General features: G+C 65.2%; 53 protein-coding genes and 1 pseudogene (2 of these 54 running past the window's edge). 24 read left to right on the forward strand and 30 right to left on the reverse strand.

The genetic code is table 11. The features are described 5' to 3' along the window. The 3 genes from ACFW0H_RS19055 to ACFW0H_RS19065 all read left to right on the forward strand — a co-directional run. Nucleotides 1-25 carry the 3' end of an NAD-dependent epimerase/dehydratase family protein gene (locus ACFW0H_RS19055; RefSeq protein ID WP_422915431.1) on the forward strand. It extends 827 nt beyond the left edge of the window, so only the last 25 of its 852 coding nucleotides appear in the window; its start codon lies off the left edge, out of view; the stop codon is at nt 23-25. A 2-nt stretch (nt 26-27) separates the two neighbouring features. Continuing rightward, nucleotides 28-828: an AraC family transcriptional regulator gene (locus ACFW0H_RS19060; protein WP_459077321.1), complete on the forward strand. Its 801-nt coding sequence runs from the start codon at nt 28-30 to the stop codon at nt 826-828. Nucleotides 829-1,040: 212 nt separating this feature from the next. Next, on the forward strand, nt 1,041-1,667 hold the full coding sequence (locus tag ACFW0H_RS19065; RefSeq protein ID WP_422915433.1) for a LysE family translocator: 627 nt from the start codon (nt 1,041-1,043) through the stop codon (nt 1,665-1,667). Nucleotides 1,668-1,757: 90 nt separating this feature from the next. On the opposite strand, the gene ACFW0H_RS19070 is transcribed toward ACFW0H_RS19065, so the two are convergent. The 6 genes from ACFW0H_RS19070 to ACFW0H_RS19095 all read right to left on the reverse strand — a co-directional run bounded on the left by ACFW0H_RS19070 (nt 1,758) and on the right by ACFW0H_RS19095 (nt 7,371). Then, nucleotides 1,758-2,492: a hypothetical protein gene (locus ACFW0H_RS19070; RefSeq protein ID WP_422915434.1), complete on the reverse strand. Its 735-nt coding sequence runs from the start codon at nt 2,490-2,492 to the stop codon at nt 1,758-1,760. 206 nt (nt 2,493-2,698) lie between these two features. Beyond that, the gene (locus tag ACFW0H_RS19075; RefSeq protein WP_280291972.1) at nt 2,699-3,079 is read right to left on the reverse strand and encodes a RidA family protein; all 381 of its coding nucleotides are present in this window, start codon (nt 3,077-3,079) and stop codon (nt 2,699-2,701) included. A 186-nt stretch (nt 3,080-3,265) separates the two neighbouring features. After that, entirely contained in the window at nt 3,266-5,374 is a 2,109-nt protein-coding gene (gene spoT / locus ACFW0H_RS19080) for a bifunctional GTP diphosphokinase/guanosine-3',5'-bis pyrophosphate 3'-pyrophosphohydrolase (RefSeq protein ID WP_422915435.1), read from the reverse strand. A 60-nt stretch (nt 5,375-5,434) separates the two neighbouring features. Next, on the reverse strand, nt 5,435-5,698 hold the full coding sequence (gene rpoZ / locus ACFW0H_RS19085; RefSeq protein WP_151138412.1) for a DNA-directed RNA polymerase subunit omega: 264 nt from the start codon (nt 5,696-5,698) through the stop codon (nt 5,435-5,437). Between the two features lie 177 nt (nt 5,699-5,875). After that, on the reverse strand, nt 5,876-6,496 hold the full coding sequence (gmk, locus tag ACFW0H_RS19090; protein ID WP_422915436.1) for a guanylate kinase: 621 nt from the start codon (nt 6,494-6,496) through the stop codon (nt 5,876-5,878). Nucleotides 6,497-6,507: 11 nt separating this feature from the next. Continuing rightward, nucleotides 6,508-7,371 (reverse strand): YicC/YloC family endoribonuclease, encoded by an 864-nt coding sequence (locus ACFW0H_RS19095; protein WP_422915437.1) that lies wholly within the window; start codon nt 7,369-7,371, stop codon nt 6,508-6,510. Nucleotides 7,372-7,508: 137 nt separating this feature from the next. Here ACFW0H_RS19095 and rph point away from each other — a divergent pair, with 137 nt between their 5' ends. Continuing rightward, on the forward strand, nt 7,509-8,228 hold the full coding sequence (gene rph, locus ACFW0H_RS19100; protein WP_422915438.1) for a ribonuclease PH: 720 nt from the start codon (nt 7,509-7,511) through the stop codon (nt 8,226-8,228). A gap of 27 nt (nt 8,229-8,255) precedes the next feature. After that, nucleotides 8,256-8,621, forward strand: coding sequence for a DUF4870 domain-containing protein (locus tag ACFW0H_RS19105; RefSeq protein ID WP_422915439.1), 366 nt, complete (start codon nt 8,256-8,258; stop codon nt 8,619-8,621). A gap of 172 nt (nt 8,622-8,793) precedes the next feature. Here the strand turns inward: ACFW0H_RS19105 and ACFW0H_RS19110 are convergent, their stop codons facing one another. Further along, nucleotides 8,794-9,573, reverse strand: coding sequence for an exodeoxyribonuclease III (locus tag ACFW0H_RS19110; protein WP_422915440.1), 780 nt, complete (start codon nt 9,571-9,573; stop codon nt 8,794-8,796). Between the two features lie 80 nt (nt 9,574-9,653). Here ACFW0H_RS19110 and pyrE point away from each other — a divergent pair, with 80 nt between their 5' ends. Together pyrE and ACFW0H_RS19120 are read left to right on the forward strand one after the other, a co-directional pair. Then, nucleotides 9,654-10,295 carry an orotate phosphoribosyltransferase gene (pyrE, locus tag ACFW0H_RS19115; protein ID WP_422915441.1) on the forward strand — a complete coding sequence of 214 codons (642 nt, stop codon included), beginning with the start codon at nt 9,654-9,656 and terminating at the stop codon, nt 10,293-10,295. Between the two features lie 21 nt (nt 10,296-10,316). Further along, complete coding sequence (locus ACFW0H_RS19120) at nt 10,317-10,910, forward strand: DUF4124 domain-containing protein (protein WP_422915442.1); 594 nt, start codon at nt 10,317-10,319, stop codon at nt 10,908-10,910. A 135-nt stretch (nt 10,911-11,045) separates the two neighbouring features. Here ACFW0H_RS19120 and ACFW0H_RS19125 read toward each other — a convergent pair whose 3' ends face one another. Then, nucleotides 11,046-11,990, reverse strand: a complete 945-nt coding sequence (locus tag ACFW0H_RS19125) for a SphA family protein (RefSeq protein ID WP_422915443.1) — start codon at nt 11,988-11,990, stop codon at nt 11,046-11,048. A gap of 113 nt (nt 11,991-12,103) precedes the next feature. Between ACFW0H_RS19125 and ACFW0H_RS19130 the strand changes: the two are divergent. Continuing rightward, nucleotides 12,104-12,328: pseudogene (locus ACFW0H_RS19130) on the forward strand (helix-turn-helix domain-containing protein); the annotation flags it as partial. A gap of 54 nt (nt 12,329-12,382) precedes the next feature. On the opposite strand, the gene argB reads toward ACFW0H_RS19130, so the two are convergent. The 4 genes from argB to coaBC all read right to left on the reverse strand — a co-directional run bounded on the left by argB (nt 12,383) and on the right by coaBC (nt 17,613). Then, nucleotides 12,383-13,288, reverse strand: a complete 906-nt coding sequence (argB, locus tag ACFW0H_RS19135) for an acetylglutamate kinase (RefSeq protein WP_422915444.1) — start codon at nt 13,286-13,288, stop codon at nt 12,383-12,385. Nucleotides 13,289-13,309: 21 nt separating this feature from the next. Further along, complete coding sequence (algC, locus tag ACFW0H_RS19140; protein ID WP_422915509.1) at nt 13,310-14,707, reverse strand: phosphomannomutase/phosphoglucomutase; 1,398 nt, start codon at nt 14,705-14,707, stop codon at nt 13,310-13,312. A gap of 1,235 nt (nt 14,708-15,942) precedes the next feature. After that, the gene (gene dut / locus ACFW0H_RS19145) at nt 15,943-16,398 is read right to left on the reverse strand and encodes a dUTP diphosphatase (protein ID WP_422915445.1); all 456 of its coding nucleotides are present in this window, start codon (nt 16,396-16,398) and stop codon (nt 15,943-15,945) included. Between the two features lie 6 nt (nt 16,399-16,404). Next, nucleotides 16,405-17,613 (reverse strand): bifunctional phosphopantothenoylcysteine decarboxylase/phosphopantothenate--cysteine ligase CoaBC, encoded by a 1,209-nt coding sequence (gene coaBC / locus ACFW0H_RS19150; RefSeq protein WP_422915446.1) that lies wholly within the window; start codon nt 17,611-17,613, stop codon nt 16,405-16,407. Between the two features lie 136 nt (nt 17,614-17,749). Here coaBC and radC point away from each other — a divergent pair, with 136 nt between their 5' ends. Continuing rightward, nucleotides 17,750-18,424, forward strand: a complete 675-nt coding sequence (gene radC, locus ACFW0H_RS19155) for a RadC family protein (protein ID WP_422915447.1) — start codon at nt 17,750-17,752, stop codon at nt 18,422-18,424. On the opposite strand, the gene ACFW0H_RS19160 is transcribed toward radC, so the two are convergent. Further along, nucleotides 18,421-19,995: an ABC transporter substrate-binding protein gene (locus tag ACFW0H_RS19160; protein ID WP_422915448.1), complete on the reverse strand. Its 1,575-nt coding sequence runs from the start codon at nt 19,993-19,995 to the stop codon at nt 18,421-18,423. The genes radC and ACFW0H_RS19160 overlap by 4 nt on opposite strands. A 358-nt stretch (nt 19,996-20,353) precedes the next feature. Between ACFW0H_RS19160 and rpmB the strand changes: the two genes are divergently transcribed. Both rpmB and rpmG read left to right on the forward strand, forming a co-directional pair. Next, a complete protein-coding gene (gene rpmB, locus ACFW0H_RS19165) occupies nt 20,354-20,590 on the forward strand; it encodes a 50S ribosomal protein L28 (protein WP_044400708.1) in 237 nt (78 codons plus the stop codon). A 10-nt stretch (nt 20,591-20,600) separates the two neighbouring features. Then, entirely contained in the window at nt 20,601-20,756 is a 156-nt protein-coding gene (gene rpmG / locus ACFW0H_RS19170; protein WP_003457707.1) for a 50S ribosomal protein L33, read from the forward strand. Between the two features lie 333 nt (nt 20,757-21,089). On the opposite strand, the gene ACFW0H_RS19175 is transcribed toward rpmG, so the two are convergent. Then, a complete protein-coding gene (locus tag ACFW0H_RS19175; RefSeq protein WP_422915449.1) occupies nt 21,090-21,455 on the reverse strand; it encodes a cupin domain-containing protein in 366 nt (121 codons plus the stop codon). Between the two features lie 14 nt (nt 21,456-21,469). Next, nucleotides 21,470-22,810 (reverse strand): omega-aminotransferase AptA, encoded by a 1,341-nt coding sequence (gene aptA, locus ACFW0H_RS19180; protein WP_422915450.1) that lies wholly within the window; start codon nt 22,808-22,810, stop codon nt 21,470-21,472. 229 nt (nt 22,811-23,039) lie between these two features. Here aptA and ACFW0H_RS19185 point away from each other — a divergent pair, with 229 nt between their 5' ends. Then, nucleotides 23,040-24,533: an aldehyde dehydrogenase gene (locus ACFW0H_RS19185; protein WP_422915451.1), complete on the forward strand. Its 1,494-nt coding sequence runs from the start codon at nt 23,040-23,042 to the stop codon at nt 24,531-24,533. A gap of 128 nt (nt 24,534-24,661) precedes the next feature. Beyond that, nucleotides 24,662-25,813 carry an MFS transporter gene (locus ACFW0H_RS19190; protein ID WP_422915452.1) on the forward strand — a complete coding sequence of 384 codons (1,152 nt, stop codon included), beginning with the start codon at nt 24,662-24,664 and terminating at the stop codon, nt 25,811-25,813. A 177-nt stretch (nt 25,814-25,990) separates the two neighbouring features. On the opposite strand, the gene ACFW0H_RS19195 is transcribed toward ACFW0H_RS19190, so the two are convergent. Beyond that, nucleotides 25,991-27,313, reverse strand: a complete 1,323-nt coding sequence (locus ACFW0H_RS19195; protein WP_422915453.1) for an NAD(P)/FAD-dependent oxidoreductase — start codon at nt 27,311-27,313, stop codon at nt 25,991-25,993. A gap of 98 nt (nt 27,314-27,411) precedes the next feature. Then, nucleotides 27,412-27,900, reverse strand: a complete 489-nt coding sequence (locus ACFW0H_RS19200; protein WP_016495366.1) for an Lrp/AsnC ligand binding domain-containing protein — start codon at nt 27,898-27,900, stop codon at nt 27,412-27,414. Nucleotides 27,901-28,058: 158 nt separating this feature from the next. Between ACFW0H_RS19200 and dadA the strand changes: the two genes are divergently transcribed. The 5 genes from dadA to ACFW0H_RS19225 all read left to right on the forward strand — a co-directional run bounded on the left by dadA (nt 28,059) and on the right by ACFW0H_RS19225 (nt 32,122). Next, a complete protein-coding gene (gene dadA, locus ACFW0H_RS19205; RefSeq protein ID WP_422915454.1) occupies nt 28,059-29,357 on the forward strand; it encodes a D-amino acid dehydrogenase in 1,299 nt (432 codons plus the stop codon). After that, the gene (locus ACFW0H_RS19210) at nt 29,332-29,685 is read left to right on the forward strand and encodes a RidA family protein (RefSeq protein ID WP_422915455.1); all 354 of its coding nucleotides are present in this window, start codon (nt 29,332-29,334) and stop codon (nt 29,683-29,685) included. Before dadA ends, ACFW0H_RS19210 begins: the two co-directional genes overlap by 26 nt. 67 nt (nt 29,686-29,752) lie before the next feature. Then, nucleotides 29,753-30,820 carry an alanine racemase gene (alr, locus tag ACFW0H_RS19215; protein ID WP_422915456.1) on the forward strand — a complete coding sequence of 356 codons (1,068 nt, stop codon included), beginning with the start codon at nt 29,753-29,755 and terminating at the stop codon, nt 30,818-30,820. Between the two features lie 197 nt (nt 30,821-31,017). Further along, nucleotides 31,018-31,566, forward strand: a complete 549-nt coding sequence (locus ACFW0H_RS19220; RefSeq protein WP_422915457.1) for a cupin domain-containing protein — start codon at nt 31,018-31,020, stop codon at nt 31,564-31,566. Nucleotides 31,567-31,699: 133 nt separating this feature from the next. Further along, nucleotides 31,700-32,122, forward strand: coding sequence for a c-type cytochrome (locus tag ACFW0H_RS19225; protein WP_422915458.1), 423 nt, complete (start codon nt 31,700-31,702; stop codon nt 32,120-32,122). 241 nt (nt 32,123-32,363) lie between these two features. On the opposite strand, the gene ACFW0H_RS19230 is transcribed toward ACFW0H_RS19225, so the two are convergent. Both ACFW0H_RS19230 and rep read right to left on the reverse strand, forming a co-directional pair. Next, nucleotides 32,364-32,936: a xanthine phosphoribosyltransferase gene (locus tag ACFW0H_RS19230; RefSeq protein ID WP_422915459.1), complete on the reverse strand. Its 573-nt coding sequence runs from the start codon at nt 32,934-32,936 to the stop codon at nt 32,364-32,366. 46 nt (nt 32,937-32,982) lie between these two features. Continuing rightward, nucleotides 32,983-34,995: a DNA helicase Rep gene (gene rep, locus ACFW0H_RS19235; RefSeq protein ID WP_422915460.1), complete on the reverse strand. Its 2,013-nt coding sequence runs from the start codon at nt 34,993-34,995 to the stop codon at nt 32,983-32,985. Between the two features lie 255 nt (nt 34,996-35,250). Here rep and ACFW0H_RS19240 point away from each other — a divergent pair, with 255 nt between their 5' ends. Continuing rightward, the gene (locus ACFW0H_RS19240) at nt 35,251-36,924 is read left to right on the forward strand and encodes a putative bifunctional diguanylate cyclase/phosphodiesterase (protein ID WP_422915461.1); all 1,674 of its coding nucleotides are present in this window, start codon (nt 35,251-35,253) and stop codon (nt 36,922-36,924) included. 345 nt (nt 36,925-37,269) lie between these two features. On the opposite strand, the gene ACFW0H_RS19245 is transcribed toward ACFW0H_RS19240, so the two are convergent. Next, nucleotides 37,270-38,661, reverse strand: a complete 1,392-nt coding sequence (locus ACFW0H_RS19245; protein ID WP_422915462.1) for a NorM family multidrug efflux MATE transporter — start codon at nt 38,659-38,661, stop codon at nt 37,270-37,272. 136 nt (nt 38,662-38,797) lie between these two features. Here ACFW0H_RS19245 and ACFW0H_RS19250 point away from each other — a divergent pair, with 136 nt between their 5' ends. Further along, entirely contained in the window at nt 38,798-39,715 is a 918-nt protein-coding gene (locus ACFW0H_RS19250) for a LysR substrate-binding domain-containing protein (RefSeq protein WP_422915463.1), read from the forward strand. Nucleotides 39,716-39,900: 185 nt separating this feature from the next. Here the strand turns inward: ACFW0H_RS19250 and ACFW0H_RS19255 are convergent, their stop codons facing one another. The 8 genes from ACFW0H_RS19255 to ACFW0H_RS19290 form a co-directional block, all read right to left on the reverse strand. Continuing rightward, nucleotides 39,901-40,881 (reverse strand): fimbrial protein, encoded by a 981-nt coding sequence (locus tag ACFW0H_RS19255; RefSeq protein ID WP_422915464.1) that lies wholly within the window; start codon nt 40,879-40,881, stop codon nt 39,901-39,903. A 20-nt stretch (nt 40,882-40,901) separates the two neighbouring features. Further along, the gene (locus ACFW0H_RS19260; protein WP_422915465.1) at nt 40,902-43,415 is read right to left on the reverse strand and encodes a fimbria/pilus outer membrane usher protein; all 2,514 of its coding nucleotides are present in this window, start codon (nt 43,413-43,415) and stop codon (nt 40,902-40,904) included. A gap of 104 nt (nt 43,416-43,519) precedes the next feature. Then, nucleotides 43,520-44,230 (reverse strand): fimbrial biogenesis chaperone, encoded by a 711-nt coding sequence (locus tag ACFW0H_RS19265; RefSeq protein WP_422915466.1) that lies wholly within the window; start codon nt 44,228-44,230, stop codon nt 43,520-43,522. A gap of 52 nt (nt 44,231-44,282) precedes the next feature. Then, nucleotides 44,283-44,873, reverse strand: coding sequence for a fimbrial protein (locus tag ACFW0H_RS19270; protein ID WP_422915467.1), 591 nt, complete (start codon nt 44,871-44,873; stop codon nt 44,283-44,285). Nucleotides 44,874-45,299: 426 nt separating this feature from the next. Next, nucleotides 45,300-46,100, reverse strand: coding sequence for a prolipoprotein diacylglyceryl transferase family protein (locus ACFW0H_RS19275; protein WP_422915468.1), 801 nt, complete (start codon nt 46,098-46,100; stop codon nt 45,300-45,302). Nucleotides 46,101-46,284: 184 nt separating this feature from the next. After that, nucleotides 46,285-48,261, reverse strand: coding sequence for a choline BCCT transporter BetT (betT, locus tag ACFW0H_RS19280; protein ID WP_422915469.1), 1,977 nt, complete (start codon nt 48,259-48,261; stop codon nt 46,285-46,287). 408 nt (nt 48,262-48,669) lie between these two features. Then, complete coding sequence (locus ACFW0H_RS19285; RefSeq protein WP_422915470.1) at nt 48,670-50,166, reverse strand: YifB family Mg chelatase-like AAA ATPase; 1,497 nt, start codon at nt 50,164-50,166, stop codon at nt 48,670-48,672. A 37-nt stretch (nt 50,167-50,203) separates the two neighbouring features. Next, entirely contained in the window at nt 50,204-50,467 is a 264-nt protein-coding gene (locus ACFW0H_RS19290) for an accessory factor UbiK family protein (protein ID WP_422915471.1), read from the reverse strand. Between the two features lie 410 nt (nt 50,468-50,877). Here ACFW0H_RS19290 and glnK point away from each other — a divergent pair, with 410 nt between their 5' ends. The 4 genes from glnK to sutA all read left to right on the forward strand — a co-directional run bounded on the left by glnK (nt 50,878) and on the right by sutA (nt 53,527). After that, nucleotides 50,878-51,216 carry a P-II family nitrogen regulator gene (glnK, locus tag ACFW0H_RS19295; RefSeq protein ID WP_003457590.1) on the forward strand — a complete coding sequence of 113 codons (339 nt, stop codon included), beginning with the start codon at nt 50,878-50,880 and terminating at the stop codon, nt 51,214-51,216. Nucleotides 51,217-51,250: 34 nt separating this feature from the next. Further along, on the forward strand, nt 51,251-52,570 hold the full coding sequence (locus ACFW0H_RS19300) for an ammonium transporter (protein ID WP_422915472.1): 1,320 nt from the start codon (nt 51,251-51,253) through the stop codon (nt 52,568-52,570). A 137-nt stretch (nt 52,571-52,707) separates the two neighbouring features. After that, nucleotides 52,708-53,133 (forward strand): secondary thiamine-phosphate synthase enzyme YjbQ, encoded by a 426-nt coding sequence (locus ACFW0H_RS19305; protein ID WP_422915473.1) that lies wholly within the window; start codon nt 52,708-52,710, stop codon nt 53,131-53,133. A 76-nt stretch (nt 53,134-53,209) separates the two neighbouring features. Further along, nucleotides 53,210-53,527, forward strand: a complete 318-nt coding sequence (sutA, locus tag ACFW0H_RS19310) for a transcriptional regulator SutA (RefSeq protein WP_422915474.1) — start codon at nt 53,210-53,212, stop codon at nt 53,525-53,527. 222 nt (nt 53,528-53,749) lie between these two features. On the opposite strand, the gene ACFW0H_RS19315 is transcribed toward sutA, so the two are convergent. Together ACFW0H_RS19315 and xerC are read right to left on the reverse strand one after the other, a co-directional pair. Next, the gene (locus ACFW0H_RS19315; RefSeq protein ID WP_422915475.1) at nt 53,750-54,454 is read right to left on the reverse strand and encodes an HAD family hydrolase; all 705 of its coding nucleotides are present in this window, start codon (nt 54,452-54,454) and stop codon (nt 53,750-53,752) included. Continuing rightward, a protein-coding gene (xerC, locus tag ACFW0H_RS19320; protein ID WP_422915476.1) for a tyrosine recombinase XerC crosses the window boundary here: on the reverse strand, nt 54,451-55,096 show its 3' portion. 251 nt of this gene lie beyond the right edge of the window; only the last 646 of its 897 coding nucleotides appear in the window; its start codon lies beyond the right edge, outside the window; the stop codon is at nt 54,451-54,453. The genes ACFW0H_RS19315 and xerC overlap by 4 nt, the downstream gene beginning before the upstream one ends.

Below are 55,096 nucleotides of genomic sequence, written 5' to 3' on the forward strand. Positions count from 1 at the left end.
TGCAGCCATCCTGGGCGAGCCCTGAGGGTGGATGCCAACCGCATGCTGGCGCGCCCCTGGTTGCCGGGGGTGGAATTGTTCCATGCGGATTTCTCCGGGCAGCCTTTCGGTCGCCACAGCCACGATGCCTTCGCCGTCGGCGCCATCCTCCAGGGAGTTGGCGGTTATCAGTGCCGGGGCGCGCGCCATGCCCTGCCGGCCGGTACCCTGTCGCTGATGAATCCGGAGGAGCCGCATACCGGCCATGCCGAGTCCGAGCGGCTGGTCTATCGCATGCTCTATATCGAGGAGTCGCGCCTGCCGGCGCTGCTCGGGCGCAAGCGCCTGCCCAGCGGATTCCGCGAACTGAACCCGGCCGATGACGGCCAGGTGGCAGCTGGCCTTGCGCGGCTCGCTGCCGAGTTTGAACGAGGCGATGCGCTGGCGCTGGAAAGCGAGCTGCTGGACGTGCTGGAACTGGTGTTCATCCGCCACGGCGGCCTGCGTGCGGCGGCGCCTGCCGCGCGGGACGGCGGGGTGACGGCCTTCCTGCGCGACTACCTGGAGGCCCGCTATGCCGAGGCGGTCAGCCTGGAGCATCTGGCAGGCTTGGTGCAGCGCCATCCCCGCCACCTGATCGACGCCTTCCGCCGCGCCTACGGCGTGCCGCCACACACCTACCTGCTGCAACGCCGGGTGCGCGAGGCCAAGCGCCTGCTGCTGGGCGACCAGCCGCCGCTGGAGGTGGCGCTATCCCTCGGTTTCTACGACCAGGCGCATTTCTCCGGCACCTTCAAGCGCTTCACCGGCGTGACGCCGGGGCAATTCCGCCGCGCCGCGTGCGCCTGAGAGTCTATTCACAATCTGCTGCGCGTCGGCCCTGCTGCGTTAAAAGCAGGCTCGGAATGCTCATTTACAGCTCGTAAACTCCGCTTCCTCGCCTGCTTTTGCCTTGCATGGCTCTAGCTCGCGAGATTGAGATCAGACTCTGAGTTTTCTCCAAGACCGCCAGAGTGCCGGACTTCGACACTGGCCGCCGTGTTTCCCGGAGGCTAGATGTCATGCTTGCGCTGTTCCTGCTGGTCGCCAGCACCCACTTTGCCGCCCTGCTGTCGCCGGGGCCGGATTTCTTCCTGCTGCTGCGCGCCGGTCTGCTGAAGGGCCGGCGCCATGCCGATGGCTGCGCCGCCGGTATCGCCCTGGCCAATCTGCTCAGCATGCTGTTGGTATTGCTGGCGCTCAGCTTGCTGCCGGCTTCGGGCGGTCTGGGTTGGCGCCTGCTGCAACTGGCCGGTGGCGCTTACTTCGTCTGGATCGGCGCCCGTGCCTTGCTGGCTCGTCGCGAGCTGGAGCTACCCGAGGTCGAGGCGGTGGGGCGTGGTTCCTGGCGACGGGGCTTTGTAGGGGGGCTGCTGGCCAGCAGCCTGAATCCCAAGTTGCCGATCTTCTACGCCGGTCTGTTTGGAGTGCTGCGCAATGCGGCCATGCCAGGCTGGGGGCTGGCCTTCAGCATGGGCTGGATGACGTTGGTGGTGCTGGTCTGGGACATGGCCCTGGTGCGGCTGCTGGCCCACCCGCGCTGGCGCGGCTGGCTGCAAATGCGGGTCAGGGGGCTGGACCGGGTGTGCGGTGGGCTGCTGCTGGCGCTAGGCGCCTGGCTGGCAGCGGGGGTGTTGGTCGGCTCGTAGGGTGGGCCGGGCGGTGTTCCGCTTCAGTCCACCACAGGAGCCCCGCGTGGGCTGGAGCCCACCCTACGGGGCGTTGATGCCGGGTGTTGGTCAATCGCGTTCCAGCAGCCAGGCGCGCTTGCCGGGGGAGTATTCAGGCATCTCGTCGCTCTGCGCGCGGTTGCGGGCTTCGAGGATTTCCAGTTCGTCGCCGTCGTGGACGAAGATCCAGGGAGCCCCCTGGTTGCCCTGCTGCAGCCAGATGCTGTCGTTTTCGCCGCTCATGGCCGCGCAGTCGCCGGCCAGGCACAGCGCGTAGCGGTCAGCGCCCGGCAGGCCTTCCAGGCTGCCGTCGGGGTTGAACCTGACCTCGCCGCCTTCGCCGCGACCCTCGACGATCTTCCAGGTGCCGCCGAGGTAGGCGGAATACAGTGCATGCTCGAAGGCGCTGCCCGCTGGGGCGCCCTCGGCCGGAGCTCCCTCCGGATGGACGAAGCGTTGTTCGGGGAGGTTTTCGCTGGCCTGCTGGATCAGCTCGTCGCCGTCCACTTCCAGCACCTCGTGGTAGTCACCGTAGAAATCCACCCGCCAGTTGCCGTCCTCCTGAGCCGCCAGGCGTCCTTCGCCCAGCTCGAAGCCGTTGCTGTAGTGGGCCTCGCCGGTCTTCTGGTCGATCTGCCATTCCAGGTTCGGGCCGTAGGCGAGCAGGGCTTCGCGCAGTTTGCCTTCCTGGGCCGCGGCGTTGATGGCCGCCTGGTTGATCCAGATGCCGCTGGGATCGGAGGGCGTGCTGGAGCAGCCGCCGAGAATGCCCGCGCAAAGCAGCAGGGGGAGGGTGTGACGCATGACGGATTCCTTCCGGAACGAGACGAGACGCCACGAGCCTGGGTGGCCCGTGGCGGGAGTGGCTTAGAACCTATTCACGATCAGCTGCGCGTCGGCCCTGCTGCGTTAAAAGCAGGCTCGGAATGCTCATTTACAGCTCGTAAACTCCGCTTCCTCGCCTGCTTTTGCCTTGCATGGCTCTAGCTCGCAAGATCGTGAACAGGTTCTTATTCGAGGACCAGGATGGCGTCCATTTCCACCTGGGAGCCACGCGGCAGGGCGGCGACGCCGATGGCGGCACGGGCCGGGTAGGGCTGCTGGAAGTAGCGGCCCATGACCTCGTTGACCTTGGCGAAGTGGGACAGGTCGGTGAGGAAGATGTTCAGCTTGACGATGTCCTTGAAGGAACCGCCGGCGGCCTCGGCCACGGCTTTCAGGTTCTCGAACACCTGGACGGTCTGGGCTTCGAAGCCTTCCACCAGTTCCATGGTCTTGGGGTCCAGGGGGATCTGGCCGGACAGATAGACGGTGTTGCCGGCCTTGATGGCCTGGGAGTAAGTGCCGATGGCGGCGGGGGCCTTGTCGCTGCTGATGACGGTCTTGCTCATGGAAACTCCTTGGGAAAGGGCAGCTTCAAGCTTCAAGCCTCAAGCTGAAAGTAAAAGCGGCTGCAGCCACAGGCTGCAGGAAAAAGATTGGCTCGTGCAAGGCATGGGCCCATCCTGACTACGCTTGCAGCTTGCAGCTTGCAGCTTGCAGCTTGCAGCTTGCAGCTTGCAGCTTGCAGCTTGCAGCTACGCACGCACGCGGGTGATGCGAATCACCCCCTTGAGCGCCCGCAGCTTCTTGATCACGCGGGCCAGGTGCACGCGGTCATGCACGCTGACCACCAGCTGGACCACGCTGATGCGGCCATCGCGTTCGTCCATGCTGATCTTCTCGATATTGCCGTCGGCGGCGTTGACGCTGCTGGCCAGCAGGGCGATCAGGCCGCGCTGGTGTTCCAGCTCGACGCGCAGCTCGACGTTGAATTCGCCGGCGACGTCCTTGGCCCACGACAGCTGGATGCATTTTTCCGGGTTGTGCCGGATTTCGCTGATGTTCTTGCAGTTTTCCAGGTGCACCACCATGCCCTTGCCTGCGGAAAGGTGGCCGACGATGGGGTCGCCCGGAATCGGCGTGCAGCACTTGGCGTAGCTGAGCACCAGGCCCTCGGTACCGCGGATGGCCAGCGGGCCCTCGGGGTTCGGCAGCTGTTCGCCGTCGCTGGCCAGCAGGCGACGGGCGACCACGTAGGCCATGCGGTTGCCGAGGCCGACATCTTCCAGCAGGTCTTCGATGACGTCCAGGCGGTATTCGCCGAGGACGGCCTGGATGCGCTCGGGGCTGATCTTGTCCAGGTGGCTCTCGAAGCCGGCCAGGGCCTTGTTCAGCAGGCGTTCGCCCAGGCTGATGGACTCGGAGCGGCGTTGCTGCTTGAGGGCGTGGCGGATATGGGTACGGGCCTTGCCGGTAACCACGAAGTTGAGCCAGGCAGGGTTCGGCCTGGCGCCCGGCGCGGTGACGATCTCCACCGTCTCGCCGCTCTGCAGCGGTTCGGACAGCGGCGCCAGGCGGCGGTTGATGCGGCAGGCGATGCAGCTGTTGCCGACGTCGGTGTGCACCGCATAGGCGAAGTCGACCGCGGTGGAGCCCTTCGGCAGCTCCATGATGCGGCCCTTGGGCGTGAACACGTAGACCTCATCGGGGAAGAGGTCGATCTTCACGCTCTCGATGAATTCCAGGGAGTTGCCGGCGCGTTGCTGCAACTCCAGGATGCCCTTGACCCACTGGCGGGCGCGGGCGTGGGTGCCCTTGGGCTGGTCGTCCTCGGAGGACTTGTACAGCCAGTGGGCGGCAATGCCGTTGTTGGCCATCTCTTCCATCTCGCGGGTGCGGATCTGGATCTCGATGGGCACGCCGTGCATGCCGAACAGTGTGGTGTGCAGCGACTGGTAGCCGTTGGCCTTGGGAATCGCGATGTAGTCCTTGAAGCGGCCCGGCAGCGGCTTGTACAGGTTGTGCACCGCACCCAGCACGCGGTAGCAGGTGTCGACCTTGTCGACGATGATGCGGAAGGCGTAGACGTCCATGATCTCGTTGAACGCCCGGCGCTTGCCGCGCATCTTCTTGTAGATGCTGTAGAGGTGCTTCTCGCGGCCGATGACCTCGCCTTCCATGCCTTCGCGGCGCAGGCAGTTGGTCAGCGACTCCTCGATCTTGTTGACGATTTCCTTGCGGTTGCCGCGGGCGCGTCTGACGGCGGCGCGGATACGCTCGGAGCGCATCGGGTGCATGGCCTTGAAGCCGAGGTCCTCGAATTCCACGCGCATGCTGTGCATGCCCAGCCGGTTGGCGATGGGGGCGTAGATTTCCAGGGTTTCCTTGGCGATGCGCCGGCGTTTTTCGCCGGACAGCACTTCCAGCGTGCGCATGTTGTGCAGGCGGTCGGCCAGCTTGACCAGGATCACGCGGATGTCGCGGGCCATGGCCATGGCCATCTTCTGGAAGTTCTCGGCCTGGGCCTCGGCCTTGGACTCGAAGTTCATCTGGGTCAGCTTGCTGACCCCGTCCACCAGTTCGGCGACGGTTTCGCCGAACTGCCCGCTGAGGGCTTCCTTGGCGATGCCGGTGTCCTCGATCACGTCATGCAGCATCGCGGCCATCAGGCTCTGATGGTCCATGTGCATGTCGGCGAGGATGCTGGCTACGGCGAGCGGATGGGTGACGTAGGCTTCGCCGCTGCGGCGGCGCTGGCCATCATGAGCCTGCTCGGCATAGAAGTAGGCTCGGCGGACCAGGTTGACCTGGTCGGCGCCGAGGTAGGTCGAAAGTCGTTCGGCAAGGACGTCTATGCTCGGCAAGGTTTCACTCCTTGCCGACCTTCATGACCCTGTGCCGTGCGACGTCGACCAGGCATGGATTCAGAGGGCCTCGTTGGCCTCGTCCTCGAATGCGGCGAACAGCGGCTCTTCTTCAACGATGTCTTCCTGGGCGACGACTTCATAGTCGACCAGGCCGGCAGCGATTTCGCGCAGGGCGACTACGGTCGGCTTGTCATTTTCCCAGGCTACCTTCGGCTCTTTGCCGCCGGTGGCCAGCTGACGGGAACGCTTGGTGGCGAGCATGACCAACTCGAAGCGGTTGTCGACGTTCTCCAGGCAATCTTCAACAGTAACGCGGGCCATGGTGTTCCTCGTAGCACGAAATGAATGGCTGATACTAAGCCCGGATGGGCGAGCGGACTGAATAGTCTAAAAAATCGCCAGCAATTAGGGAAGCGCCGATTTTCGGCGCTTCTCGGTTGGAGTCTGGGCCATGACGGGCCGGGAAGCCAGTTATCGTGGCGATAGACGCGTTGCCGGTCAGTCCAGCAGGCGAGCCAGCAGGGCGCCGTGGCGGACCTGTTGCGGGCTGTGGCGCAGCTGGTTGGCGCGGAAGATCGCCTTGAGGTCCTCCAGGGCGGTGGCGAAGTCGTCGTTGATCACCAGGTAGTCGTACTCGACGTAGTGGCTCATCTCGCTGACCGCTTCACGCATGCGGCGCTCGATGATCTCTTCGCTGTCCTGGCCGCGGTTGTTGAGGCGCTGGCGCAGGGCCTCCTGGCTCGGCGGCAGGATGAAGATCGACTTGGCCTGGGGCATCAGGTGGCGGACCTGCTGGGCGCCCTGCCAGTCGATCTCGAGGATCAGGTCATGGCCCTCGGCCAGGGTCTGCTGCACCCAGCGCTGGGAGGTGCCGTAGAGGTTGCCGAAGACTTCGGCGTGCTCGAGAAAGTCGCCGTGCTCGAGCATCTGCACGAACTGCTCGCGGGTCACGAAGTTGTAGTTGACGCCATCCACCTCGCCCGGGCGCATGCCGCGGGTGGTGTGGGAAACGGAGACGCGGATGTTCGGCTCGGCGTCGATCAGCGCCTTGACCAGGCTGGTCTTGCCGGCGCCGGAGGGCGCGGAAACGATGTACAGGGTGCCGGGGGTGGCGGTCATGGGGCAGTCTCTTACTCGATGTTCTGGACTTGTTCGCGCATCTGCTCGATCAACACCTTGAGGTTGACCGCGGCCTGGGTGCTGCGCGGGTCGAAGGCCTTGGAACCTAGAGTGTTGGCTTCGCGGTTGAGTTCCTGCATCAGGAAGTCCAGGCGGCGGCCGGCGGCACCTCCGGCCTTGAGCACGCGACGGACTTCGCCGATGTGGGTGCCGAGGCGGTCCAGTTCCTCGGCGACGTCGCTTTTCTGCGCCAGCAACACCATTTCCTGTTCCAGGCGCTGCGGGTCCAGTTCGGCTTTCAGCTCGCTGAAGCGGTCGAGGATCTTCTGCCGCTGGGCGGCGAGCATCTGTGGGACCAGGGCGCGCAGGGCGACGACTTCGTCCTGCATGGCGTCCAGGCGGTCGTTCAGCAGGCGGGCCAGTTCGGCGCCTTCACGGGCGCGGCCGTTCTTCAGTTCGTCCAGGGCCTGGGCGAAGGCCGCCAGGGCCGCGGCATTGAGCGCTTGTGGATCGGCGGCATCGGCCACCAGTACGCCCGGCCAGGCGAGGACCTCCAGGGGATTGAGCGGAGCCGGCTGCTGGATCAGTGCGGCGACGCTCTCGGCGGCCTGGATCAGCTGGCTGGCGCGTTCGCGGTCCACTTGCAGCGGCTTGCCGACGGTCTCCTCGGCCAGGCGCAGGGTGCATTCCACCTTCCCGCGCGACAGGCCCTGGCGCAGGGCGTCGCGCACCGGGCCTTCGAGGTCGCGGAAAGCGTCCGGCAGGCGCAGATGGGGTTCGAGATAGCGATGGTTGACCGAGCGCAGTTCCCAGCTCAGGGTGCCGTGGGGGCCGGCCCGTTCGACACGGGCGAAGGCGGTCATGCTGTGCACCATGGGGTGTCCTCTCGGTTTCGACGATCAAAGGAGGGGATTGTAGCCCAGGCGGCGTGCGCCTCCCAACGCGGCGATGTCCCCGTTGCCCGCGGGCCTCTATAATGGCGGGCAGATTTCTCCCGAACAGGTAAGCCCCGATGAAACGTCCAAGTGGCCGCGCGGCCGATCAGCTGCGCCCGATCCGCATCACCCGCAACTACACCAAGCACGCCGAGGGTTCGGTGCTGGTGGAGTTCGGGGATACCAAGGTGATCTGCACGGCCAGCGTCGAATCCGGCGTGCCGCGCTTCCTCAAGGGCCAGGGCCAGGGTTGGCTGACCGCCGAATACGGCATGCTGCCGCGCGCCACCGGCGAGCGTAACCAGCGTGAGGCCAGCCGTGGCAAGCAGGGTGGCCGCACCCTGGAGATCCAGCGCCTGATCGGCCGCTCCCTGCGCGCCGCGCTGGATATGACCAAGCTGGGCGAGAACACCATCTACCTGGACTGCGACGTGATCCAGGCCGACGGCGGCACCCGCACCGCCTCCATCACCGGCGCAATGGTGGCCCTGGTGGATGCGCTGAAGGTGCTGAAGAAGCGCGGCGCCCTGAAGGGTGAGCCGCTGAAGCAGATGGTGGCCGCGGTTTCCGTGGGTATCTACCACGGCGAGCCGGTGCTGGACCTGGATTACCTGGAAGACGCCGCCGCCGAGACCGACCTCAACGTGGTCATGACCGACGCCGGCGGCTTCATCGAAGTCCAGGGCACCGCCGAAGGCGCGCCCTTCCAGCCGGAAGAGCTGACCGCCATGCTCGCCCTGGCGCGCAAGGGTCTGAACGAGCTGTTCGAGTTGCAGCGGGCCGCCCTGGCCGACTGATCCGACCATCCAGGCGAGGAGGTGGCAATGGACGAACCCACTCATTATCAGGAGCCGAACCGGGAAGTGCGGCAATGGGCGATGTTCTGCCATTTTTCCGCCTTCCTCGGCCTGGTGTTTCCCTTCGGCAATCTGCTGGGGCCGCTGATCGTCTGGCAGATCAAGAAGGACATGGACCCCTTCGTCGACGCCCAGGGCAAGGAAGCGCTGAACTTCCAGATCACAGTGGCCCTGGCCGTGGTGCTGTGCTTCCTGCTGATGCTGGTGGTGATCGGTTTCCCGCTGCTCGGCCTGGTGAGCATCGGTGCGCTGGTGCTGACCATCATCGCCGGGATCAAGGCCAACGAAGGCCAGGCCTACCGCTATCCCTTCTGCTGGCGGCTGGTGAAGTAAGAGCAGCCACAAGTTACAAGCCTCAAGCTGCAAGAAAAGCTTGGCCTGTGCCAAGCCAGGCTTCCATCCTGATTATGCTTGCAGCTTGCAGCTTGCAGCTTGCAGCTTGCAGCTTGCAGCTTGCAGCTTGCAGCTTGCAGCTTGCAGCTTGCAGCTTGCAGCTGCCCCCCCCTCACACGCTCAGCAGCCAGTCGTAGTCGACGATCAGCGGCGCATGCTGGGAGAAGCGCGGCTGGCGCGGCAGCTTGGCGCTACGCACGAAGCGGCGCAGGCCGGGCGTGAGCACCTGATAGTCGAAGCGCCAGCCGAGGTTGAGCATCTCGGCCTGCTCGCTATCCGGCCACCAGCTGTACTGGTCGCCTTCGCGGCTGACTTCGCGCAGGGCATCCACATAGCCCATGTTGCCGAACACCTCGTCCATCCAGGCGCGCTCGGGCGCCAGGAAGCCGGGGATCTGCTGGCAGTCGCGCCAGTTCTTCACGTCCAGCTTCTGGTGGGCGACGTAGAGCGAGCCGCAGTAGATGTACTCGCGGCGCTTGCGACGCTGCTTGTTCAGATAATGGGTGAGGTCGTCCATGAACTTGAACTTGTGGTTCAGGTTCTCGTCCCCGCCCTGCCCGGAAGGCAGCAGCAGGGTGGCGATGCTCACTTTGTCGAAATCTGCCTGCAGGTAACGTCCGTACCGATCGCAGGACTCGAAGCCGAGTCCCCAGATCACCGCCTTGGGTTGTAACCGCGAATAGAGCGCCACTCCACCCTGGGAGGGCACTTCGGCATCGCCGGCGTAGAGGAAATAACCATCCAGTTGGAAGGCAGGGTCGTCCAGGTCGAAGGCGGAGGCACGTGTGTCTTGCAGGCAGATCACGTCGGCATTCTGAGCCTGCAGCCAGCTGAGGAGACCCCGCTCGGCTGCCGCTTGAATACCATTCACGTTCACACTGATGATCCGCATAAATGGCCCCCAAAAACACGTGCGTGTATGATACCCGAGCTCTTTCTTTTTAGCTAAATCCGTGCCGTCCGAGGCTTTTCATGCAGGCGTATCAACGCGATTTCATTCGCTTTGCCATCGAGCGCGGAGTCCTGCGCTTTGGTGAGTTCACTCTCAAGTCCGGGCGTACCAGCCCCTATTTCTTCAATGCCGGCCTGTTCAACAGCGGCCTGGCGCTGGCCCAGCTCGGCCGATTCTATGCGGCTGCCGTGGTCGATAGCGGCATTCCTTTCGATGTGCTGTTCGGCCCGGCCTACAAGGGCATCCCGCTGGCCGCCGCCACTGCCGTGGCGCTGGCCGAGCATCATGGGATCGACATCCCCTGGTGCTTCAACCGCAAGGAAGCCAAGGACCATGGCGAAGGCGGCACCCTGGTCGGTGCACCGCTGGCCGGCCGCGTGCTGATCATCGACGACGTGATCACCGCGGGCACCGCGATCCGCGAAGTGATGCAGATCATCCAGGCGCAGGACGCCCAGGCGGCGGGCGTGCTGATCGCCCTGAACCGCCAGGAGCGTGGCCAGGGCGAGCTTTCGGCTATACAGGAAGTGGAGCGTGACTTCGGCATGCCGGTGGTCAGCATCGTGTCGCTGGAGCAGGTGCTGGAGTACCTGGCTGGCGACGCCGAGCTGAAGCAGCACCTGCCGGCCGTGGAAGCCTATCGCGCCAATTTCGGTATCTGATCTTCGGGGTCGGGAGTCCTCATGCTGAAGTCGCCCGCACTGCGCTACAGCCTGTCGCTGTTCCTGCTGCTGCCGTCCCTGGCCGGCGCGCTGGAGCTGTATCGCTACGTCGACGACAAGGGCGTGACGGTACTGGATCGCCAGGGCGTGCCGCCGGAATACATCGGCAAGGGCTACGAGGTGCTCAACGAGCAGGGCCGGGTGATTCGCGTAGTCCCGCCGGCGCCGAGCCGCGAGGAGATGCAGCGCCAGCTGGATGAGAAGGCCCGCGCCAGCTCCGATGCCCAGTTGCTGCGGCTCTACACCAGCGTCGAGGACGTCGACCGGGCCCTGGAGCGCAAGTTGAACGAGCTGGACGGCCTGATCGGCGTCACCCGCGGTAATCAGCAGTCGCTGCGCGCCCAGCAGGTCAGCCTGCAGAGCCAGGCGGCGGAAAGCGAGCGGGCCGGACGCGAAGTCCCGGCCCATCTGGTGGCGCAGATCGACAATCTGCGCGACCAGCAGAAGCGCCTGGACCAGGACATCGCCCGTTACGAGAAGGACCGCGAGGTCGCCAAGGCCAGCTACGCGGCGGACCGCGCGCGCCTCGCCAAGCTCCTGGGTGGGGTCCGCTAGCTTCAGTCCACCGGGACGATCCACTCGAAGCTGCGCACCCTCTCCCTCATCCAATCTGTCTGCCTGGTCGTGGACGACCAGGTTTTCCTGCTGCCGCCTCAGAGCGCGTCGGTACTGCTGCAGTTCGGCGGAAGGTCAGAGCTCGAATGGAATGCTGAGCTTGGCCCACAGCATGTCGCCCTCCGGGCGGTTCTCCACGTCGAACTCCTTGGCCCAGCGGATCTCGGCGCTGCAGTACTCGAGGAAGGTGTAGTGCAGTGCCGGGCCGACGGCGAAGACCTGGCCGCGCACGCCGTCGTCCACATCCTCGCCGAGGAACTGCACGGTCCCTCCATGCTGTTTGTCGTCGGTGGTCTGCTTCAGGTAGTAGCCATTCAGGCCCAGGCGCAGGTGGTCGGTCACCCCATAGCTGGCCGAATAGTCGAAATGGAAGATCTGCCCGGAGCGATAGTCGGTGTCGTGGTTTTCCTCGTTGAAGCTGTAGGTAGCCTTCAGCGACAGCTCGGTGCGTTCCGTGGGTAGCCAGGTGAAGGAAAACAGCGGCTTGTAGGTGTAGAAGTTGGTGCTGGTGTTGGCCAGCCGGTCGGAGTCGTAATGGCCGGTGGGAATGGTGATTTCCAGCGCGGCGCCCAGAGTGAGGTTCTTGCCCATGTCCCAGAGGATGATCGGGGCCAGGGTGGTGTCACCGACGCTTTTCCGCTCGTCGTTCAGGCCGAAGGCGGAGACTCGCTGACGTACGTAGGGTATGGCGACGTAGCCCCCCAGCCGCCCGCCGAAGACCCGCAGCGGGCTCACGTAGTCCAGGCGCGCGGTGATCGAGTCCGAGGTGATCTCGGCGCCGGGCACCTCGCCTCCCTGGGAGCTGATGTTCAGCTTTCTGGCCTTGTAATGGTTGTAGTAGATGACGAAGGCGAACAGGTGGTCCGGCAGGTTGTTCACGTCCAGGGGTAGGGTGAAGAAGCCATCGGTTCCCGGCGCGATGTTGTCCACGCCGTTCTCGGTGGCGTGGGCGGAGGCGCTGAGGGCCAGGGCGAGGCAGGTCGCCAGGCGCAGCGGCGTGTGCGTGAGGGTCGGATTCATGTATGGACCCATTCTTATTGTTGGATGTGAAATGGCGGGTTTTGGCCGTTTTGTAGGTATAGGCCGAATCGGCCGTCGCCGTGGGGGTATTGGCGATCGGCGAGGGCGAATCGCTGACGTTCGAGGCATTGCTGGAGCAGGTACGGCCTGCGCGGGCGATGAGCCTGCTGGCCAACCGGGAAATGTCCGTCGAGCGCATCACCGAGGAGATCGGTTACAGGGGCATACGCAGTGTCAGGCGCGCGTTCAAATGCTGGACGGGGCTGAGTCCGACGACATTTGGTAGCGAGGGTAGCGGTGGTCTGCCGGAGCAGGCGCTCTCCATCGCCGAGAAGTGACGGAGCGGCGGGGAAGGGTTGCCGCGGTGTGCTGGCGCACACCGCGGCGGTGGATCAGTGGCGCTTGCGGTTGGTGATCAGGGTGCCGACGCCGCTGTCGGTGAAGATCTCCAGCAGCACCGCGTGGGGCACGCGGCCGTCGATGATGTGCGCGGCGTTCACGCCACCCTGCACCGCGTCCAGGGCGCAGCGGATCTTCGGCAGCATGCCGCCGTAGATGGTACCGTCGGCGATCAGGTCGTTGACCTGCTCGGTGGACAGGCCGGTGAGCACACTGCCCTGCTTGTCCATCAGGCCGGCGATGTTGGTGAGCAGCATCAGCTTCTCGGCCTTCAGCGCCTCGGCCACCTTGCCGGCCACCAGGTCGGCGTTGATGTTGTAGGACTCGCCGTTGGCGCCGACGCCGATGGGCGCGATCACCGGGATGAAGTCGCCCTTGACCAGCATGTCCAGCAGGTCGGTGTTGACGCTGGCGACCTCGCCCACGTGACCGATGTCGATGATCTCCGGCTGGGTCATCTCCGGGGTCTGGCGGGTGACGGTGAGCTTCTTCGCGCGGATCAGCTCGGCGTCCTTGCCGGTCAGGCCAATGGCGCTGCCGCCGTGGCGGTTGATCAGGTTGACGATGTCCTTGTTCACCTGGCCGCCCAGGACCATCTCCACCACGTCCATGGTCTGCGCGTCGGTGACGCGCATGCCGTCGATGAAGTGGCTCTCGATGGACAGGCGCTTGAGCAGGTCACCGATCTGCGGGCCGCCGCCATGCACCACCACCGGATTGATGCCGACGGCCTTCATCAGCACCACGTCGCGGGCGAAGCTGGCCTTCAGCTCGTCGCTTTCCATGGCGTTGCCGCCGTACTTGACCACCAGGGTCTTGCCGACGAAGCGGCGGATGTAGGGCAGCGCTTCGGACAGGACCTGGGCGACTTGGGAAGCAGCGTCGAGGCTGAGGGTCATGCTGGACTCCAGTGCAACGGATCAGAACGGCAGGTTGAGTTCAGGGGCGATGAGGTTGAGCTGGCTGCGGAACACCTGCTTGATGCGCTCCAGTTCTTCCTCGGTGTCGGCCTCGAAGCGCAGCACCAGCACGGGGGTCGTGTTGGAGGCGCGGACCAGGCCCCAGCCCTTCGGATAATCGACACGCACGCCATCGAGGGTGGTGAGGTTGGCTTCGCCCCAGCTGGCCTCGCGCTGCAGGCGCTCGATCAGGCGGAACTTGCTCTCGTCGGTGACGGTGATGTTGATTTCCGGAGTGGAGACGTCTTTCGGGAAGGCCGAGAACACAGTTTCTGCGTCACGCTTGTCCTGGCTGAGGATTTCCAGCAGGCGGGCGGCGCTGTAGATGCCGTCGTCGAAGCCGTACCAGCGCTCCTTGAAGAAGATGTGGCCGCTCATTTCGCCGGCCAGCAGCGCGCCGGTTTCCTTCATCTTCTTCTTGATCAGCGAGTGGCCGGTCTTCCACATCACCGGGCGGCCACCGTAGCCGCTGATGAGGGAGGTCAGGCGGCGGGTGCACTTGACGTCGAAGATGATGTCGGCGCCCGGATTGCGCGATACCACGTCCTTGGCGAACAGCATCAGCAGGCGGTCGGGGTAGATGATGGTGCCTTCGTTGGTCACCACGCCGACGCGGTCGCCGTCGCCGTCGAAGGCCAGGCCCAGGTCGGCGCCTTCTTCCTTCACCTTGGCGATCAGGTCTTCCAGGTTCTCGGGCTTGCCCGGGTCCGGGTGGTGGTTGGGGAAGGTGCCGTCGACGTCGCAGTAGAGCGGGATCACGGTGCAGCCCAGGGCTTCGATCAGCTGCGGGGCGATCACGCCGGCCACGCCGTTGCCGCAGTCCACCACGACCTTCATCGACTTGGCCATGGCGATGTCGTCACGGATTTCCTGGAAGTAGCGGTCCAGTACGTCGACCACTTCGACGCTGCCGACGCCGCTGGCCAGGTCGTTGTTCTGGATGCGGGTGTGCAGGGCGGTGATCTGCTCGTTGGCGAGGGTTTCGCCGGCGACCATGATCTTGAAGCCGTTGTAGTCCGGCGGGTTGTGGCTGCCGGTGAGCATCACGCCGGACTTGCCGGCCAGCACGTTGGCCGCGTAGTAGAGCGCCGGGGTCGGCACCATGCCGACGTCGCTGACCTGGCAGCCGCAGTCCAGCAGGCCCTGGATCAGCGCCTGGACCAGCTCGGGGCCGGACAGGCGGCCGTCGCGGCCAACGGAGACGCAGGCTTCGCCGCGGGCCAGGCTCTCCGAGCCGATGGCGCGGCCAACCCAATAGGCGGTCTCGGTGGTGAGGGTGTCGCCGACCACGCCGCGGATGTCATACGCGCGGAAAATGCTGGCGGGCAGGGTGGGGGCGATCTTTTCGATGCTGGTCATGGCGGGGGCTTGCTCCAATCCCAGGAAGTCCTGGTCGTCGTCGAGGATGTCGATATCGAGAATGTCGGTATCTTGGAAAAGCGGGTCGGCCGATTTGGCCGGTCGAACGGGTGCCGGGGCAACAGGGTTGCTGGCGGCCGTCTGGACCTGGCCATTGTCCGGCGCCGGCTCGGGTTTGCGCCTTGGCTGGCGAACGAGTGTCTGGGCCAGGCTGTCCAGCGCCGGCAGGCGCAGACTGAAGGCTTTGACGCTCTTGCCGTTCGAGAGTTCTTGCAACAGCTGATTGAGTTGCTGAGCGTCGTCGCGCAGCTTGCGTAGCAGGGCGCCCTGGCTGAGCTTCAGGCCGGCCACGGCGCCGCCCAGGGCGAGCAGGGCGGCCAGGGCCAGCAGCAGGGGCGAGAACGGCACTTCGGTCAGGGCCGGGCCTGGCGTGAAGCTGAGCTTCCAGTTCGGGTTGCCGCTGTCCAGGGCGATGGGGACGGCATCGGCGGCCTGGCCGCGCTGGGCCAGGATCTGGGCCGGGGAATTGCGAAATTGCTGGGTCAACTGCAGCTGGCCGATGTCCGCTGGCAGTATTGGCAGGCTGCCCAGCAGATGCTCGAGGTCGAATACCAGCAGCAAGGTGCCCCGGGGCGTGCTCGTGTCGTCCAGGCGCAGCGGAGCGGTGCTGTAGACCAGCCAGCGCTGGTTGACCTTGTACGCTTCGGGGCTGGGCTGCTGCCCGGCTTCCAGGCGACGCAGCATGTCCAGGGCGGCAAAGTTCATCGGTCCGGCGCGCTGGCTGTTCTGCTGGGCCTGGCCCGGCAGGTTGAGATGTGCGTCGACTACCCCGTCGCGATAGCCCAGGCCGCGCTCGGCGGCCATCAGGCGGCCGGTGTCGCCGCTGTTGAGGGCGTCGATCAGGCTGGGGTCGTGGGCGGCCGTGGCAGTCTCGGCATGCAGCTGGGCAATGGCCTGGCGCAGGGTGGCGGCCTGGCTGCCCCCCCAGGCCTGGCTGAGTTGGTCGACCCGGTTCTGCTCGGCGGGATGGATCAGGCCGAACCAGAGCAGGGCGCCGGCGGCGGCCACTCCGGTCAGGGCCGCAAGGGTGCCCGGAAGCAGGTCGTCCGCGCCTGCGCGCCCAGGCTTCGCACCAGCCGGCAGGCTGGTCGATCCATTGGGGGCGGCATCCTTGCTGCTGCGCTTGAAGAGTTTCACTGAAAGGCTCCTCGGCGGTTCATCCTGATGGCGGGCGGTCAGTGGCTGCCGGTGTGACCGAAACCGCCGGCGCCGCGCTGGCTTTCGTGGAACTCGTCGACCAGCTCGAAGTGTGCCTGGACCACAGGCACCAGTACCAGTTGGGCGATGCGCTCGCCAATGGCGATGCGGAAGGCGGTCTGGCCACGGTTCCAGCAGGACACCATCAGCTCGCCCTGGTAATCGGAGTCGATCAGGCCCACCAGGTTGCCCAGCACCACGCCGTGCTTGTGGCCGAGGCCCGAGCGCGGCAGGACCAGCGCCGCCAGTCCCGGGTCGGCGATGTGGATCGACAGCCCGGTGGGAATGAGCACGGTCTGCCCCGGCTCGAGGACGATTTCTTCCTTGAGCATGGCACGCAGGTCGAGGCCGGCGGAGCCCGGAGTAGCGTATTGCGGCAGCGGGAATTCGCTGCCGATGCGGGAATCGAGGATCTTGGCTTGCAGTGAGTGCATGGAATCTCAGGCCTGGTTGAGGCGGTCGGCGATGAAGGTGATCAGCTGGCGGGCGATCTTGCCCTTGCTGGTCTGGGCGAAGCTGCTCTGGGCCAGGTCGCGGTCGATGACGGTGATGGCGTTTTCCTCGCTGTTGAAGCCGATGCTGGGGTTGGCCACGTCATTGGCGACGATCAGGTCGAGGTTCTTGTCCTTGAGCTTGCGCGAGGCGTACTCGAGCAGGTTCTCGGTTTCGGCGGCGAAACCCACGCTGAAGGGGCGGTCGGGTCGGCTGGCGAGGGTCGCGAGGATATCGGGGTTGCGCACCAGCTGCAGCAGCAGGCCCTCGCCGCTGGTCGGGTCCTTCTTCATCTTGTGCTGCGCGACCACTTCCGGACGGTAGTCGGCTACCGCCGCGGCGGCGATCAGCAGGTCGCAGGGCATGGCCGCTTCGCAGGCGGCCAGCATGTCGCGGGCGCTGACCACATCGATACGGTTGACCCGGTCCGGCGTGGGCAGGTGGACCGGGCCGGTGATCAGGGTCACCTTGGCGCCTGCTTCCACCGCGGCCTCGGCCAGGGCGAAGCCCATCTTCCCGGAGCTGTGGTTGGTGATGTAGCGCACCGGGTCGATGTTTTCCTGGGTCGGGCCCGCGGTGATCAGCACATGGCGGCCGGTGAGGGCGCGGTGCTCGAAGCAGTCGGCGGCGCGCTGGGCCAGTTCCTCGGCCTCCAGCATGCGGCCCAGGCCGACGTCGCCGCAGGCCTGGCTGCCGGCGGCCGGGCCGAACAGGCGCAGGCCGCGGCGGCTGAGGATTTCCAGGTTGGCTTGGGTGGCCGGGTCGCGCCACATGGCCTGGTTCATCGCCGGGGCCAGGGCTACCGGGGCGTCGGTGGCCAGCACCAGGGTGGTCAGCAGGTCGTCCGCCACGCCCTGGGCCAGGCGCGCCATCAGGTCGGCGGTGGCCGGCGCGATCAGTACCAGATCGGCCCAGCGGGCCAGTTCGATATGACCCATGGCCGCTTCGGCGGCGGGATCGAGCAGGTCGAGGTGAACAGGGTGGCCGGAGAGCGCCTGGAGGGTCAGCGGGGTGATGAACTCGCGGCCGCCCTGGGTCATGACCACGCGGACCTCGGCGCCCTGGTCGCGCAGCCGGCGGACCAGTTCAGCGCTCTTGTAGGCGGCAATACCGCCGCCCACGCCCAAGAGGATGCGTTTCCGATAGAGCCGCTGCATAGGCCTGCCTTTTATGGAGGTTGACGATGCGCTGCGGCGAAGGCGCCTCCCCAGGCCGATCGCCGCGCAAAAAGGTGGGTTAAGATAGCACAGCGCCCGCACTGGAACAGCGGCGCGGCTCAATCATGGAGGCAACATGAGCATCCGCAACTGGCCCGCGGGCGAGCGCCCGCGGGAGAAGCTTATTGAACTGGGGGCGGCGGCCCTGAGCGACGCCGAACTTCTCGCCATTTTCCTGCGTACCGGAGTTGCCGGGCGCAGCGCGGTCGACCTTGCACGCCACCTGCTCAACGAGTTCGGCAGCCTGCGCGCATTGCTGGACGCCGAGCTGCATGACTTCAGCCAGCATCTTGGCCTGGGGCCGGCCAAATTCGCCCAGCTGCAGGCGGTGCTGGAAATGGGGCGCCGTCATCTCGCCGAGGGATTGCGCCGCAATTCCGCGCTGGAGAGCCCGCAGGCGGTCCGCGACTTCCTCAAGGCGCAGCTGCGCCATTCCCGGCACGAGCAGTTCGCCTGCCTGTTCCTCGATGCCAAACACCGGGTGCTGGCCTTCGAGGTGCTGTTCCACGGCACCGTCGATGGCGCCAGCGTTTACCCGCGCCAGGTGGTCAAGCGCGCCCTGGCGCACAATGCCGCGGCCCTGATCCTCAGCCACAACCACCCCTCGGGCGTCGCCGAACCCAGCCAGGCCGACCACCAGCTGACCCAGCGCCTCAAGGAGGCGCTGGCGCTGATCGATGTGCGGGTGCTGGACCACTTCATCGTGGGGGACGGCGAGCCGCTGTCCATGGCGGAGCGCGGAATGATCTAGTTCAGGCGCACCCTGGAAAAGTCCTGTCGGCCGAAGGGGCTGACCTGATAGCCCTCGACATTGGTGCGGGTCAGGGCGAAGGCGGTGGGGTGGGCCAGGGGTAGCCAGAGTGCCTGCTCGCGGATGAGCTGCTGGGCCTTTTCATAGAGCGCGGTGCGCTCGCCCTGGGCGGTGTGGCTCTTGCCATCGCTGATCAGCTTGTCGAGGTCGGCGTTGCAGTAGCGCGCGAAGTTGAGGCCGGACTGCACCGAGGCGCAGGAAAACTGCGGGGTGAGGAAGTTGTCCGGATCGCCATTGTCGCCGGCCCAGCCCATGAACAGCAGATCATGTTCGCCGGCCTTGGCGCGGCGGATCAGCTCGCCCCATTCGATCACGCGGATCTCCGCCTGGATGCCCACTTTGGCCAGGTCCGCCTGCAGCAACTGCGCGCCGAGGCTGGGGTTAGGGTTGAGCAGGCTGCCGGAGGGGCGGGTCCAGATGGTGGTCTTGAAGCCGTCCGCAAGGCCGGCCTCGGCCAACAGCGCCTTGGCCTTCTGCGGATCGTGGGAGTACGCGGGCAGGTTCCTGGCGTAGCTCCAGGTATTCGGCGGGTAGGGGCCATCGGCGGCGGTGGCGCTGCCTTCGAAGACGGCCTTGAGGTAGCTCTGTTTGTCGAAGGCGAGGTTGATCGCCTGGCGTACCTGGGGCTTGTCCAGGGGCGGGTGCTGGCTGTTGATGCCGACGAAGGCGGTCATGAAGGCCGGGGTCTCGATCACCCGGATGTTCTTGTCTCCGGCGGCGGATCGCACATCCAGCGGCTTGGGTGACAAGGCGATCTGGCACTCGCCGCGGCGCAGCTTCTGCAGGCGCACATTGGCGTCCGGCGTGATGGCGAATACCAGGCCGTCGACGCCCGGCTTGCCGCCGAAATAGTCCGGGTTGGCCGCATAGCGCACCGTGGCGTCCTTCTGGAAGCGACGGAAGACGAAGGGTCCGGTGCCGATGGGCTGGGCATTGAGCTTTTCCGGAGTGCCGGCTTTCATCAGCTGGTCGGCGTATTCGGCGGAGTAGATAGAAGCGAAGCCCATGCTCAGGGTCGCGAGGAAGGTGGCGTCCGGCTTGTTCAGGCTGAAGCGCACCTGCTGCTCGTCCAGCTTGTCGACGCTCTTGATCAGGCTCGGCAGCTGCATCGACTGGGCGTGGGGGAAGCCGCTCTGGGCCACCTTGTGCCAGGGGTTGGTGGGATCCAGCATGCGCCGGAAGCTGAAGACGACGTCGTCGGCATTCAGCGGGCGGCTAGGCTTGAAGTAATCCGTGGCATGGAAGGTAACGCCCTGGCGCAGGTGGAAGGTGTAGCTCAGCCCGTCAGCTGAGACCTCCCAGCGCTCGGCCAGGCCGGGGACCAGCTGGCCGCGCTGCGGGTCGAATTCCACCAGGCGGCTCATCAGCACGTCGGCCGAGGCGTTGGTGGTGGTCAGGGAGTTGTACTGCACCACGTCGAAGCCCTCGGGGCTGGCCTCGGTGCAGACGCTGAGGGTCGCGGCCTGGGCGAGCAGCGGGGCGAACAGCAGCGGCAGGGCGGCAAAACGCATGGCAGACTCCTTTGCGATGGCGGATGGGCCCGCTTCGGGCCAAAGGCCTTACCCTAGACCATGGCCGGCCGCCGAACAATGCGCGGCGGGCGACGAGCGGTCGCTGCGCTCGGGCGGCCTTGCAGCGCCGGTGCGGGTACAATTGAGGGGTTGGCGGGCCTGTGGGTAAAACGCTGCGGCCCTTGCTGCACTAGGGTCTTTCTGATATAAAGCAGCGCTCTTTTCTGGGGGCCCGGTCTTTCGCAGTCTAATTGCGGCCGGTAAGACCCTGACGAGACGGGCGCTCAAGCGCCCACAATGTGAGAGTTCAAGCGGCCAACCCATGCCGGGTTGGGCATGTGGTTTAGAGGGCTGAGGTATGTCGAGAGTCTGTCAAGTAACCGGTAAGGGTCCGGCTACTGGGAACAACATTTCCCACGCAAACAACAAAACCCGTCGTCGTTTCCTGCCGAACCTGCAGCACCATCGCTTCTGGGTCGAGTCCGAGAAGCGCTTTGTGCGTCTGCGCGTTTCCGCCAAGGGCATGCGTATCATCGACAAGCGCGGCATCGACGTAGTTCTGTCTGAACTGCGCGCTCGCGGCGAAAAGGTTTAAGGAGCTAATCATGCGTGAACTGATCCGTCTGGTGTCCAGTGCCGGTACCGGCCATTTCTACACCACCGACAAGAACAAGCGCACCACTCCCGACAAGATCGAGATCAAGAAATTCGATCCGGTTGTGCGCAAGCACGTGATCTACAAGGAAGCCAAGATCAAGTAATTGATCCTGCCCTTGCGAAGAAGCCCGCCCAGTGCGGGCTTTTTCATGCCCGGGATTTGCCTCTGGCTGATGGGGCTGGGCCCAGCTGTAGCCCGGATGCAATCCGGGAGCGCGGGTGGGGATTTCCCCGGATTTCATCCGGGCTACGGACTGAGGAGCCGTCGGATGGGGCGGGCGGTGTTCCGCGAGCTTGCGATACCCATCGATCTTCACGCGGCAGCATGGGTATCGCTCCGCTCCACCCATCCTACAAGAGCCGTTCTCTTGCCCGTGCCCATAAAAAAGCCCGCCAGAGGCGGGCTGAAGGGTGACAAGCATGGCGGGCGAACAGGCTCAGCGGGCGGCCTGTTCGAAAATCACGTAGACCTTGCGGCAGGGCTCCAGCACTTCCCAGGTGCCGGAGAAGCCGGCCGGAATCACGAAGCGGTCGCCGGCGCGCACGGTCTTGGCGTTGCCGTCCGCATCGCGAATCACCGACACGCCCTGGAGAATCTCGCAGTACTCGTGCTCGGTGTAGCTCACCGTCCAGTGGCCCACGGCGCCCTCCCAGATGCCCACGTTGAATTGCCCGCAGGGGCTGCCGTAGTGGTTGCGCACGCTCTGCTCGGGGTCGCCCTTGAGAATCTTCTCGGCTGCCGGGCGGTAGTGTTCCGGAGCGGTGGTGGCCTGGGCGAAGTCGACGATCTGCTGGATGTTCATGGTGCGGTCCCTGTTCAGGCGGCCTTGCGGATGGCGTCGGCGAGCTTGCCGACGAGAATGTCGATCTGTTCCTTCTCCACGATCAGCGGCGGCGACATGGCGATGGTGTCGCCGGTGACGCGCACCATCACGCCGTCGTGGAAGCACTGCTCGAAGACCTGGAAGCCGCGCTTGCCCACGCCTTCGGCGCTCGGTGCCAACTGCACGCCGCCGACCAGGCCCACGGCACGGATGTCGATCACGTTGGGCAGATCCCTCAGGCTGAGCAGGGCATCCTGCCAATAGCCTTCCAGTTCGATGGCGCGCTCGAACAGGCGCTCGCCCTGGTAGATGTCCAGGGTCGCCAGCGCGGCGGCGCAGGCCACCGGGTGGCCGGAATAGGTATAGCCGTGGAAGAACTCGATGGCGCTTTCCGGGCCCTGCATGAAGGCCTGGTGGATCTCCTCGGCGACGAACACCGCGCCCATCGGAATGGCGCCGTTGGTCAGGCCCTTGGCGCAGGTGATGATGTCCGGAGTGACGCCCCAGCGCTGGGCGGCGAAGGCCTGGCCGACGCGGCCGAAACCGGTGATGACCTCGTCGAAGATCAACAGGATGCCGTGCTTGCGGGTGATCTCCCGCAGGCGCTGCAGATAGCCCACCGGCGGCAGGATCACACCGGCCGAACCGGACATGGGTTCGACGATCACGGCGGCGATGTTCTCGGCGCCGTGCAGGGTGACCAGGCGCTCCAGTTCGTCGGCCTTCTCGATGCCGAACTCCGGCAGGCCGCGGCTGAAGGCATTGCGCTGGATATCCAGGGTGTGCGGCAGGTGGTCCACGTTCGGTAGCAGGGCGGGGAAAGCCTTGCGGTTGTTGACCATGCCGCCCACCGAGATGCCGCCGAAGCCGACGCCGTGGTAGCCCAGCTCGCGGCCGATCAGGCGGGTGCGGGTGCCCTGGCCGATGGCGCGCTGGTAGGCGAGGGCGATCTTCAGGGCGGTATCCGCGGATTCCGAGCCGGAGTTGGTGAAGAACACCTTGCTCAGGCCCTTGGGTGCCACATCGGCCAGGCGCTCGGCCAGTTCGAAGGGCAGCGGGTGGCCCATCTGGAAGGTGGGGGCGAAGTCCAGTTTGGCGATCTGCCGGCTCACCGCCTCGGTGATCTCGCGGCGGCCGTGGCCGGCGTTGCAGCACCAGAGGCCGGCGGTGCCATCCAGCACCTGGCGTCCATCACTGCTGGTGAAGTACATCCCTTCGGCGCTTTCCAGCAGGCGCGGGTTGGCCTTGAACTGGCGATTGGCGGTAAAGGGCATCCAGAAGTCATCGAGGCTGTTGGATATTCTGCCCGGTTGTGGCGCAAAGGCATCGGTCATTGTGGGCACCGGAAAAGGCAAGGTGAGTAGTTGTAATGGTCTGGTGGCAGTCTATGTTTGATAAATTGAACAAGGCAAGGGTGTTTGGCGGAATTTTGTCAAATATATTGAAAAGGCTCGCGTGTCTGGTTTAGGGTTGCGAGGATGGCCATTCGTAGGTCGGCCTTGCAGAATTTTTGACAGTGCATGCCCTGAGCTGGCGGCACTCTTCTAATAAGAGGAAAGCTCCATGACCACCCTGACCCGTGCTGACTGGGAACAACGCGCCAAGTCCGTGCAGATCGAGACCCGCGCCTTCATCCATGGCGAGTACACCGGCTCCGTTTCCGGCGAGACCTTCGACTGCATCAGCCCGATCGACGGCCGCCTGCTGGGCAAGGTTGCCAGCTGTGACCTGGCCGACGCCGAGCTGGCCGTGAAAGATGCCCGCGCCACGTTCGAGTCCGGCGTCTGGTCGCGCATGGCCCCGGTCAAGCGCAAGCAGGTGATGATCCGCTTCGCCGACCTGATCGATGCCCACGCCGAAGAGCTGGCCCTGCTGGAAACCCTGGACATGGGCAAGCCGATCGGTGACTCGCTGAGCGTCGACGTGCCGTCCGCGTCCCGCGCCATCCGCTGGAGTGGTGAGGCCATCGACAAGATCTACGATGAAGTCGCCGCCACCCCGCACAACGAACTGGGCCTGGTGACCCGTGAGCCGGTGGGCGTGGTCGCCGCCATCGTGCCGTGGAACTTCCCCCTGCTGATGACTTGCTGGAAGCTCGGCCCGGCGCTGTCCACCGGCAACTCCATCGTCCTCAAACCGTCCGAGAAGTCGCCGCTGACCGGTATCCGCATCGCCCAACTGGCAATCGAGGCCGGCATTCCGGCGGGCGTGTTCAACGTGCTGCCGGGCTTCGGCCACACCGTGGGCAAGGCCCTGGCCCTGCACATGGACGTTGACACCCTGGTATTCACCGGCTCCACCAAGATCGCGAAGCAACTGATGATCTACGCCGGCGAATCCAACATGAAGCGCGTCTGGCTGGAAGCCGGCGGCAAGAGCCCGAACATCGTCTTCGCCGACGCTCCCGACCTGCAGGCTGCCGCCGAAGCCGCGGCCGGCGCCATCGCCTTCAACCAGGGTGAAGTCTGCACCGCCGGTTCGCGCCTGCTGGTGGAGCGCTCCATCAAGGACAAGTTCGTGCCCATGGTGGTCGAGGCGATCAAGGCCTGGAAACCGGGCAACCCGCTGGACCCGGCGACCAACGTCGGTGCCCTGGTCGACACCACCCAGATGAACAACGTGCTGTCCTACATCCAGGCCGGCCATGACGACGGCGCCAAGCTGGTAGCCGGCGGCAAGCGCGTGATGGAAGAAACCGGCGGCACCTACGTCGAGCCGACCATCTTCGACGGCGTGAGCAACGCCATGCGCATCGCCAAGGAAGAGATCTTCGGCCCGGTGCTCTCGGTCATCGCCTTCGACAGTGAAGAAGAAGCCGTCGCCATCGCCAACGACACCATCTACGGCCTGGCCGCGGCGGTGTGGACCAACAACCTGTCCCGCGCCCACCTGGTCGGCAAGGCCCTGCGCGCTGGCAGCGTCTGGATCAACCAGTACGACGGTGGTGACATGACCGCGCCCTTCGGCGGCTTCAAGCAATCCGGCAACGGCCGCGACAAGTCGCTGCACGCGTTCGACAAGTACACCGAGCTGAAGTCCACCTGGATCAAGCTCTGATACCACATTGAGGTCCGCCCCTCGCGATTCGAGGGGCCGGCTCTGCGAGCCACGCCTGCGGCCGGGTTTCCAGTTATGGAGCCCGGCCTTTTTTGCTTTGCCCCACACGGAAAGGGAGGACATCGGCGATGCGTTGGGGAACCTATTTCGCCGTCTGTGGCGCAGTCATCAGCATCGGCCTCGCCCTGGGCGTGACCATGCCGCTGGTGTCGCTGCGGCTGGAAAGCTGGGGCTACGACAGTTTCGCCATCGGTGTGATGGCCGCCACGCCTGCGGTGGGCGTATTGCTCGGTGCGGTAATCGCCGGACGACTGGCTGCGCGCTTCGGAACCACCACACTGATGCAGCTGTGCCTGCTGGTGGGCGCCCTGTCGGTGGCCATGCTGGCGCTGGTACAGGTCTACCCGGTCTGGCTGGTGCTGCGGCTGCTTATCGGTGTCGCCCTGACGGTGGTCTTCATCCTCGGCGAGAGCTGGATCAACCAGCTTGCGGTGGAGCAGTGGCGCGGGCGCCTGGTGGCCCTCTACGGCACCGGCTACGCGCTGAGCCAGCTTTCCGGCCCGCTGCTGCTGAGCGCCCTGGGCACCGGCAACGATTCAGGCTTCTGGACCGGCACCGGCCTGCTGGTGGGCGGTTCCCTGCTGCTGCTCGGCCGCAGCGGTGCGCCCAGCGTCGATGCCCACAGCGCCTCGGGGCGCGGGCTCTGGTCCTTCTGCATGCGCCTGCCTACCATCGCCTGGGCGGTGGTGCTGTTCGCCGCGTTCGAAGCCATGATGCTGACCTTGCTGCCGATTTACGGCCTGCGCCAGGGCTTCAGCCAGGACGTGGCGCTGCTGATGGCCAGCGTGGTGGTGGTGGGCGATGCCGCCCTGCAACTGCCCATCGGCTGGCTGGCCGACCGCATGTCCCGGCGCAACCTGTTCCGCGCCTGCGGCCTGATCCTGCTGCTGAGCAGCCTCGGCGTGCCGCTGCTGCTGCACACGCCGCTGATCTGGCCGCTCTGGGTGCTGTTCGGCGCCAGCGCCGGTGGGCTCTTCACCCTGGCGCTGATCCTGATCGGCGAGCGATATCGGGATGACGAACTGGTGCGGGCCAATGCCCATATCGCCCAGCTCTGGGGCATCGGCTGCCTGGTCGGCCCGCTGCTGACCGGTGCCGCAAGCCAGTGGATCAGCGGCCATGCCCTGCCGCTGATCATGGCCCTGGGCGCCGCTGGATTCGTCTGGCTGGCCTGGAACCGCGAGCTGTTCGAGGGCGATGCCGAGGCGGTAGCCGACTGAGAAAAAGGGGCCGGCAGGTGCTCCATGAGGTGGGGCCTGAGTCACCCCTCTCCCTCCGGGAGAGGGGCCGGGGGTGAGGGAGTTCGCAGGCCAGCTCGGTAATAGGCCATTCTCGCGAATGAGTTAGCTCCCACAGGCAGGGTGGAAATCCGCGTGGCGGATTTCCACCAAAGGGGATCAGGCGATCCCCGCCGCTTCCTTCATCCGGTACCAGAGCATGCCCAGGGCCAGCAGCGGCGAGCGCAGGTGGGGGCCTCCCGGGAAGGTGATGTGCGGCACCCTGGAGAAGATATCGAAGCCGTTGCTCTGCTCGCCGCAGATCGCCTCGGCCAGCAGCTTGCCGGCCAGGTGGGTGGCGTTCACGCCGTGGCCGGAATAGGCCTGGGCGAAATAGACGTTGGGCTGGTCCGGCAGCCGGCCGATCTGCGGCAGGCGGTTGGCGCCGATGCCGATCATGCCGCCCCACTGGTAGTCGACGCGCACGTCCCGCAGCTGCGGGAAGACCTTGAGCATCTTTGGTTGCATGTAGGCGCCGATATCCGCCGGATCGCGCCCGGAGTAGTGGCAGGCTCCGCCGAACAGCAGGCGGTTGTCGGCGGAGAGACGGTAGTAGTCCAGGGCCACGCGCTGGTCGCAGACCGCCATGTTCTGCGGCAGCAGTTCATGGGCCAGCTCGGCGGGCAGCGGCTCGGTGGCGATTACGTAGCTGCCGGCGGGCAGCACCTTGCCGCCGAGGGTGGAATTGAGGTTGTTCATGTAGGCGTTGCAGCCCAGCACCAGGGTCTTTGCCCGGACCTGGCCACGGGCGGTGTGCACCTTCACTTCGGGGCCGTAGTCGATGCGCGTCACTGCGGAGTTTTCGAACAGGCGAACGCCGAGGGACTCGGCCGCAGCGGCCTCGCCCAGGACCAGATTGAGCGGATGCAGGTGGCCGGAACCCATGTCGATCAGGCCGCCCACGTACTGGTCCGAGCCCACCACACTGCGCATCTCGTGGGGCTGTACCAGGCGCAGCTCGTGGCGGTAGCCGAGGCCTTTGAGTTCTTCCATGTCTTCGGCGAAGCCGGCGAGGTGGCTCGGCTTGTTGGCCAGGTCGCAGTAGCCCCAGGTCAGGTCGCAGTCGATGGAGAATTCCTCGACGCGCTGGCGGACGATCTCCACCGCTTCCAGGCCCATCAGCTTGAGGGCGCGCACCCCATCGGCACCGATCACCGGCTCGAACTGCTCGACGCCATGGCCGACCCCGCGGATCAGTTGCCCGCCGTTGCGTCCGCTGGCGCCCCAGCCGATCCGCCGGGCTTCCAGCAGCACAACCTTGCGGCCACGCCGGGCCAGCTCGATTGCCGTGTTCAGCCCGGAGAAACCGCCACCGACAATGCACACGTCGGCCAGCTCCTCTCCCGCCAGGGGTGGGTACTCGATGCGACGATTGGCGGTCGCGGCGTAGTAGGAGGGGGCGTGCTGTTCGGTATGCACCGGGATGCGAACGCGGGCGTTCATGTGCGAAATCCTGATTTTATTGTTTGGAAAATTTAACGCCCGGGCAGGATAAGACGAACCCCTTGGCCTGCCAAGGGGTTCGGGACGCTCGTAACAAATCAGTCCGGAATCGGCAGATTCAGCGATTCCTTCACCTCTTCCATGACGATGTAGGACTTGGATTCGCGCACGTGGGGCAGCTTCAGCAGGATGTCGCCAAGCAGCTTGCGGTAGGAGGCCATCTCGTTGATCCGCGCCTTCACCAGGTAGTCGAAGTCGCCCGACACCAGGTGGCACTCCAGCACGTGAGGCAGCTTGAGCACGGCGCGGCGGAAGTCCTCGAAGGTGTCGCCGGACTTGTAGTCCAGGCTGATCTCGACGAACACCAGCAGGCTGGCCTTCAGGTGCTGCGGGTTAAGGCGGGCGTTGTAGCCGAGGATGATGCCCTCGCGCTCCAGGCGGCGGACGCGCTCGGTGCAGGGCGTGGTGGACAGGCCCACGCGCTCGCCCAGCTCTGTAAAGGAGATCCGGCCGTCCTCCTGCAGGATTCGTAAAATATTCCGGTCTATCTTGTCCAGTTCACGACGGGATTGATGCTGCGTACGCATGGTGGATGCCCCTCCGTTGAAGCCCATTCAGCCGAGATTTATCGCCAAATATAGCTATCTATATAGTGAATATCACTGGGACTGTCTTCCTATACTGCGCGCCATTGACGCTCAAAATAACAAACGCAGCGAATTCCCCGCTGCGAATGGAGACAGACATGCGTGTGATGGTCCTTGGCAGTGGTGTGATCGGTACGACAAGCGCCTATTACCTGGCCCAGGCGGGGTTCGAGGTGGTCGTGGTCGACCGTCAGAACGCCGTGGCCATGGAAACCAGCTTCGCCAACGCGGGCCAGGTTTCCCCCGGTTATGCATCGCCCTGGGCGGCGCCCGGCGTGCCGCTGAAGGCCGTCAAATGGATGCTGCAGCAGCACGCGCCGCTGGCCATCCGCACCACCAGTGATATCGACCAGTACCTGTGGATGACGCAGATGCTGCGTAACTGCACCGCCGCCCGCTATGCGGTGAACAAGGAGCGCATGGTGCGTCTGTCCGAGTACAGCCGCGACTGCCTCGACGAGCTCCGCGCTGAAACCGGCATCAGCTATGAAGGCCGCGCCCTCGGTACCACTCAATTGTTCCGCACCCAGGCCCAGGTAGACGCCGCGGCCAAGGACATCGCCGTGCTCGAGCGTTCCGGCGTGCCGTACGAGTTGCTCGACCGCGACGGCATCGCCCGCGTCGAACCGGCCCTGGCCAGTGTCAAGCACAAGCTGGCCGGTGCTCTGCGCCTGCCCAACGACCAGACCGGCGACTGCCAGCTGTTCACCACCCGCCTCGCCGAGATGGCGGAGAAGCTGGGCGTGGAATTCCGCTTTGGCCAGAACATCGAGCGCCTGGACTTCGCCGGCGACCGCATCAACGGCGTCTGGATCAACGGCAAGCTGGAAACCGCAGACCGCTATGTGCTCGCCCTCGGCAGCTACACCCCGCAGATGATCAAACCGCTGGGCATCAAGGCGCCGGTCTATCCGCTCAAGGGCTATTCGCTGACCGTGCCGATCACCAATCCGGACATGGCTCCGACCTCGACCATTCTCGACGAGACCTACAAGGTCGCCATCACCCGCTTCGACAAGCGCATCCGCGTGGGCGGCATGGCCGAGATCACCGGCTTCAACCTGGACCTGAACCCGGCGCGCCGCGACACCCTGGAAATGATCACCGCCGACCTCTACCCGGAAGGTGGCGACCTGTCCCAGGCCGTTTTCTGGACCGGCCTGCGCCCGGCGACCCCGGATGGCACCCCGATCGTGGGCGCCACCCCGTTCCGCAACCTGTTCCTCAACACCGGACACGGTACCCTTGGCTGGACCATGGCCTGCGGCTCCGGCCGCCTGCTGGCCGACCTGATGGCGCGCAAGCGTCCGCAGATCAGCGCCGAAGGCCTGGACATCTTCCGTTATGGCAATTCCAAGGAGACCCCGAACAATGCAAATCCAGCGCCTGCGCACTGAAACCCGCTACAGCGAAATCGTCATCCACAACGGCACGGTCTACCTGGCCGGCCAGCTGGATGAGAAGCACAGCGCGGGTGTCGGCCAGCAGACCCGAGAAACCCTGGCCGCCATCGATGCGATGCTGGCCGAGGCCGGCACCGACAAGAGCCGCATCCTGTCGGTGACCATCTACCTGAAGGACATGGAAGCCGACTACGCCGCGATGAACGCGGTGTGGGATGCCTGGGTGCCGAAAGGTGCCGCTCCGGCCCGTGCTTGCGTCGAGGCGAAGCTGTATTCGCCCGACGTGCTGGTGGAGATGACGGTCATCGCCGCGCTTCCCTAAGTTTCTTGCTCAGCCCGGCATTCGTGCCGGGTTTTTTCCACCCGATCAATTAGAAGAAGCCCTCGCCATGCGTCCCGCCCGTGCCCTGATCGATCTCGAAGCCCTGCGCCACAACTACCGCCTCGCCCGTGAAGTCAGTGGCGCCAAGGCCCTGGCCGTGGTCAAGGCCGACGCATACGGCCATGGCGCGGTGCGCTGCGCCCAGGCGCTGGAGTCCGAAGCCAACGGGTTCGCCGTGGCCTGCATCGAAGAAGCCCTGCAACTGCGGGCGGCGGGCATCCGTAAGCCGATCCTGCTGCTGGAAGGCTTTTTCGAGGCCGAAGAACTGGAACTGATCCAGGAGCACGACTTCTGGACCGTGGTGCACGCCAGCTGGCAACTGGAGGCCATCGAGCGCGCCAGTCTGCGCAAGCCGCTGACCGTCTGGCTCAAGCTGGACTCCGGCATGCACCGCGTCGGCCTGCACCCGGCCGAGTACCGCGACGCCTGGCAGCGCCTTTCGGCCAGCGGCAAGGTGGAGAAGATCGTCCTGATGAGCCACTTCGCCCGTGCCGATGAGCTCGATTGCGCCAGCAGCACCGAGCAGGTGGCGGTGTTCGAGCAGGCCCGCGCCGGTCTCGAGGCGGAAGTCAGCCTGCGCAACTCGCCGGCCGTACTCGGCTGGCCCCAGGTGCCCAGCGACTGGGTGCGCCCGGGCATCATGCTCTACGGCGCCACGCCCTTCGAAGTGGCCCACCCCCTGGCCGAGCGCCTGAAGCCTGTGATGACCCTGGAATCGAAGATCATCAGCGTGCGCGAACTGCCCGCCGGCCAGCCGGTGGGCTACGGCGCGAAGTTCGTCACCGAGCGCCCGACCCGCGTCGGCGTGGTGGCCATGGGTTATGCCGACGGCTACCCGCGCCATGCCCCCACCGGTACCCCGGTGACCATCGACGGCCAGCCGAGCCGGCTGATTGGTCGCGTCTCCATGGACATGCTCACCGTCGACCTCACCGACCTGCCCCAGGCGGGCCTCGGCAGTCGCGTGGAACTCTGGGGCAAGCAGGTTCTGGCCAGTGACGTCGCCGTCCACGCCGGAACCATTCCCTACCAGATCTTCTGCAACCTGCGTCGGGTGCCGCTGGTCTACGTCTGACGCCGATTTCACGGCGAAGTGATCAGGAAATTCATCATTTCGCCGACGTTGGCCGCATCTAATCCGGTTTTTCCCGGGAAGTCCTTGGGAAGGGGAATCTTTGCGCAGTATTGACGGCCCGAGTGTTGTAAATACTGAACGCTGTTGCCATGATACGGCGACTGTGACCACCCCTGATCCCGAGGAGGATCCCGCCATTGGACGTTGGTGTTCGACTGCAAGCCATCCGTAAGCTGAAAGGCCTGTCCCAGCGTGAGCTCGCCAAGCGCGCGGGTGTCACCAACAGCACGATTTCCATGATCGAGAAGAACAGCGTCAGCCCTTCCATCAGCTCGCTGAAGAAGGTGCTGGGGGGGATTCCCATGTCGCTGGTGGAATTCTTCTCCCTCGATCTGGAACATGAAAACCAGGTCCAGGTCGTCTATCGGGCTTCCGAGCTTACCGATATCTGCAGCGGCGCCATCACCATGAAGCTGGTGGGCAAGGCTCATCCCAGTCGTGCCCTGGCCTTCCTCGACGAAACCTATCCGCCGGGTTCCGACACCGGCGACGAGATGTACGCCCATGACGGCGAAGAGGCCGGCATGCTGGTGGAAGGCCGCCTGGAGCTGACCATCGGCAGCGAGGTGTACGTCCTCGAGCCGGGTGACAGCTACTACTTCGAAAGCAGCAAGCCGCACCGCTTCCGCAATCCGTTCGACGCCCCGGCCCGCCTGATCAGCGCCACCACGCCGGCCAATTTCTGAATTCCATCCCCGTCCCGCCCATATCCCTGCGACATGTTGGGTTGTTTCAGCGCGACGGAGTAACCGTATATACTTTGCGCCCGCTCGCGAAACCGTGGCCGCGGGCGAAACTAGCCACGATGAGGGTGTAAGGGTGAACCTAATCAAGAAGATGCTGGCGGCTCACGCTGCCGTATTGGCTCTGTGGGCTGTTAGCGCCCAGGCCGCGACCGACGACGCGATCGCCGAGCGCATCAAGCCGGTAGGCGAGGTCTGTGTACAGGGTCAGGAATGCAAAGGTGTCGGCGCCGTAGCTGCTGCCGCTGGCGGCGGTGCTCGCACGCCGGACGACATCATCGCCAAACACTGTGGCGCCTGCCACACCGCTGGTGTGCTGGGCGCGCCGAAGATCGGTGACGCTGCTGCGTGGAAAGAGCGCGCCGGCCGCGACGGTGGCGTCGACGGTCTGCTGGCCAAGGCCATTTCCGGCCTCAACGCCATGCCGCCGAAGGGCACCTGCGCCGACTGCACCGATGATGAGCTGAAAGGCGCCATCAAGAAGATGTCCGGCCTGTAACAGCGCCGCCATCGACAAAAAAGCCGCCCTCGGGCGGCTTTTTTTGTGCCTGCTCGCTGCGACCTGGTGTCGCAGTCCGGTCGACGTCCGGTTCGACCGCCATCGATGGGTATCGCTCCGCTCCACCCATCCTACGGAAGAGATCGGCGCCCGTTTCGTGGGGTGGGTCGGGCGGCGTTCCGCGAGCTTGCGATACCCATCATTCGGCCTGTCCGCAAACGACGGAACGACCGGTCCAGATTCAGTCGAGGAAGCTCACCTGACCATCGGCCAGCGAGGCCACGCGCGCCAGCGACTCGATGCGGTAGCCCTCGCTTTCCAGCAGGCTCCGGCCTTCCTGGAAGGACTTCTCGATCACGATGCCGATGCCGGCGACGCTGGCGCCCGCCTGGCGGATCAGGTCGATCAGCGCCTTGGCCGCATGGCCGTTGGCGAGGAAGTCGTCGATCACCAGCACATTGTCGGCGGCGGTCAGGTGCCGGGCCGAGATGGCGATGGTGCTTTCGGTCTGCTTGGTGAAGGAAAACACCTTGGAGATCAGCAGATCGGTCTTCAGGGTCAGCGACTGGAATTTGCGGGCGAAGATCACCGGCACGCCCAGCTCCAGGCCGGCCATCACCGCCGGGGCGATGCCGGAGGCTTCGATGGTGACGATCTTGGTGATGCCCTGGCCCTTGAAGCGCTCGGCGAACTCATGACCCACCAACTGCATCAGGCGCGGATCGATCTGGTGATTGAGAAAGGCGTCGACCTTCAATACCTGCTCGGACAGTACGATGCCTTCTTCACGAATCTTCTGTTTCAGCGCTTCCACGCCCTTACCCTCATGTATGGCCCGGTCTGGTGCCGGGATGCTTTGATTACGACTTCTTGAGCATGGCACGGATGTCCGCCAGGGCCGTGTTGCCGCGCGCGGCCTTCACCTCCACCGGTGCGTCGTCCATGCCTTCCCATTCCAGGTCTTCCTGGGGCAGTTCCTCGAGGAAACGGCTGGGCGAGCATTCGATGATCTCGCCGTACTGCTTGCGCTTGGCGGCGAAGGTCATGGCCAGGTTCTGCCGCGCGCGGGTGATGCCCACGTAGGCCAGGCGGCGTTCTTCTTCGATGGTGTCGGCTTCGATGCTGGAGCGGTGGGGGAGGATTTCTTCCTCCACGCCCATGATGAACACATAGGGGAATTCCAGGCCCTTGGAGGCGTGCAGGGTCATCATCTGCACGCCCTCGGCGCCTTCCTCTTCTTCCTGCTGGCGCTCGAGCATGTCGCGCAGTACCAGCTTGGCGATGGCTTCCTCGATGGTCATGCCACCTTCCTCGTCGCGCTCCAGGGTGTTCTTCAGGGCGTCGATGAGGAACCAGACGTTGCCCATGCGGAAGTCGGAGACCTTGTCGCTGGAGGCGTTCTGGCGGATCCAGTTCTCGTAGTCGATGTCCATCACCATGCTGCGCAGGGCGGCGATGGGATCGTTCTGCGCGCACTGCTGGCGCACGCCGTCCATGAAGCGCTTGAAGCGCTGCAGGCGGTCGGTGAAGCGGCCGTCCAGGTGCTCGGCCAGGCCCATTTCGTCACTGGCGGCGTACATCGAGATGCCGCGCTCGGTGGCGTAGTTGCCGAGCTTCTCCAGGGTGGTGGAACCGATTTCCCGGCGCGGCACGTTGATCACCCGCAGGAAGGCGTTGTCATCGTCCGGGTTCACCAGCAGGCGGAAGTAGGACATCAGGTCCTTCACTTCCTGGCGGCCGAAGAAGCTGGTGCCACCGGACAGGCGATACGGCACCTGGTGGTGCTGGAGCTTGAGCTCCATCAGCTTGGCCTGGTGGTTGCCCCGGTAGAGGATGGCGAACTCGCTGTAGGGCCGCTGGGTGCGCAGGTGCAGGGTGAGGATTTCCATGGCGATGCGCTCGGCCTCGGCGTCCTCGTTGCGGCAGCGGATCACCCGGATCGGGTCGCCCACGCCCATCTCGCTCCACAGTTGCTTCTCGAACACGTGGGGGTTGTTGGCGATGAGGATGTTGGCGCACTTGAGGATGCGGCTGGTGGAGCGATAGTTCTGCTCCAGCATCACCACCTTCAGCGAGGGGAAGTCTTCCTTCAGCTGCATCAGGTTTTCCGGGCGCGCGCCGCGCCAGGCGTAGATCGACTGGTCGTCGTCGCCCACCACGGTGAACTGCGCGCGGTGCTGCACCAGGAGTTTCACCAGCAGGTACTGGCTGGCGTTGGTGTCCTGGTATTCGTCCACCAGCATGTAGCGCACGCGGTGCTGCCACTTCTCCAGGATGTCAGGGTTGTCCTGGAACAGCTTAACCGGCAGCAGGATCAGGTCGTCGAAGTCCACCGCGTTGTACGCCTTGAGCGTGCGCTGGTAGTGCATGTAGACGACGGCGGCGGTCTGCTCCTTCGGATTGCGCGCCTTGGCCAGCGCCTCCTCCGGCAGGATCAGGTCGTTCTTCCAGTTGCCGATGTAGCCCTTGATCTCGTCGACGCCATCATCCCCGGCATATTCCTTCTGCATGATGTCTGTCAGCAGCGCCTTGATGTCCGATTCGTCGAAGATCGAGAAACCCGGCTTGAAGCCCAGCCGCGAATGCTCCTTGCGGATGATGTTCAGGCCCAGGTTGTGGAAGGTGGAGACCGTCAGGCCCTTGCCCTCGCTGCCGCGCAGGAGAGTGCCGACACGCTCCTTCATTTCGCGCGCCGCCTTGTTGGTGAAGGTCACCGCGACGATATGCTGCGCGCGGATCCCGCATTGCTGCACCAGGTAGGCGATCTTCCGGGTGATCACGCTGGTCTTGCCGGAGCCTGCACCGGCGAGCACCAATAGGGGACCACCGACATAATTCACGGCTTCCTGCTGCCGGGGGTTGAGTCGGGACATGCTGGGGCTGGTAAGAGGGGAATGGCCGCGCATTCTAGCAGGCCGGCAGGGTTGTACCGAAGTACCTCTGGGCAACTGTGACGCAGCTGCACTTGCTGGCGGGTTTTGCTTGGAAATTTCCACGCAGGCAGTACGATGGCTACGCCTTCCGCAGGAATGTGGGTAAGGCCGCGCAGGGAGGCGTGGAAAGAACGACGCCGAAATGGCGCAATTTGGCGCATCGCGCCGTCGTATCCATGACCTTGGGGAGGTCATTTGTCCGCCCTCGTCGAGCCCATGCGCATGTTCCTGCTGGCGGAATCGCCAGTCTGGACGGAATTGCTCCGCGAACTCCTCGCGGCGATGGGCGGCGCATCCCCGTTGATCACCGCCACCTCCTGGGACGCCTGCAGCGGCATGGTGGACGACTCCGATCGCGCCCTGTTGCTCTGCACCCCTGGCCTGCTTCCCGCTGCCGGGCGTTGCCCACTCCCGATCGTCCTGCTGTTGGAGGAGGAGCCCGAGGAGGCGCCCCGGGGCGTCAGCGACTGGCTGGTACGCGGGCAGATGGGCGTCGACACCTTGCGCCGCACCCTGCGCCACGTCCGCGAACGACGCAACCTGCAGCACACCCTGGAGCGCCTGGCCGAGCAGGACCCGCTCACCGGTATCGCCAACCGGCAGGGCTTCCAGACCCTGCTTGCGGCGCGTCTGGCGGAATTCGAAGGGCGCGGCCTGGCCCTCGGCCACCTGGACCTGGACAATTTCCGCCATGCCAATGACGCCCTTGGCTACCAGGCCGGCGACCGCGTAATCCTGCAGGTGGTGGCGCGGCTCAAGGCGGAGCTGCATGCCGGCGACCAGCTGGCGCGCCTGGGTGGCGACGAGTTCGCCCTGTTGCTGGATGTCCGTCGCGACCCGGCCCGCGCCGAACAGGTCGCCGAGCGCATTGCCGAAGCCCTGGCCGAGCCCTATCAGGTGGACGGCGAAAGCCTGCTGCTGGGCTGCAGCCTCGGCATCGCCCACTCCCGCGTCAGCGAAGGCGCCGATCCACTGATGTGGCACGCCCATATCGCCATGCAGCAGGCCAAGGCCAGCCAGGGCTGCACCTTCCATGTCTTCGACGAACGCATCAACCGCAGCGCGCGTAGCCGCGCCGACCTGGAAAGCGAGCTGCGCCGCGCCCTGCGCCGCGACGAACTGGAGCTGCACTACCAGCCGCGGCTGTGTCTGAAGACTGGCGGCATCCTCGGTCTGGAGGCCCTGGTACGCTGGCGCCATGCCGAACGCGGACTGCTCACGCCTGCCGAATTCGTGCCGCTGGCCGAGGAAAGCGGCCTGATCGTGCCACTGGGCTACTGGGTGATCTCCCGTGCCCTGCGTGACATGCAATGGCTGCGCGGGCGCGGCCTGCCGCCCTTGCACATGGCGGTGAACCTGTCGTTCCGCCAGTTCCAGGACAGCCAGTTACTGGCCACCCTGAGCCGGCTGATCCACGAGCGCGGCGTCGACGCCCGCTGGCTCGAGTTCGAACTCACCGAAACCGCGGTGATGCGCCGCAGCGAGCAGGTGCGCCAGACCATGGACGCCTTGGGGCGCCTGGGCGTGCGCTTCTCCCTGGACGACTTCGGCACCGGTTTCTCCTCCTTCGTCCACCTCAACAGCCTGCCCATCGAGCTGCTGAAGATCGACAAGAGCTTCGTCGGCGGCATGCACGACCGCCCGGAGAATTGCCAGTTGGTGAAGGCCATGATCAACCTGGCGCATAACCTCAAGCTGGAAGTGGTGGCCGAGGGTGTGGAGAACGCCGAGCAACTCGCCCTGCTGCGCCAGTTCGGCTGCGACCAGGCCCAGGGCTACTGGATCAGTCGCCCCCTGCCGTTGCCTGAGCTGGCGCGCTTCCTGGTATTCAGCTCGCGCCAGGCGCTGTTCGCCAGTCACGAATCCTGACGGCGGTAGTCCCGTAGGGTGCGCCGTGCGCACCGATGACAACCGCGCGGGGTATTGGCCGTGCCCGGTGCGCTTCGAACCCACCACCTACGGCCCGGGCTACGGAACAACCAACTGCCGCATGGCTCTCCGTAGGATGGGTCGGGCGGCGTTCCGCGAGCTTGCGATACCCATCAGCTCTTTCCGCATGGGTATCGCTCCGCTCCACCCATCCTACGGCCAGGCTCGGTGGTCGGCCTTGAGTCACCCCTCTCCCTTCAGGGAGAGGGGCCGGGGGTGAGGGATGTGGAGCCGCGCGCAGACGTCATTTGTGGTGGTCGGCGTTTGCGGTGCGCACAGCGCACCCTACGGGTTGGCTATCGGGGCCGCCAGCGGGTTATCCACAGGCCGCAGCAACCGCGCCGTTTTCCATTCGAAACCCAGGGTCAACCCGAGCGCCGCGCAGGCCAGGCCCAGGGCCAGGCCCCACCAGACGCCCACGGCGCCCCAGCCCAGCGGGAAGGCCAGCAGCCAGGCCGCCGGCGCGCCCACCAGCCAGTAGCAGACGAGGCCCACGAAGAAAGTGGTCTTGGCATCCTTGAGGCCGCGGATGGCGCCCATGGCGATGGTCTGGATGCCGTCGAACAGCTCGAACAAGGCGGCCACGGCCAGCAGGCTCACGGCCAGCTGCACAATGTCCTGGAACTCCTTCGCCTCGTGGTCGACGAACAGCCCTACCACCAGCTCCGGCGCGACCCAGAACAGCATCGCGAAGGCCAGCATGCACGCCGCGCCGAAGCCGATGCCCAGGCGCCCGGCGCGGCGCGCGTCTTCCAGCCGGCCGGCGCCGTAGTGCTGGCCGATGCGGAAGGTCACCGCGTAGGAAATCCCCACCGGCACCATAAAGGCCACGTACACCGACTGGATGGCGATCTGGTGCGCCGCCAACTGAGCGCTGCCCAGGGCGCCCATGCACAGGGTGGCGAAGGCGAACAGGCCGGACTCCACCGCGTAGGTGCCACCAATGGGCAGGCCCAGGCGCACCAGCTCGGTCAATGCTTCGCGGGACGGCCGCAGCAGGCCCTTGAGCAGCGGGTAGGCGGCGTAGGCCGGGTTGCGCACGATATGCCAGGTGAGCAGCAGCGCCATGGCGTTCATCACCAGGGCGGTGACCAGACCGATACCGGCCAGGCCCAGGCGAGGCAGGCCGAACAGGCCGTGGATCAGCGCGTAGTTGAGCAGGAAGTTGGCCAGGGCGCCGCCAATGCTGATGGCCATCACCGGCCCCGGCCGGCCGATGGCGCTGGTGAAGCCGCGCAGGGCCATGAAGCCCAGATAACCGGGCAGGGCGAAGACCAGGGTGGAAAGGAACTGCATGGCGCCTTCCACGCTCTCCGGTGCCTGGCCGAAGGCGAGCAGGATGGGCTTCAGATTCCACAGCAGCAGGCCCGCCGCCAGTGCCATGCCAAGGGCGAGCCAGAGGCCGCTCTGGGTCAGCCGCGTGGCGCCCAAAGCGTCGTCCGCGCCGTGGCGGATCGCGACCAGATTGCCCACGGCGGCGATCACCCCGACGCAGAAGATCGACACGAAGGAATAGCTGGACGCACCGAGTCCGCCGCCGGCCAGGGCGTCCGGGCCGATCAGGCCCATCATCACGGTATCGGTGAACACCATCAGCACATGGGCCAGTTGGGCCGCGATCAGCGGGCCGGCCAGGCGCAGGATGGCCACCAGTTCATTGCGAATGCGTTGCGGCATGAGTAAGGCTCACTGTTTTGCTACGCCGACCAATCCCTTTGGCCGGCTGGAGATTCGGCAATTTTCCGAGCCTTGAAGCGGCGGCACAAAAGGAAAAAAATGATGCCTCACATGACTTTGACTCATGGATTGCCTCATGTCCCGCCGCCTGCCCCCGCTTTACGCCTTGCGCGCCTTCGAGGCCGCCGCCCGCCATGTCTCCTTCACCCGCGCCGCCGAGGAGCTGGCCATCACCCAGAGCGCGGTGAGCCGGCATATCCGCACCCTGGAGGAACACTTCTCCTGCCGCCTGTTCGAGCGCCAGGGGCGCAGCCTGCAACTCACCGAGCCGGCGAGGATGCTCTTGCCTGGCCTGCGCGAGGGCTTCGACTCCCTGGAACGGGCCTGCATCACCCTGCGGATCGACGACGCCACCTTGCGCCTGAAGGCGCCTTCCACCCTGACCATGCGCTGGCTGCTGTCGCGCCTGTCGCGCTTCCGCCACCTCCATGACGACATCGAGGTGCAGCTCACCAGCGCCTGGATGGATGTGGACAAGGTGGACTTCCAGCACGAGCCCTTCGACTGCGCGGTGCTGCTCAGCGACGGCCATTTCAACCAGGACTGGGAGGTGACGCTGCTGTTCAGCGAATGGCTGATCCCGGTCTGCGAGCCCTCCGCCGCCGCCGAGCCCTGGACGCTGGAGCGCCTGCAGGCCACGGAACTGCTGCACCCCACGCCGGACCGCCGCGACTGGCGACGCTGGCTGCAGCGGATGGAAATGGCGGACGCGGTGTCCCTCAAGGGAGGCCAGGTGTTCGATACCCTGGAGCTGGGCATCGTGGCCGCCACGCGGGGTTATGGCGTATCTATCGGCGACCTGGTGATGGTGGCCGAGGATGTGACCCAAGGCCGCATCGGCCTGCCCTGGCCCACCGCCGTGGCCAGCGGCGACAGCTACTATCTGGTCTGGCCCCGCGCCCGCAGCGGCCAGGAGCGCTTGCGCCGATTACGCGACTTCCTCCAGGCCGAAGTTTCGGCCATGCAGCTGCCGGCGGTGGAGTTGCTGGGCTAGGAACAGAAGCGTAGCTCGGGCTTCGAATGGAGGACGGCGCGGCCGCATGATCGGCTGTAGGGGCGAATTCATTCGCCAAGGGCGGCGAAGCTGCCCCCCAGGCGATCCTCAAGGGCGAACCTGCGGTCCGCTTGGCGATTGAAATCGCCCCTACAAGGTGAGCAAATCGTAGCCCTACAGGTGGCCTAGTTGTAATCGATCACATAGGTCATGGTGGCATCGGCCTTGCCCGGTTTGACTTCGCCACTGGTCAGGGCGTATTTGGCGGTGCCGGAGAAGCGGTAGATCTCGCCTTCCTCATCCGATCGGTGGTGCTCGATCCTGATTGCGCGCGCCTTGTCGAAGGGCAGTTTGACGCCCTTGTCGTTGACCAGGGAAATACCTATGCCGCTGGCCACGCCCGACTTCCCTGCGCCCGAGAGCGCGAGCATCCCGTCGGTGGTGGAGTTGCCGGCGAAATAGACCTTCACCGGTACGGTGGTGGTGGGTTTCAGGCCATTGCAGCGCACGTCGAAATTGAACGGCCGCACCGCGACCCGGCCCGTCTTGAGGCGTTCGATATTCTCCTGGCCCATCTGCACGTCGACTACGGTATCGAGCGCCGTGCAACCGGTGAACAGCACATCGTTTTCCACCTTCGTACTGCCCGTGGATTTGATCGTGTAGGTCATTCCACCCCCGGAGAGCGTCACGTTGAAGTTGGTGGACAAGGTTCCCGAGGCCACGCCGGTGTCGATGCGGACCAGCTCGACGACCACGGAGCCCGGAGCCGTGTATAGAGACCCGCTGGTCGTGGTCCAGCTATAGGGGGCGTAGTAGGCGGTGGAGCCTCCCAGTGTCAGGCCGACCTTGATCCCGACACCCTTCATGCTGGTTTTGTAGACCTTCGAGTAGTCGGAGAGCTCCAGTCCGCCATCGAAGGCGACTTTCACTACGTCCTGGTTCCTGCAGATGTAACCATTGCTGCTCCCCCAAAGACTGTAGGTACTCGATGCCAGCACGCTGCCGATCTTGGCGGACTTGATGGAGATAGTGGCGGGCAGCGTGATGGTTTTCTCCAGTCCGCTGTGTTGGGGCTCGCAGACGGCAAAGGCATTGCTCCACGCCAGGCTGGCACTGAGGGTCAGGCTGGCGAGGATCAGTTTGTTCAGAGCGGTGGAGATCATGGCGTTAACTCCTCGGCCTTTCACAGCGGTTGCTCGGTGGAGGAAGGACGGCAGGACGCGGCGACCCGTTCGTAGGCCAGTTCCTTGTTCGCCGGCGGCAGGCGGTAGTCGATGGTGCAGGCGCCGTCGCTCCAGCGAATGAGCAGGCGGCCCTGGTCCTCGATACCGAACACCAGCAGGCGGGACAGGTTGTCCACCATGCCCAGTACCTTGTCCTGCTCGTCATGTGCCTGGGCGCCGAAGGGAATCTCCTGGCCGTCGGCTTGGCTCAGGTCGAACTGCACGCGCCGGCCGGACTCGGCGGCGAAGCGGCTCTTGACGATGGCGCCCCGGGTGGGCACGACCATCTGGGCGTTGTCGGCGATTTCGGTATCGCTGCCCAGGGTATTGGTGTCCAGGTTCAGCCAGTTGTAGCGGTAGGGCTGGGCATAGGGCACCACGGCGTAACCCTTGCGGTCGGTGCGGATGGCCCGTTGGCCGTCGATGCCGACCCCGCGGATTTCCGGTACCTCGATGAGGGCGAAGGTTTCTCCCACTGGCGCGCCGAAGGTCACTCCGCCGCTGTGCAGCACCACGGAACCCGCGGCGCTCAGGTCCATGTGCTTGTTGTCGCGTCCCTGGCTGTAGTTGGCGCTCAGCTTGGACTTCGGGGTATCCCAGCCGATGCCCAGGCTGCCCGAGCTGCCCATGCGATCGCTGTAGTTGGCCTGGGCGGCGTAGTTGACGGTGTTCGCCTCGTCCAGGTAGCCGGAAACACTGCTCTGCAGGCTGGAGTCGCCATTGTTCGAGGAAATGGCGCTGGCATTGACCCGGTGCGAGCGGGCGCTGCTGCCGAGGGGAATGCTGATGGAGGCGGTGAACTGGGTATCCGACTGCGCCGCCGGGCCGGAGTCCTGGGTACGGGATACGGAAAGGCTGTAGCTGGCGGACCGCACACTGCTGCTGTAGCCGAACTGCCAGCGGCGGGTGCTGCCCTGGCGGTTCCAGTAGTTGGTTTCGCCCACGCCGAGGAACAGCGAACCATGCCCGTAGAGCGTCTGGTTGATGTTCATGTCGAAACGGCTCTTCTGCCGGCCTACGCTCGTGCCGGTGACATAGTCCATGTCCTCCACGTGCTGGTTCAGGGTACGGTAACCCTCGGTGGAGTAGCGGTAGCCGACCATTGTGAAGGTGGTGTCGGTGGCGGCCAGGGTCTTGGAGTAGAGGAAGCGCGCGCTCTGGCCCTGGTTCTTGCCGCTGTTGCGGGTCTTCGACTGGCTGTTGGTGACGTCGAAGGACAGGCCGCCGACGGGGGTGTTGACGCCCACGCCGAGGTTGGTCGCGTTGTACTTTTCCGCCACCACAGCGCCGCCGTAGCCGGTGAGGTCGTCGGTCATGCCGTAGACCGCCGTGCCCTGGGTGAAGTTGGGCGAGGCGTGGCCGTCGGTCTGGTACTGGCCGGCGGCGAAGCTGTAGCGCAGGTTGCCGCGCCGGGTCATTACCGGCAGGTAGGAGAAGGACTGCTGGAAGGTGCGCTCGCGCCCGTCGGCTTCGATGATCCGGACTTCCAGGTCGCCGTTGGAGCCGCTGGGGTAGATGTCGCTGATCTCAAAGGCCCCCGGCGTCACGCTGGTGGAGTAGATCACGTAGCCATTCTGGCGCACTTCCACCGTGGCGTTGGTTTCGGCGATGCCGCGGACCACCGGGGCGTACCCGGCCTCGTTATCGGGCAGCATGCCGATGTCGGAATTGAGTTGCACGCCGCGCATGCGCACGCTGTCGAAGATCTCGCCCGGGCTGTAGAGCTCGCCCAGGGCCAGGGTGCCCTTGAGGCTGCGGATGTCCCGTTCGGCGTAGGTGCGGTTGCTGCGGAAGGTGTTGCGCATGCCCGTCCCGCCGATCAGGGAGGAGTCGTTGCGCAGCCGCCAGCCCAGCAGGTTGAAACCGTTGCGCAGGCCGATGTAGCGGTAATCGCTGGTCCGGCCGTCCTGGATGTTGCGGCTGAAGTTGGTCTGGTAGTTGCTGAACAAGGCGGTGATGCCATCGTCCCACAGCGAGGGGTCGACGTAGCCGCGGGCGTTCCTCCGGACGTAGGCCTGGGGGATGCTGATCATCAGGGCCAGCTCGGTGACCTCGAATTCCACCGAGGCGCCCTGGATGGTGGCGGCAACATCCAGCGGCGCGGCGTCCTCCAGGTTCACCGGAAGGATGTTTTCCCGCATCAGCCGGGCGACATCCACGCCCAGGGATTTCAGCAGGCCCAGCTGGATCAGGGGCCGTACGATGCCGGTCGTGGCATCGGCGGCGAAGTTGATGTCCTGGCGGGTGACCAGCTCATGGTTCAGGTAGATATCGACGCTGTAGGAGCCCGGCAGCACGCTGCTGCCCTTTTCGAAGTACTCCAGTTCGACCGCTCCGCCGCTCTGGTTCAGGAACAGCTCGTTGAATTCCGCGGCCAGGATGTCGCCCGGCATGGTCAGGCCAAGGGCCAGGAAACAGGACGACCCGGAATAGGCGGCAATCTTGAAATTGAACTTTTTCATGAAATTGGCCATGTAACTATCCCTTGAGTCGAATTCCTCCGTGCCGGCGGGAATAACTCTTTTGAAATGTGCTGATTGAGTTCTGGGGTTGATGTGAGAGCGATGAAACTTGCTACTTAGTTGGTGAATTCGCTCGTGTGCTTATCGATGCCGCCATAGTCGTTGATGCTGTCGAACTCGACTTTCCGGGAGGTGCCGGAGGTATTTCCGGGGAAGTTCTTGATACTCAGTTGGAGTGTCGATCCCGGCGCGATCATGTCCGCGTCCACGCTGTAGGGCTTGCCGGCGCTGATGAACTTCACCTGGCCGAAGGAAACGTGGAAGGCCGAGGTATTGGTCACTTCCAGGCCCTGGCCGGTCAGGCGCCATTTCAGGGCGGCGGGCGCTTCTGCGGCCGTTCCTGGCAGCCCGGCCGGGCGATAAAAGAACTTGATCCGCTGGCGCAGGGCGATCTGCAGGGTGTTCTCGGATTTCGCCTTCTGCGGGATTTCCTGGACGTTCAGGCGGAACATCGATTCCTTGTCGGTGGGCAGGCCTTGCCCGTAGTAGAGGATCCGCAGGTTCTGCTGCTTGTTGCTGCCCAAACGGCTCAGGGCGGGGGTGATGGCGAACGGGACGTCCTGTTTTCCGGCGGCGCTTTCGGCCTCGATCCAGGACTGGATCATGACGTCCTGGCTCGCCTGGTTCTTGACCAGGACCGAGGCTTCCTTGGCGGGAGCGCTGAGCACGACGCGCGTGCTGCCCAGGGTGATGCCGGCGGACGCCAGGCTGGAAACGAGCAGCAGGCAACCACCCAGCAGGATCTTGGAAGACAGTTGATAGCTCATGATGAAGTCGCCTCTGGTGCGGAGGGGGCGAACCCCCTCCGGCGCGGGTGGGTTAGCGGTAGGTCAGGGTGAAGGGCAGGGTGCCGTCGGCGGTACCCGGCTTGACGTCTTCAACCTTGCCGCTCATGACGTAGCCGGCGCGCAGGTTCATGTCGGCGGTGTAGGTGAAGTCCGGATCGGTGCCGGCCTTGACCAGTTCGGCCTCGAAGACGTCGCTCGAGTTGGCCAGGTTGATGCGGGTGCCGTCGGTCTTGTAGAGGCCGATGCCAACGCCTTTGGCGTCACCGGTGGTCTTCAGCAGGCCGGTGTTGCTGTCGAAGCCGGAGCCGGACGCCGGGTCGAACTTCAATTGGACGTGGGTCAGGCCGGTGCCGGTGCTGCCGCAATCCAGGTTCAGGTTGATGTTGGTACCGCCTGCGATGCCGTTGCCGCTGAGGGTGTCGATGGCGACCTTGCCGAGTTTGACGTCGATGATCTGGTTGCCCTTTTCACCGGTCACGCTGGTGCCGGCGCCGCCGGTGATGTTGCAGGAGGCGGCGACGATTTCGCCCTTGAAGTTGATGGTGCCGTCAGCGGCCATTGCGCCGTTGGCCAGGATGCTGGCGACAGCGGCGGCCAGCAGACTTTTCATGGAGATAGTCACGATAGAACTTCCTTTTGGCTGATTGAGGTTTTTGCGTCGTTGAACTCCTTGGGAGTTGGTTAAATTTTCAATGAAGTTGTGAAGTGTATCTATAAGTGCATTCCTACCGGGCTACGAGGTAATTCTTCCGAGCTTGTAGGGTTTTTCCTACGCAATAGGCGAAGCGCACTTTTGTTTGATCCATATCAATCAATGACGGGGATGACGGCAATCGAGTGCGTGAACTTTGAATATGTTTTTTGGGTTTTCTGAAGGACGTTTCCGACCATTCAATACGGTCGAAAGCACTAGCGAAGTTTGAGCGGCCCGATGGATCGGATGTTTGCGGCAGGAAAGCTCAACCCATCGAGTGAGCGAGTGGTCTGGGCCGTCCAGGCGGCATCGGACGGCCTTGCAGGTACATCAGGTTCGGGCGCTTGGCGTGGGTTAAGGCAACTGGCGCAGGCCGTACTCCAGGCTTGCCGCCGACAGCTCGCCCATCTGGCTGTGCCGCAGCCGGCCCTGCGGGTCGTAGAAGAGTGTGGTGGGCAGGCCGAAGGAGCCGGTGGCCTGGCTCAGGCGATTGCCGCTATCCAGCAGGACTTCCCGGGGCGCCAGGCCTTGCTCGGCCAGGTAGCGGGTCACCGCTTCGGCATGTTCGCCCTGGTTGACCAGCAGGAAGCGCACCTGTGGGCGGGCCTTCTGCGCCGCTTCCAGTACCGGCATTTCGCGGCGGCATGGCGGACACCAGGTCGCCCAGAGGTTGATAACCAGTGGCCGGCCATCCAGTTCGCGCAAATCCACCGGGCGACCTTGCAGGTCCATCAGGCTTAGCGCTGGCAGCTGCCGGCTGCGTTCCAGGGCCGAGACCACGGCCTGGCCGCCACCCCAGACACTGCAGCCCGCCAGCAGGGCGATCACCAAGGGTTGCCGCAGGGCCGGCTGGCGCCAGGCGAGCAGGGCCCCCAGCAGGGCGGCGGCGATCAGGCCGGGCCAGAACAGGAAGCCGCCATCGCGGATATCCACAAGGCCCAACGGCTCGTCCGAATACTGCTCGAAGTAGCTGGCGGCGAAGGCCACCCGCGCCGCCAGCAGGCCGCCGACCAGCATGACGAACAGTGTGCCTTCGGGATTGGTCTTGCGCTTGCGACCGGCCAGCCAGCCGGCGAATAGCGCGGCGAAGAACCCGAGGTAGAGCAGCGCATGCTGCATCGGGATGGCGAGGGGGCCGAGGTTGAAGCTGGTCATGCCGGACTCCGGGAAACGGGACGGCGAGTATCGCAAGCTGGCGTGGTAAGCGTGGGGCCAGGCTGTGGATGAATGTTTCGGGCGCTGCTCCGAGTGGGGGCCTTTCCTGTGGGGGCGAATTCATTCGCCAAGGGCAGCGCAGCTGCCCCAAAAAAAGGTTTTTCACGGATTACCGGGTAAGGACTCAGCGCACCACATGCAGGAAGTGCAGGTGCTTCTCGTACTGGTCGAGCAGGTCGCCGATCACTTCCTCGCGGCTCCAGCCCATCACGTCATAGTCCTGTCCGCCTTCGCGCAGGTAGACCTCGGCGCGGAAGTACTTGCGCGCATCGCCATTGTCGTCGCCATTTTCGCGTGTGGCGAAGCGCGGCAGGAGGAAGGCGCGCGGGCGCACCTCGTAGCTGAAGTCCACATCCGCACCGTGCCCGACATTGAGCTTGCAGCGACCCTCCTCGCCATTCAGTACCTGCACCTCGTACCCCTGCTTGCGCAGTTCATCGGCCACCTCCTCGCAGGCGGGCTGCACCACTTCGCTGATGAAGCGGGTGACGTGGCTGCGCCGGGGGAACATCAGGATATTGCGCAGGCGCCGCTGCCAGCCGCCGTGCTGGCGCTGGGCCGGACGCGAGAGGTTGAGCGACTGGTAGCGAATACCGCGCTTGGTGGCATCCAGGCGCAGCGCCTTGAGCAGCCCCCAGGTAGCGGCCAGCAGCACCGCGGCGAAGGGCAGGGCGCTGGCGATGGTGGCGGCCTGCAGGGCCTTGAGGCCGTCGGCCAGCAGCAGGGCCATGGCGACCACCCCTACCAGGATCGACCAGAACAGGCGTTGCCACAGAGGCGTCTCGTCGCGTCCGCCGGAGGCCAGCATGTCCAGCACCAGGGCGCCGGAGTCGGCCGAGGTGACGAAGAACACTACGACCATGGCCACCGCCACCAGGGACAGGAAGTAGGCGAAGGGGAAGTGCTCGAAGAAGGCGAACAAGGCCATCGAGCTGTCCTGCCGGACCGTGTCCACCAGGTCGGTGAGACCCTGGTGCAGCACCATGTGGATGGCCGTGTCGCCGAACACCGTCATCCACAAAAGGGTGAAGCCGGCGGGGACGAAGAGGACGCCGCAGACGAACTCGCGGATGGTGCGGCCACGGGAGATGCGGGCGAAGAACAGGCCGACGAAGGGCGACCAGGACAGCCACCAGCCCCAATAGAGGATGGTCCAGCCGCCGATCCAGTCGGTGGGTTCGTAGGCATAGAGGTTGAAGGTCTTGCTGACGATGTCCGAGAGGTAGCCGCCGGTGTTCTGCACGAAGGTCTGCAGCAGGAAGACGGTGGGGCCCAGGACCAGCACCACCAGCATCAGGATCACCGCCAGGGCGAGGTTGAGCTCGGATAGGACGCGGATGCCCTTGTTCAGGCCACTGGCCGCCGACAGCGTGGCCAGGCCGCAGGTAAGGGCGATCAGGCCGAGCTGCACCGGGGTGCTGACCGGCAGGCCGAACAAGTGGTTGAGGCCGCCGTTGATCTGCAGCACGCCGTACCCCAGGGAGGTGGCGATGCCGAACACGGTCCCGAGGATCGCGAAGATATCCACAGCATGGCCGATGGGGCCGTAGATACGTTCGCCGATCAGCGGATACAGCGCCGAGCGCAGGGTGAGCGGCAGGTCGTGGCGGTAGCAGAAGTACGCCAGGATCAACGCGACGATGGCGTAGATCGACCAGGCGTGCAGGCCCCAGTGGAAGAAGGTGAGCTTCATCGCCTCCTTGGCCGCGGCCACGGTGTTGGGGTCGCCCACAGGCGGATTGGCGTAGTGCATCAGGGGTTCGGCGACACCGAAGAACATCAGGCCGATGCCCATGCCGGCGGCGAACAGCATGGCGAACCAGGTGCCGTGGGTGTAGTCGGGCTCGCTATGGTCGGGGCCGAGCTTGATATCGCCGAAACGGCTGACCGCCAGGAAGACCACGGTGATGAGGATCAGCGCCACGCTGAGGACGTAGAACCAGCTGGCGTTGAGCAGGATCCAGGCTTGGATCTGGCCGAACAGGGCCTGGGCCTGGTCGCGGGCCAGGGTGCTGTAGAGCACCAAGGCGATGATGAGTATTGCGGAGCCGAAAAAGACCGGCGGGTTGAGGGTGGATTGCGAAGACTTATTTGCCTCCATCGAGCTAGCTCTCCTTGTTATCGGATGGCCGCCACAGGCGGAAGGCGCAGCATCCTAGCACAGTCGATAGAGTCAACCTTTGAGTAGGAAATTTCCGATAGTTTTTGTTGTGATTTTTCCCCTTGGCGTGGCGGCGTATGAGTGCTGGTCTTTGTAGACCGGATGAATCCGGGAGCGCCGGCGGGACTGTCCCCGGATTTCATCCGGGTCAGAACGGTAGGTTGGGCTGAGGCACAAAGCCCAACGAGCGGGGCTTACCTAGGCACTGACCCAGCGCTGGCGCATCCAGTCGTAGGGTGGACCACGCTTTCCCGGTCCACCATTCGAGGCCCGGCATAACATCGCTGGTGGATGTAAAAAGCGACATCCACCCTACCTGGCTGATAGCTTTTGTAGTAGTTGTCCTGCTCAGGCCTGGAACTCCGGACGGTACTGCAAGGCTTCGGCCAGATGCGCCCGGCCGATCTCGCCGGTCTGCTCCAGGTCGGCCAGGGTACGGGCGACCTTGAGGATGCGGTGGGCCGCGCGCAGCGACAGGTTGAGGCGCTCGCAGGCGCCCTCCAGCCACTCGCGGTCGGGCTTGGCGAGGCGACAGTGATGACGCAGGCCGTTGAGGTCGAGGAAGGCATTGGCGCAGCCCTGGCGCCGGAGCTGCACCCGGCGCGCGCGGGCTACCTCACCGGCGGCTTCGAGGCTGCCAGGGCCGCTCTGGGCGGTGGGGGCCAGGGCGGTGGCCTCGCGAGCGACGGTCAGGTGCAGGTCGATGCGGTCGAGCAGCGGGCCGGACAGTTTGGCGCGGTAGCGCTGGATCTGGTCAGGCGTGCAGCGGCAGCGTCCGCCGGGGTCGCCGAGATATCCACAGGGGCAGGGATTCATTGCCGCCACCAGCTGGAAGCGGGCGGGGAAGCGTACCTTGTCGTTGGCGCGGGCGATGACGATCTCGCCGCTTTCCAGGGGTTCGCGCAGCACCTCCAGCACTTTCCTGTCGAATTCCGGCAGTTCATCGAGGAAGAGCACGCCCTGGTGCGCCAGGGTGATCTCGCCAGGTTTCGGCCGGCTGCCGCCACCCACCAGCGCCGCGCCGGAAGCACTGTGGTGGGGGTGGCGAAAGGGGCGCTGCGGCCAGACTTGCAACGGGGCATGGCTGGCCACTGAGTGAATGGCGGCCACTTCCAGCGCCTCATCGTCTTCCAGGGGCGGCAGCAGCCCGGGAAGCCGGCTGGCGAGCAGGGTCTTGCCGGTCCCAGGGGGCCCGCAAAAAAGCAGGTTGTGGGAACCCGCCGCGGCTACCAACAGGGCGCGCTTGGCGGCGGCCTGGCCCTGGACCTCGGCGAGGTCGGGGTAGGGCGGTCGTTCCTGCAGCAGGCCCCGGGACTGGTAGGGCGCCAGCGGTGTGTGGCCGGCGAAGTGGGCGGTCAGTTCCAGCAGGTGACCGGCTGCCAGGACCGTCAGGCCGGTGGCCAGGCTGGCTTCCTCGGCATTCTCCCTGGGCACCACCAGGGTGCGTCCGGCGGCCCGCGCCGCCAGCGCGGCGGGCAGGACGCCCTGCACCGGGCGCAGGGTGCCGGAGAGGGCCAGCTCGCCCAGGCACTCCACCTGCTCCAGGGGCTCGGTCGGCAACTGGCCGCTGGCGGCGAGCACGCCGAGGGCGATGGCCAGGTCGAAGCGGCCGCCATCCTTCGGCAGGTCGGCCGGGGCCAGGTTGAGCGTGATGCGGCGGGGTGGGAAATCGAAGCCGCTGTTCTGGATGGCGCTGCGGACGCGGTCCTTGCTCTCTTTCACCGCGGTTTCCGGCAGGCCCACCAGGGCCAGGGACGGCAAGCCGTTGGCGAGGTGCGCTTCGACGGTCACGGCAGGGGCTTCGACGCCGACCTGCGCGCGGCTGTGGACGATGGCCAGGGACATTGATCACTCCTTGATCGGTCCGCCGGCCGGACCGGGATCACTCGGCCGGCGGCGGGTTCAGCTTGGCTTCCAGTTCCGCGACCTTGGCCTCCAGGGCTTCCAGGCGTGCGCGGGTGCGGGCGAGTACCACCATCTGGCTGTCGAACTCGTCACGGCTGACCAGGTCGAGTTTGCCGAAAGCGCTCTGCAGCAGGACCTTGAACTGGGCCTCGACCTCTGCACGGGGCAGCGGGCTTTCGCCGCTGAACAGGCGCGAGGCGTGGGAAGCGAGGGTGTCGAGCAGGGCTTTGGGCGGCAGCATGGTGGGTTTCCGTAGGTGAATGGGCGGGAGTCTACCACGGGGGGGCGTGCCCGGACCGGCGATGGGCGGTGCACACTTTTTGAGCAATGGCATGGGGCGCTGCGCACCCCTTTGGTGCGATATGCGCCGCGATCCAGCGAGGTTCGGCCGGCACTAAGCCAGTATCTGCTTGAAAAAAGGCACTTTCCGCAGAGCTGGCAAGAATTCTGCTTGGTGCAGGGCGACGCATGCACCGATGCAGTTCCGGTGCACCGGGCGAGGCGGGGGAGTGTTTCGCCAGAAGCGGTTGGTTTTTTTGTTGGAGTGCCGAGCCAGGGCGGTCCGACGCGTTACAAAGCCAGACACTGCGCTTAGACTTGAGCCGGGTTCGTTTTTCCTGGGGCAAGTCAACCAAACACGGGAGAAGTTTCATGAAGCTAGTCACCGCCATCATCAAGCCTTTCAAGCTCGACGACGTGCGTGAGTCGTTGTCGGAGATCGGCGTGCAGGGCATCACTGTCACCGAGGTCAAGGGCTTCGGGCGGCAGAAGGGCCACACCGAGCTGTACCGTGGCGCCGAGTACGTCGTCGATTTCCTGCCGAAGGTGAAGATCGACGTGGCCATCGCCGACGACCAGCTGGATCGCGTGATCGAAGCCATCACCAAGGCTGCCAATACCGGCAAGATCGGTGACGGGAAGATCTTCGTAGTCAATCTGGAACAGGCCATCCGTATCCGTACCGGCGAAACCGGCACAGACGCGATCTAAGCCTCCGAACCCCAACGCCCCAGGAGAAAACAACATGACTCTGCGTAAGATCGCAGGGCTAGGAGCCCTTTTGTCCCTCGTTTGTCCCGGCCTGGCCATGGCCGCCGACGAGGTTGTGCTGAACAGCGGCGACACGGCATGGATGATCGTCGCCACTGCACTGGTGCTGTTCATGACGATTCCCGGCCTTGCGCTGTTCTACGGCGGCATGGTGCGGTCCAAGAACGTGCTTTCGGTGATGATGCAGTGCTTCGCCATCACCGGCCTGATCAGCATCCTGTGGGTGGTCTACGGCTACAGCCTGACCTTCGACACCACCGGCATGGAACAGGGCGTGATCAACTTCAACTCCTTCGTGGGCGGCCTGTCCAAGGCTTTCCTCAGCGGCCTGAACACCAGCAGCCTGGTGTATGCGGTGCCTGAGAGCGTGTTCATCACCTTCCAGATGACCTTCGCCATCATCACCCCGGCCCTGATCGTCGGCGCCTTCGCCGAACGCATGAAATTCTCCGCCATGCTGATCTTCATGGGCGTCTGGTTCACCCTGGTCTATGCCCCGATCGCCCACATGGTGTGGAGTGGCAACGGCGGCCTGATGTGGGACTGGGGCGTGCTGGACTTCGCCGGCGGCACCGTCGTGCACATCAACGCCGGTGTGGCTGGCCTGGTGGCTTGCCTGGTGCTGGGCAAGCGCAAGGGCTACCCGCACACCCCGATGGCCCCGCACAACCTCGGCTACACCCTGCTCGGCGCCGCCATGCTCTGGATCGGCTGGTTCGGCTTCAACGCCGGCTCCGCGGTAGCCGCCAACGGCACCGCCGGCATGGCCATGCTGGTCACCCAGATCGCCACTGCCGCCGCGGCCATGGGCTGGATGTTCGCCGAGTGGCTGACCCACGGTAAGCCGAGCGCCCTGGGTATCGCCTCCGGGGTGGTCGCCGGCCTGGTCGCCATCACCCCGGCCGCCGGTACCGTCGGCCCGATGGGCGCCCTGGTCATCGGCCTGGTGGCCGGCGTGCTCTGCTACTTCTGCGCCACCAGCCTCAAGCGCAAGGTGGGCTACGACGACTCCCTGGACGCCTTCGGCGTGCATGGCGTCGGCGGCATCATCGGCGCCCTGCTGACCGGCGTATTCGCGGCTCCGGCCCTGGGTGGCTTCGGCACCGTCGAAGACATCGGCGCCCAGCTGCTGACCCAGTTCGAAGGCGTGGCCTTCACCGTGGTCTACACCGGCATCGTCACCTTCGTGATCCTCAAGGTGCTGGACGTGGTCATGGGCCTGCGGGTCAACGAAGAGGAAGAGACCGTCGGCCTCGACCTGGCCCAGCACAACGAGCGCGGCTACAACCTCTGATCCAGGTGATTTCCCCGTCCGGCGGAAGCCGGCGGGGTGGTCGGGAAGAAAGCCGAAAGGGCGCCGCAAGGCGCCCTTTGCTTTTTCAGCGGCCGCGCTAGAATGCCGGCCGTAAGAGCCGAGACAGGTATTTGCGGATGTGGTGGCAGACCCTGATCACCTTGCGCCCGAGACCGCGTGGCTTCCACCTGGTCACCGAGGAAATCCTGGCGGCATTGCCGGAACTGCGGCGCTGTCGTGTCGGTCTGTTGCACCTCTGGCTGCAGCACACCTCGGCTTCCCTGACGGTCAACGAGAATGCCGATCCCGCGGTGCGACGGGATTTCGAGCGGTTCTTCAATCGGCTGGTGCCCCAGGGTGAAAGCGGCTATGAACATGATCATGAAGGGCCGGACGATCTGCCCGCGCACTTCAAGGGCAGCCTGCTCGGCTGTCAGCTGAGTCTGCCGGTCCGGGACGGGCAGCTGGCACTGGGCACCTGGCAGGGTGTCTACCTGGGCGAGCACCGCGACCAGGGCGGTGCGCGCAGGATTCTAGCGACCTTGCACGGCGAGGGGCGCTGAAATTTTTCCGGCGGCGTTAGAAAGCTGGCGCAGCTGGGCTATAACTAACCTGCTTTGGCAAGGCATGAGGTAGAACATGAGCGACGAAGAACTGGAACAAGACGAGCTGGAAGCGGCCGACGAGGAAGACGGCGAAGAGCTGGCTGCAGCCGATGATGGCGATAGCGACGACGACGGCGAAGCCGCTGCCCCCTCCGGGAAGGGCAAGGCCAAGGCCGCGGTCGACGTCGAAGAAATGCCCAGCATCGAAGCCAAGCAGAAAGAACGTGACGCCCTGGCCAAGGCAATGGAAGAGTTCCTGGCCCGTGGTGGCAAGGTGCAGGAGGTCGAACCTAATGTGGTAGCCGACCCGCCGAAGAAGCCGGACAGCAAGTACGGCAGCCGCCCCATCTGAGGTCGGCATCCGTCTAGAGAGCCCGCTACTGGCGGGCTTTTTCATGGGCGATGGAATGTGAGGGAGAGGTTGGGGGGGGCTCTTTCTGGTGTGGGGGCGATTTCAATCGCCAAGGGCGGCGAAGCAGCCCCATGACGTCCCGCTGGCAGGCCTACGGCCTGCTTGGCGAATGAATTCGCCCCTACAGGATTCCGGTGGGCCTGGACGTGTGATGGCCGACGCTCAATGCCACCTGGCCCAGCGCGCCAGCACCTCGGGCAGTTCCCGCAGGCTGGTGATCTCGGCGTCCGGCAATTGGTCGCCGCTCCATTCCTTGCCCAGCGGATTGAACCAGATGGCGCGCAGGCCGGCGCGGCGGGCGCCTTCGATGTCGTCGGCCGGGTGGTCGCCGATGTGCACGGCTTCCCCGGGGGCGACTCCGCCACGCTTGAGGGCCTCGAGGAAGGGCATGGGGTCCGGCTTGCCGATGCCCAGCTCCTCGGCGCAGAGGGCGAACTTGAAGTAGTCGGCCAGGCCCAGGCGGCGCACGTCGGCGTTGCCATTGGTGATCACGCCCAGGCTGTAGCGGTTGGCCAGGCGTTCCAGGGTGGGCACGGTGTCGGGATAGAAGGTGATGCGGTGACGCGCCTGGAGCATGGCCTGGAAGGCGCCTTCGGCCAGGTCCATGGCGTCTTCGCTGCTGTAGCCGACGCCTTCCAGTGCCCGACGCAGGGTGCGCCGGCGCAATTCGCTGAGGCGGTGCTTGAGGCTGGGCTCGGCGGCCAGGACCTCGGCGCGAATCGCCCAGAGGTGTTCCACCGGCAGGGCACCGAGCACCGGTGTGTGTTCCATCAGCCAGTCGCGCATGGCCGTTTCGGCGCCTTCGATCACCGGGCGGTTGTCCCAGAGGGTGTCGTCCAGGTCGAAGGTGATCAGCTGGATGCTCATTCGTCCGCTCCGCGTCGCTTGGCTCTTGGGTGGGCCTTGTCATAGACCGAGGCCAGGTGCTGGAAATCCAGATGGGTGTAGATCTGGGTAGTGGTGATGTCGGCGTGGCCGAGCAACTCCTGCACCGCCCGCAGGTCCTGTGACGATTCCAGCATATGGCTGGCGAAGGAATGCCGCAGCATGTGCGGATGCAAATGCTGGCCCAGTTCACGAACCCCGGCCTGGCGCACGCGCAGCTGGATGGCACGTGGCGTCAGGCGGCGGCCCTGCTGGCTGACGAACACGGCCGGTTCGCCCGGTCGGCTCGCGGCGCGCAGCGGCAGCCACTCTTCCAGCGCCTCGCGCGCCTTGCTTCCCACCGGCAGCTCACGGGTCTTGTTGCCCTTGCCGCGCACCCGCACCAGGCCGGCGGCGAGGTCGAGGCCGTCGAGATCGAGGCCCACCAGCTCGGACAAGCGCAGGCCGGACGAGTAGAAAAGCTCCAGCATGGCCTGATCGCGGCGAGCGATGAAGTCGTCTTCCACGGCGCCGTCCAGCAATTGCTGGGCGCGGTCGGCGTCCAGCGCGCGAGGCAGGCGGCGGGCGCCCTTGGGCGCGGCGAGACCACTGGCCGGGTCGTGGCGGCAGCGGCCTTCGCGGATC

Source organism: Metapseudomonas cellulosilytica (genome assembly GCF_049334135.1).
Taxonomy (GTDB): domain Bacteria; phylum Pseudomonadota; class Gammaproteobacteria; order Pseudomonadales; family Pseudomonadaceae; genus Metapseudomonas.

Coding starts and splice junctions, on each gene's coding strand:
- ACFW0H_RS19105 (WP_422915439.1), top strand. CDS start 8,256: ATGGACGAACCCACTCATTATCAGGAGCCGAACCGGGAAGTGCGGCAA.
- ACFW0H_RS19120 (WP_422915442.1), top strand. CDS start 10,317: ATGCTGAAGTCGCCCGCACTGCGCTACAGCCTGTCGCTGTTCCTGCTG.
- alr (WP_422915456.1), top strand. CDS start 29,753: ATGCGTCCCGCCCGTGCCCTGATCGATCTCGAAGCCCTGCGCCACAAC.
- ACFW0H_RS19160 (WP_422915448.1), bottom strand. CDS start 19,995: ATGCGTTTTGCCGCCCTGCCGCTGCTGTTCGCCCCGCTGCTCGCCCAG.
- ACFW0H_RS19075 (WP_280291972.1), bottom strand. CDS start 3,079: ATGAGCAAGACCGTCATCAGCAGCGACAAGGCCCCCGCCGCCATCGGC.
- ACFW0H_RS19175 (WP_422915449.1), bottom strand. CDS start 21,455: ATGAACATCCAGCAGATCGTCGACTTCGCCCAGGCCACCACCGCTCCG.
- rep (WP_422915460.1), bottom strand. CDS start 34,995: ATGTCCCGACTCAACCCCCGGCAGCAGGAAGCCGTGAATTATGTCGGT.
- ACFW0H_RS19070 (WP_422915434.1), bottom strand. CDS start 2,492: ATGCGTCACACCCTCCCCCTGCTGCTTTGCGCGGGCATTCTCGGCGGC.
- ACFW0H_RS19260 (WP_422915465.1), bottom strand. CDS start 43,415: ATGGCCAATTTCATGAAAAAGTTCAATTTCAAGATTGCCGCCTATTCC.
- glnK (WP_003457590.1), top strand. CDS start 50,878: ATGAAGCTAGTCACCGCCATCATCAAGCCTTTCAAGCTCGACGACGTG.
- coaBC (WP_422915446.1), bottom strand. CDS start 17,613: ATGCAGCGGCTCTATCGGAAACGCATCCTCTTGGGCGTGGGCGGCGGT.
- ACFW0H_RS19285 (WP_422915470.1), bottom strand. CDS start 50,166: ATGTCCCTGGCCATCGTCCACAGCCGCGCGCAGGTCGGCGTCGAAGCC.
- ACFW0H_RS19275 (WP_422915468.1), bottom strand. CDS start 46,100: ATGACCAGCTTCAACCTCGGCCCCCTCGCCATCCCGATGCAGCATGCG.
- ACFW0H_RS19290 (WP_422915471.1), bottom strand. CDS start 50,467: ATGCTGCCGCCCAAAGCCCTGCTCGACACCCTCGCTTCCCACGCCTCG.
- radC (WP_422915447.1), top strand. CDS start 17,750: ATGAGCATCCGCAACTGGCCCGCGGGCGAGCGCCCGCGGGAGAAGCTT.
- ACFW0H_RS19095 (WP_422915437.1), bottom strand. CDS start 7,371: ATGGTGCACAGCATGACCGCCTTCGCCCGTGTCGAACGGGCCGGCCCC.
- ACFW0H_RS19315 (WP_422915475.1), bottom strand. CDS start 54,454: ATGAGCATCCAGCTGATCACCTTCGACCTGGACGACACCCTCTGGGAC.
- gmk (WP_422915436.1), bottom strand. CDS start 6,496: ATGACCGCCACCCCCGGCACCCTGTACATCGTTTCCGCGCCCTCCGGC.
- ACFW0H_RS19300 (WP_422915472.1), top strand. CDS start 51,251: ATGACTCTGCGTAAGATCGCAGGGCTAGGAGCCCTTTTGTCCCTCGTT.
- ACFW0H_RS19250 (WP_422915463.1), top strand. CDS start 38,798: ATGTCCCGCCGCCTGCCCCCGCTTTACGCCTTGCGCGCCTTCGAGGCC.
- ACFW0H_RS19265 (WP_422915466.1), bottom strand. CDS start 44,230: ATGAGCTATCAACTGTCTTCCAAGATCCTGCTGGGTGGTTGCCTGCTG.
- ACFW0H_RS19065 (WP_422915433.1), top strand. CDS start 1,041: ATGCTTGCGCTGTTCCTGCTGGTCGCCAGCACCCACTTTGCCGCCCTG.
- rpmG (WP_003457707.1), top strand. CDS start 20,601: ATGCGTGAACTGATCCGTCTGGTGTCCAGTGCCGGTACCGGCCATTTC.
- ACFW0H_RS19255 (WP_422915464.1), bottom strand. CDS start 40,881: ATGATCTCCACCGCTCTGAACAAACTGATCCTCGCCAGCCTGACCCTC.
- ACFW0H_RS19110 (WP_422915440.1), bottom strand. CDS start 9,573: ATGCGGATCATCAGTGTGAACGTGAATGGTATTCAAGCGGCAGCCGAG.
- ACFW0H_RS19125 (WP_422915443.1), bottom strand. CDS start 11,990: ATGAATCCGACCCTCACGCACACGCCGCTGCGCCTGGCGACCTGCCTC.
- rpmB (WP_044400708.1), top strand. CDS start 20,354: ATGTCGAGAGTCTGTCAAGTAACCGGTAAGGGTCCGGCTACTGGGAAC.
- algC (WP_422915509.1), bottom strand. CDS start 14,707: ATGACCAGCATCGAAAAGATCGCCCCCACCCTGCCCGCCAGCATTTTC.
- ACFW0H_RS19305 (WP_422915473.1), top strand. CDS start 52,708: ATGTGGTGGCAGACCCTGATCACCTTGCGCCCGAGACCGCGTGGCTTC.
- rpoZ (WP_151138412.1), bottom strand. CDS start 5,698: ATGGCCCGCGTTACTGTTGAAGATTGCCTGGAGAACGTCGACAACCGC.
- betT (WP_422915469.1), bottom strand. CDS start 48,261: ATGGAGGCAAATAAGTCTTCGCAATCCACCCTCAACCCGCCGGTCTTT.
- ACFW0H_RS19245 (WP_422915462.1), bottom strand. CDS start 38,661: ATGCCGCAACGCATTCGCAATGAACTGGTGGCCATCCTGCGCCTGGCC.
- aptA (WP_422915450.1), bottom strand. CDS start 22,810: ATGACCGATGCCTTTGCGCCACAACCGGGCAGAATATCCAACAGCCTC.
- rph (WP_422915438.1), top strand. CDS start 7,509: ATGAAACGTCCAAGTGGCCGCGCGGCCGATCAGCTGCGCCCGATCCGC.
- argB (WP_422915444.1), bottom strand. CDS start 13,288: ATGACCCTCAGCCTCGACGCTGCTTCCCAAGTCGCCCAGGTCCTGTCC.
- ACFW0H_RS19200 (WP_016495366.1), bottom strand. CDS start 27,900: ATGCGTACGCAGCATCAATCCCGTCGTGAACTGGACAAGATAGACCGG.
- sutA (WP_422915474.1), top strand. CDS start 53,210: ATGAGCGACGAAGAACTGGAACAAGACGAGCTGGAAGCGGCCGACGAG.
- ACFW0H_RS19190 (WP_422915452.1), top strand. CDS start 24,662: ATGCGTTGGGGAACCTATTTCGCCGTCTGTGGCGCAGTCATCAGCATC.
- ACFW0H_RS19195 (WP_422915453.1), bottom strand. CDS start 27,313: ATGAACGCCCGCGTTCGCATCCCGGTGCATACCGAACAGCACGCCCCC.
- ACFW0H_RS19185 (WP_422915451.1), top strand. CDS start 23,040: ATGACCACCCTGACCCGTGCTGACTGGGAACAACGCGCCAAGTCCGTG.
- ACFW0H_RS19210 (WP_422915455.1), top strand. CDS start 29,332: ATGCAAATCCAGCGCCTGCGCACTGAAACCCGCTACAGCGAAATCGTC.
- dut (WP_422915445.1), bottom strand. CDS start 16,398: ATGCACTCACTGCAAGCCAAGATCCTCGATTCCCGCATCGGCAGCGAA.
- dadA (WP_422915454.1), top strand. CDS start 28,059: ATGCGTGTGATGGTCCTTGGCAGTGGTGTGATCGGTACGACAAGCGCC.
- pyrE (WP_422915441.1), top strand. CDS start 9,654: ATGCAGGCGTATCAACGCGATTTCATTCGCTTTGCCATCGAGCGCGGA.